Here is a 44,538-nt window from a genome sequence, read left to right on the forward strand (position 1 = left end):
TGCTCGTCAACGACGCCGACGGCCGCCTGGACGCCTGGTACGAGCTGGAGAACCCGAACCCGGCGCTGCCGGTCGCCGCCCTCGGCCGGGACCAGGGCGAGCAGCTGATCGCACAGCTCGCCAAGGGCAGGCAGCGGCACACCGTCGAGTCGCATCCGCTGCCGTCCTACGTGTACGACCTGGTCCACCGCTACCGCGGCGCGGTGCCGAAGGACGTGACCTACCGGCCCGGACCGCGTGACCTGGCCCGTGTCGACGTCGCCTACCGCAGCCCGGTGCCCGGCACCGGGTCGGGGCTGCGCTACGACGTCCCCCCGGACCAGCCGTGGGCGGCGCTGAGCGGCGGCATCCTGCCGGTGCCCGGGCAGGGCGCCCGCACCGACTGGGTCTCGGCCGACCACGGCAACCAGTGGTTCGAGCAGGCCGGCATGGGCCCGCTGACCTTCTCGTCGGACCTGCTCGGCTACCGGCCGGGCAGCCGCACGGACGTGCGCTGGTTCGCGCCGATCGGCCGGCCCAGCATGCTGCAGGACAGCCTCGTGTCGGGCCGGCCGACGATGGTCGGCAACGAGCTGATGGTCTGGGCGCTGCCGAACTGGGGCGACTCCGACCCGCACCACCAGGCGCTGGTGTGGGAGGGCGAGATCTCGCAGCAGACCAGCCTGTACCAGGGTGACGAGCTGATCGCCGAGAACCCGGGCAGCAGCATGTACGGGGTGCTCACGCCCGGTCCGCGGCCGGTACGGCTGATCACCGAGACCAGCCAGGAGGTCGTGTCGCCGTACTCGGTCAGCACCCGCACAGAGTGGACGTTCTCGTTCACGGGGGCCGCGTCCGACGAGATCCGGCGGCTGCCGCTGATCGGCGTGCACTACCTGGTCGACACCGACCTCGCCGGCCGGGCCGACCGCGGCGCCCGCCTGGGCGTGACCGCGCAGCAGTTCGAGGGCGTGCACCAGGGCGGGCAGATCCGCAAGGTCGAGGTGGAGCTGTCGTACGACGACGGCCGCACCTGGCGGCGGGCGTCGCTCGACCGGCGTGACGGCTCCTGGCAGACGACCCTGCACGCGCCGTGGTGGGCGAAGTTCGCCTCGGTGCGGATCAGCGCCGCCGACTCCGCGGGCAACACGGTCACCCAGGCCGTGGTGCGGGCGTTCGGCCTGCGCTAGTTCCCTGATCTGGGAGAGTCGGGGGCGACCACGACTCTCCCAGATCTGCTGCCGGTCAGACCCGCGTGATGCGGATCGCGTCGGCGATCACCAGGCCCGTGCCGTTGGTCCAGCGGCTCACGGCGACCTTGTTCTCGTCCCCGGCGGTCAGCGTGAACGTGCCCAGGGTGCGCCACGCGCCGCCGTTGAACCGCTGATCGACGTTCACCGTCTGGTTCCCGCTCGCGGTGACGATCACGTACGGCGCTTTGGTGCTGTACCCCGTCAGCGACGGCCACCACGCGTCGACCCGGTACGTGCCGGTCTGCGGGATCGCGAACTTGTACCAGGCCGCGTCGCTGGCCGAAACTGGGTCGGCGAACCGGTAGTCGGCCCCATACCGCTGCACCGAGTACGACGACACGCCCCAGTTCGCGCTCGCGGTGAACCGCCCCTCGGTGGTGTTGTCGACGATCGCCGACCAGGCCGTGGACGGGTTGTCCGGATCACCCGACGGCGGCGTCAGCGCCGTGCCCACCGCGTACGGCCGGCCGAAGTTCGGGGTGCCGTCACCGTTCCAGGTGATCTTCTGGGCGCGGGTGGTACGGCCCGCGTACGTGTACGCCGACGTGGTCTTGCCGTGGTAGACGATCCAGTCCTCGGTGCCGTCCGGGGACTTGAAGAACCCGTTGTGGCCGGGCCCGAACACGCCCGCGGCGTCGTTGCGCCAGAACACCGGGCCCGCGTGCTGCACCCAGTTGCCCGCCACCAGCGGGTCGGCCCCGTCGGCGATGGACTTCATCCACAGCTGGTAGTCGGGCTTGCCGGTGTCGCAGGTCGAGTAGACGAGGAACAGCCGCCCGCTGCCGCGCAGCCCGACCGCGCCCTCGCGCACCTCGGTGCAGCCGCCGCCGGCCGGCAGCGCCATCCGCGAACCCGTCGTCGACCAGGGCGTGTCCATGCGCTGCAGGTAGATCTGCGCCGGGCCGCCCATGCCGCGGCCGGGACCGCTCCAGGCGAAGTACATCTGGCCGTTGTGCACGAACGGCTCACCGTCGATCGCGTACTCGCCGTGGTCGGCGATGCGCGCCTTGAAGTGGTACGGCCCCAGCGGGTCGTCACCGTCGGACTCGATCACATACGTGCGGTGGTTGGCGTCGACGCCGTTGCTGGCCGTGTAGTACACGTACCAGCGCTGCCCGAACCGGTACAGGCCCGGCGCCCACATCTGCTGGTTGCGGCTCGGGTCGCTGTCGCGCCACACGGTGTGCTCACCGGCGCCCGCCAGGCCCGCCAGCGTCGGCGACTTCCAGATTCCGATCCGGTCCCCGAGCGTGGTGGCCAGGTAGTAGTTGCCGTTGACGTAGGTCAGCGTCGGGTCCGCGCTGCCGTTGAGGGGGTTGGTGAACGTGCCGGCCGCCAGCGCGGGCGCGGCGGGTACGAGCAGCACGAGCGTCAGGAACAGCAAAGCCAGGCGTCGCATCGGGTCAGCTCCCGTCTCCGGATGGTGGAGCGTGGTCGCGACAGAGCATGCGACCTGTCCGTCGAGCGGGGCCAGTCGCTTCGGGCAGGACCGAAGCGTGCTCCGGCGGCAGCATCGATCGCCGCATGGGCATCGCTGATTGCCCGTAATGCCCGTCTGGCGGTAGAGTCCGCGCAGCGGAGGCCGGACCATGCTGCGCATACACTTCACCGCTGCTGACCTGGGTTCGCTGCGGCTCGCCTCAGGCGCCGATCCACTGTGGGAATCCCTGTTGAGCCAGCACGCGCTGACCAGCGGGCACGCGCCACCGGCCCTCGGGTCGTGGCGTCGGCGTGCGATAACGCGCCTCACCCCGGAGATGCGGGCGCTGCTGAGCCTGGCGCCTCCGACGGGCTACTCGCCCGACTTCCTGACCCCGACGCGGGGACTCCGCGACGTCGACGAAGGCCTCGACGCGGGCCTGCACGAGGTGCTGGCGACCCCGGTCGATCACCTGCGAGCGGATCTACGCCAGGTGCTGCCGCAGCACTGCCCGCGCGAGCGGGCCGAGCGGCTGGCCGACGGCGACCGCACAGCGGTGACCGCGCTGGCGTCCGCGATGCGCGCCTACTTCGACGCGGTGCTCGCCGCCCACTGGGAGCTGATCTCGGGGCAGGTCGCCGGCGCACGCGCACGCGGGGCGCGGTTCCTGGTCGACGGGGGCGTCGACCGGTTGCTGACCACGCTGCACCCCACGATCCGGTGGGACGCGCCGACCCTGCACGTCGCCTACCCGGACGACCGCGACATCCACCTCGCAGGCCGTGGCCTGGTGCTGCTGCCGTCGTTCTTCTGCCGCAGCACGCCCGTGACGCTGCGAGCGGCCGACCGGCCGCCGGTGCTGGTGTACCCGATCGACCACGATCCCGACTGGGACGCCGAGCGGGCCACGCCGCCCGACGGCGAGCTGGTCGCGCTGCTGGGGAACACCCGCGCCGCGGTACTGCGCGCGGCCCAGTTGCACCCGCACGGCTGCACCACCACCGAACTCGCCCGCCGGGTGCGCATCTCGCTGTCCAGCGCCAGCGAGCACGCCACCACGCTGCGCCGGGCGGGACTGCTGCGGACGCGCCCCTACGGCAGGCACATGCTGCACGTGGTGACCCCGCTGGGCCGCGCACTGCTCACCGGGCGCCCTGGACCGCAGCAGCCCTCGTGACCCGACCGGTCGACGAACGGCTGATCCAGCACTACCGCGCGGCCATCGTTACCTACCGGTCGGTTGAGGACCGGGTAGGCAATACGGCGGACATACAACTAAAGCGGCACCGAAATCTGGCCCTCCTAGCCTCCGGGACTCAACATCCCCCACGCGGGAGGCGTCCCCCCGCCTCCCGGACGTCCCTGGAGGTTCCCCTTTGGCCCAGACGCGCCGTGACTTCCTCCGCCAGGTCGGCATCACCGGCGGCGCAGGAGTCATGTTCCACACGATGGGAGCCCTCGGGCTCACCACCGCGGCCAACGCTGCCGAGACCCCGCCGTTCACCCCGCTCACGAGAGACGGCCTGCGAAGCCGCGGCGCCAAGTCCGTCATCGTCATGGGCGGCGGCATCGCCGGCATGACCGCCGCGTACGAGCTGCTCAAGGGCGGCTACTCCGTCACCGTGCTCGAGGGCCGCGACCGGCCCGGCGGCCGCAACTGGACGGTCCGGCGCGGCACCACCTTCACCGACCTCAAAGGACAGACTCAGACGGCCGGCTTCTCCAAGGGCCAGTACATGAACGCCGGCCCGGGGCGCATCCCGCAGATGCACGTGACGCTGGACTACTGCAAGGAGCTCGGCGTCCCGATCGAGGTCTTCACCAACCAGAACGCCGACGCGTTCCTCTACCGCGAGAATGTCCCCGGCGCGCTCAACGGCGTCCCGGTCCGGCAGCGTGCGGTGAAGGCCGACGCCTACGGCTACACCGCCGAGCTGCTGGCCAAGGCGACCAGCCAGGGCGCCCTCGACGTGGAGCTGACCGCGGAGGACAAGGACGCCCTGATCTCCTACCTGCGCAGTTTCGGTGCCATCAACTCCGCCAACGAGTACGTCGGCGGCGGCCGCCGCGGCTACGCCCCTGAGCCCGGCGCCCACCTCGAGGCCGGCACCCCGCTGCCGCAGTACGAACTGTCCGACCTGTTCCGCTCCACCCTGGGCAACTACTTCTCCTTCGAGATGGGCTTCGACCAGGCGATGATGATGTACCAGCCCATCGGCGGCATGGATCGCATCGCGTACGCCTTCGCCGAGGCGATCGGCGCCCGCCGCTTCCGCTATAACGCCGAGGTCGTGGCTTATCAGAACACCCCTGACGGCGTCGCGGTCACCTACACGACCGCCAACGGCCCGAAGACCATCACCGCCGACTTCGCCATCAACGCGATGCCGCCCCACATCGCCGCGAAGATCCCCAGCAACATGCCCGCCGAGGTCGTCACGGCGTTGGGCTCGGTCAGCAGGACCAACGCCGGCAAGATCGGCATCGAGTACGACCGCCGCTGGTGGGAGGAGGACTTCCGCATCTACGGCGGCATCACCAACGCCAACACCAACATCGGCAACGTGTGGCACCCGTCGTACGGCTACCACGGCAAGACCGGCACGATGATCGGCTACTACAACACCGGCGGCAACGCGAACTTCTACGGCACCCTGACCCCGGCGCAGCGGCTCACCGAGGCGGTGGCACAGGGCAAGAAGATCTTCGGCGACGTCTACGGCGAGGGCATCACCGCGTCGTTCAGCCAGGACTGGGCGTCGGCGAAGTTCTCCGAGGCGGCGTGGGTCAGCTGGCCCGGCGCGGCCGGCGGCCAGACCGGGGCCGGCTACCGCAGCCTCCTGCAGGCCTCCGGCAACGTCTACTTCGCCGGCGACCACCTCAGCCACGCCATCGCCTGGCAGCACGGAGCCATCACCTCGGCCCGCGCCACCGTCGAGCAGATCCACGAGAGGGTGACCGCCTGACGCGCACCGGCGCGCCGGTGGCAATCGACGCCGTCGCCGACCTCGCCCTCATGGTCAACGGGCGAGGCCGGCGACGGCGTCCTCGATGCTGTCGGCCAGGTGCACCCGGCCGTCCGACCGGCGACATGGCCTCACTCGACGGCTACCACCACCTTGCCGCGTGCCCGTCCGGTCTCGACGTGACGGATCGCTTCAGGCAGCTCCGCGAACGGGTATCGGCGTTCGACGACCGGCTTGACCGCGCCGCTGTCGAACAGGGCGGTCAGCTCCACCAGGTCGCGGGCGCTGGCCGGGGCGGCCGGGGTGTCGGTGATGACCACGGGCTGGGAGGTGAGCTTGCCCATCACGGTGGCGCCGATCATGTGGTCGACGGGCCTGGCCCAGCGTCCCGCGTTTCCGCCGACGACGACGTAGGTCCCCGCCGGGCGCAGCACGCGCCGGGCGGCCCAGACGGACGGGCTGCCGGCGATGTCGACGAGCGCGTCGAAGCCGCGGGCGAGCCGGGTGAAGTCCTGTGTGGTGTAGTCGATCACCTCGGCCGCGCCGATGGACCGGACCAGGTCGGCGTTGCGCGCGCTGCACACGCCGGTCACCGCCGCGCCCGCCGACCGGGCCAGCTGCACCGCGTACGTCCCGACGCCGCCGGAGGCGCCGATGACCAGGACGCGCTGTCCCGGCTGGACCTTGGCGTTGTCGCGGATCGCGGCGAGCGCGGTCAGGGCCGCCATCGGCACCGTGGCGGCCTGCTCGAAGGAGAGGCTGCGCGGTTTGGGGGCCAGGTGGTCCTCGGGGATGCAGGTGTACTGCGCGAAGCCGCCGTGCTTGACCAGGGCGTAGACCTCGTCGCCGGGGCGGAACCGGGTGACTCCGGCGCCGACCGCGGCCACCTCGCCGGCGACGTCGCAGCCGAGGATCGGGTGGCTCGGGCGGCGTTTGCCGAAGCCGCCGCCCATGAACCGGGCGACGACGGGCTCGCCGCGCAGGTGGTGCCAGTCGTACGGGTTGATCGAGGTGGCGCGGACCCGGACGAGCACCTCGCCGGCCCCCGGCACGGGCTTTTCGACGTCAGTGAGGTGCAGATTCTCGGGCGGACCGTAGGAGTGGAGCACGTACGCCTTCATCGAGGTCTCCTGACCTTACGTTGTAAGTCTTACGTTGTAAGGTAGCCTTACGCCGTAAGGCAGTCAAGGAGGAGAATCCCTTAAGGTCAGCGCCGCCGGTCGAGGCCGTCGAGGAGCAGATCCAGCCCGAACTCGAACTCCGCCTGCTCGTCGCACCAGCCCAGCGTCGAATCAGGATCGTCGTGCATGACCTCGGTCAGCATGCCGACCAGGTGGGGCAGCCGCGCGGCCATGCTCGCCATGACCGGATCGGGCTCGCCCGTGGTCGGCCCGTCACCCGGGCTGAACAGCTCCTGGCTGAAACCCAGCGCCCGGCTGCCGAGCGCGTGCATCGCGCGGTGGGCCAGGTCGTTGGAGAACCCGCCGTCGCGCATGATGCCGACCAGGCCGTCGTAGTACAGCAGCACCGCGGGGCTCGTCGTGGTCCGCGACTCGAACACCGCGGGCGCCCACCGATGCCGCAGCAGCAGCCGCCGGGCGGTCAGGATGCGCTCGCGGGCCGCGCTCTGCCAGGCCGCGCCGCGGGTCGACAGCGTGATCCGGCCGACCGCCTCGTTTATCTCGGTCGCGATGACGTCGACGACGCCGTCCAGGACCTGTTCCTTGTTGGCCACGTGGTGGTAGAGCGACATCGCCTCGGCCCCGAGGCTCTCGGCGAGCCGGCGCATCGTCACAGCGGCGATGCCGCCCTCGTCGGCCAGCTCGATCGCCGCCCGCAGCACGCGATCCCGGCTCAACGCGGGCCGGGACTCGGTGCGACTGCTTCGGGTAGCCAACGACATCAGACCCTTCACTCGCAGGTCATCGTACAGGCAAGGCTGCGAGTGCCTGATCACGCGAAGTTCCGCCGCCCGGCCGCCTCCGAAAATGATCGTCGCGACATGCCTGTAATTCCGGCGCGCGGCTCGACAAGTACCCGTCGACAGCGCGACTAACGGGAACGGCAAGAGCGACTGACGGAACTGTTCCGCCGACATGCCGACGACATCCACGCGTACGCAAGCTGGCGTATCGGCCAGCCAGGACGCCCCAGACGTGGTCGGCGAGGTCTTCCCGGCCGCCTGGCGGTCCCTGGACTTGACTGCTCAGGACGGCCACGCCCGGCCGGGTTCGGCGGTCATGCGGCGCCGACAGCCGTCGCGCAGCGATGGGGCGGTCCGCCGGTCGGCGGGCCGCCCGTGCTCAGCCGACCTGTGCTTCGGCCCGTTCCGGTCTCGTGCCTAGGACCGCCCCGTCACCTGGCGGCGTCTGCTGCGGCAAGGAAGCTAATCGCAGACCGCGGCGTACACGCAGAGTCGCCGCCAGACGCGCTATTTCGTCGTACATGAAGGGGTGGTTTTCCTCGGCTTTTATCCTGTTGACGAACGGTCGGTAGGTGTCGTCGATCCTGATGATTACCGTTGCCGATGCCCTTTCGACCACGTCTATGTTGAACACTCCGCTGTTGACGCCGACGGCAAAGTGCTCGTAGTAGTTCAAGTAGTTGTACACGTGCCGCAGCTTCTTGGGATCAGTGCGCAGGAGTTCGAGGAAGTGCTCGACCTGCTTGGTGTCCGTCTCGGACGGCATCTCTGCGGCGAGCTCTTGGCGCCGCTGCAACGTGTTGGCCATGAACTCCAGCGTGGCCTGCTTCTGCACCCGCAGCCGCTCGGCATCCGTCGCCTCGTTGGCCTGGTCTAGCTGCCTCTTCAAGAGTCGCACCTGGACGACCAGGAATCCGAGGAACGCGATGTTCACCAGCAGACTGCCCGACGCTATCCACACCGAAAGATGCTCTGCGGTCACCTGACACCTCTCATGAGACAGCCCGCTCATATCGAATCGCATCGTGTAGGTCGGGTCATCACCCCCGTGGGGTCCGCCGAAGCGCTCAGCCAGGGGTCGGGGCGACCTACGGCCGATGGGTCTTCCGGCTGACAAGCGTCGCCCGCACCGACATGGCGGTCGCCCTACGGCGTCAGCCGGCACGCTGCGCAGCAGTGATCTCGTGGTACGCGCCGATTTCACCGACGACAACCCGCCGCCCACCCAGAACTAGGCCTTCCGGCGTCCGTGCAGCGCCTCAGCCCCGGTTCTCCGCTAGGCGGCGGATGGCCGACGCGGACGCACCGCGGGCCCAGTCCTCGAAGGTGTGCGGGCGGGTGACGATCCGGCACCGGCCCGCCGCGCCGAAGGCGTGCTCGGCGAACGCGGCCCGCAGATGCTCCTCGAAAAGGTCGAAGTCGCTGACCGCCTCACCGCCGATGATGACCAGTTCCGGGCCGGCGAGGTTCACCAGCGTCGCGATCGCGGTGCCGATCACGGTCGCGGCCTGCTCGAACGTCCGCACGGCGAGGGGGTCGCCGCGGTGTGCCAGGTCGACGACCTCGCCGATCGACAGCTCCCGGCCGTGCCCGCGGGACACCTCGGCCACTATCGCCGGGGTCCCGGCGACCGCCTCGACGCAGCCACGCCGGCCGCACGGGCAGGTCCGGTCGGCCGAGGTCAGTGGAAGATGGCCGATCTCGCCCGCGACGCCGTACGCGCCCTCGACGACCTCGCCGTTGACGTGCAGGCCGCTGCCGATGCCGCGACCGATGGTGACGATCGCGAACGAGGCGGTGCCGACACCCACCCCGAACCAGTGCTCGCCGATGGTCAGGGCACGCACGTCGTTCTCGACGAGCACATCACGGCCCAGGCGCTCGGTCAGGATGGCCGCGAGCGGCACCTCGCTCCAGCCCATGATCGCGGACTCGCGGACGATACCGCCGACAGTGTCGACGTCGCCGGAGACGGTGACCGCGACGGCGCACAGCCGTCCGGCCCGCTCGCCGAGCAGGTCGACGAGCCGGTGCACGGTGGCTTCGAGGGCGTCGACGACGGTGTCGAGCTTCGTGGAGTCGAGCGGGCGGCGGTCGCTGGCGAGGATGCGCGTGGTCAGGTCGGTGGCGACCCCGACGATCTCGTCGGCGTTGACCTTGATGCCGAGGCAGACCAGCGCGTCCGGCACGACCATCAGCGGGTTCGCCGGTCGACCGGGCTGTCCGTCGCGCTGGGATTCGAGCCGGTCGGACACGAGGCCGACGCCGATGAGCGGGGCCACCGCCTTGGTCACCGCGGCCTGGGACAGGCCCGCGAGCCGGGCGATGTCGATGCGGCTGATCGGACCCCGGGTGAGGATGCACTTGAACACCTCGGCCGCTGCGGCGGAGGCTCCTTGCAGCAGCGAGACGGCGGCGCCTGGTTCGTACATGACGGGATCCCTTGTGGTTTCGATGCCGGGGCGTGGGTGGCGCGTGGTCCGAGCAATACGGTAAGGGTGCGGGGGCAGGGCGGGCGCGAACGCCGTTCCCGCCCCCGCGCCGGGTATCACTCGCCGAGGATCTCCTCGGTCTTCTTCGCCATCTCACCGAACACGTTCTTGTCGCGCTCACCGCTGAAGTACGCCTCGAACAGCGGCTTGATCGTGTCGGCGAGCTCCTGGCCGTTGGCCGTCGGCGGGGCCGCCCACAGCTCGCCGTTGTTCAGCGCGTTGACGAAGCCCGACAGGTCGAGCCCCTGTGCCTTCTGCGCGTCGACGGCGGCCTGCAGCGACTTGGCGATCGAGGGCAGGAACGTCGCGTCGACGCCGGCGGCCGACTGGCAGGCCTCCGAACCCATGTAGGTGACCCACTTCCACGTCGCGTCGAGGTTCTTGGTGCCGACGTAGATGTTGTTGGCGTTCGAGTTGCTGATCATCGAGCGGCCCTGGGGTCCCTTGACGGTCGGCGCGATGCCGACCTTGACGCCCGGGATCTTCGTGATCGAGGTCGCGTCCCAGGTGCCGCCCTGGATCATCGCGACGGTGCCGGAGCCGACCTGCTGGCTGCCCGAGACCGTCAGCTGCCCGTAGCCGGGCATCAGGCCGCGGTCGCCGAGCCCGCGTAGGTACTCGAGGGTCTTGGCGAACTCGGGGGTGTCGTACTGGAACCGGGTCGGCCACGCGGGCTTGTCGCCCATGCGCCAGCCCAGGGTGGACACGAACGAGTTCCACGAGGTCTGGCCGTTGAAGTCGCCGGAGGCGAGGCTGCCGATGCCGTAGGTGGCGACGTTGGCCTTGTCGAACCCGGCCTGGTCGCCGCGGACGCCCTTCTTGTCGACGGTGAGGTGCGCGACGATGTCGTCGAAGGTGCCGCCGTCGTCGGGGTTCCAGGTCATGTTCTTGACCTGGTCCGCGGTCAGGCCCGCCTCGGTCACCTTGGCCTCGTTGAAGTAGATCGCGGCGCCGGCCCAGTCCAGCGGGATGCCGTACTGCTTGCCGTCGGTGTACTTCCACGAGTCGACGCCGATGTTGAAGACCTTCAGGTCGTAGTTGGTCTTCTTGATCAGGTCGTCGAGCGGCATGATCTGCTTCTGGCCGGCGTACGCGCCCAGCAGCGGCACGCTGTTCTGGAAGGCGTCGGGCGCCGCGCCCGAGACGAAACCGGCGGTGAGCTTGGTGAAGTAGTCGGCCACCCCGTACTGCGAGATCTTGACGGTGATGCCGGGGTTGTCCTTCTGGAAGCCGGGCAGGCACTTATGGTACGAGGCGGCCTGCCGCTCGTCCCAGGTCCACCAGTTGACCGTGCCGCTGCCGGCGCTGGTCTCTTCGGCGGTCGAGCATGCGGTGAGCGCGGAGGCGGCGATGACGACGAACGCTAACGCCGATGCGATTCGCTGCGGTTTCACGAGTTCCTCACTGTGGGTGGCGGGGCGCCGTCGCTGACGCCCGATCGGGTGTGCGTGATGTGTTGTGGTGGGTCGGTGGGCCGGCGCTCACGCGCTCGGCAGGGTGACCTCGCCGTGGGGCGGTAGGTCGAGTTCGCGCACCTGGCCGCCGTGCTCGACGGCGATGCGGTGCGCGGTGCCGGTGAGGTCGCGGATGACGGCGCGGTCGAGCACGCCGCCGCGCCAGCTCAGGTCGACTTCGCGGCCGCCGCGGGCGCGCAGTCCGGTCACCTGGCCGTCGGGCCAGGCCGCGGGCAGTGCGGGCAGCAGGCGGATGCGGCCGCCGTGGCTCTGCACGAGCATCTCGGCGATCGCCGCGGTGAACCCGTAGTTACCGTCGATCTGGAACGGCGGGTGGGTGCTGAACAGGTTCGGCAGCAACCCACCCCACTCGGACCCGTCGACGGGAGCGAGCCTGCGATGGTCGCGGTCGAACGCGGTGAACGCTTCGAGCAGCAGCCCACGGGCCTGCGCGGCGTCGCCGAGCCGGGCCCGGAGCGCGACCTTCCACGCCCACGACCAGCCCATCGCCCCGGGTCCGCGACCGTCGAGGAAACGGCGCGCGGCCTCGGCGAGGGCGGGCGTGCGGGTGGGGTCGATCAGGTCGAGCGGGTACAGGGCGACCAGCGGGGACAGGTGCCGGTGGTGCGGGTCCACGTCGGCGACGTCGGTCGACCATTCGCGCAGCCGGCCGTCGGGGCCGGCGTCGAGCCGGGGGAGCCGGTCGAGGGCGGCGGCCAGTTCGGCGTCGAGCGGGTCGTCGGCCCCCAGCACCTCGATGGCCGTGCGGGAGCGCTCGAACAGGGCCCGGATGAGGGCCAGGTCCGTCGTGGTGGAGACGCCGATCGCCTCGGATGCTCCGTCGCGGCCGACGTACAGGTTCTCGGGGGAGGTCGAGGGGATGGTCCGCAGCCGTCCGGTGGCCGGGTCGTCGACGAGCCAGTCGAGGCAGAACAGGGCCGCGCCGCGCATGAGCGGCCATACGGTGTCCGCGAGCAGGTCTCGGTCGCCGCTGAACTCGTAGCGGTCCCACAGGTTGTGGGTCAGCCATACCCCGCCCATCATCCACATCGCCCAGCTCGGGCCGCCGTGTCCCATGCCGACCGGCAGGCTCCAGCCCCACAGGTCGCTGTTGTGGTGGGCGACCCAGCCGCGCGCGCCGTAGAGGCGGTTGGCGACGTCGGAGCCGGTGCGGGCCATCCGCTGCACGAGCGCGGTCAGCGGCTCGATCGCGTGGTCGAGTCCGACCACCGGTGCGGGCCAGTAGTTCATCTGCGTGTTGATGTTGATGGTGTAGTTGGACGACCACGGCGGCCGCAGCTCGTCGTTCCAGATGCCCTGCAGGTTCGCGGCCGGCCCGCCGGTGCGCGACGAGGCTGCCAGCAGGTAGCGGCCGTACTCGGCGAGCACGGTGACGCGCAGACCTTCGTCGTCGCCGTGCAGGATGTCGGTGTCGACGTCCCAGGTGCCGCCGCGCCGGCCGCCGATCGCGAAGCGCGCCCCCGAGGCATGGTCCCGCACGTCGGCGAGGTGCTCGGTGAACAGCTCGGACGCGGTGCGCCGCAGGGCGGCGGCCGCGGTCGAGCGGGCGTGCTCCCGGATCTCCTCGCGGGAGGAGGTCCGCCAGCCGTCGCAGTCAGGGTCAGCCCACCACAGTGCAGCCCTACTCGACGTCGACAGTGCGATCAGCAGCCGGCTCGCCCCGCGGATCTGCAGGGTGTCACCGTCGGAACCGTGGGTTCCGTCGCTTTCGACCGCGAGTGCCGCGGTCGCGAAGTGGTCGAAGCCGTCGCCGTCGAGGTAGCGGTGCGCCGGTTCGACCGAGGGTTCGTGCGCGGGCGCGCCGTCGACCGGCGCGAGCACGTCGAGGGTGAGGCCGGTAGGGGCGGTGTCGCGTCCCGCCTCGCGCAGCGGCGTCGACAGGCGCAGGTCGACGTCGAGCACGGGGGACTCGGCCGTGTACTCGACGACCAGGCAGCCGGCGGGTGCGCTGACGTAGGTGCGGCGCGTGACGGCGACCCCGTCGACGTGCAGGACTTCGGTCAGGTGTGCCTGGTCGAGGTCGAGCACGCGGGCGGCCCCATCGGGCGCGACGACCGCGCCGCGGGTGTCCAGCGCCAGGTCGACGAACGGCAGGAACTCCTGGGAGTACGGGCCCTGGAAGCTCATCAGCAGCGCCTCGGCCCGGCGCAGGTCCTCGGCGTCGATGGCGGCCCGGACCTCGGCGAGCCGGGCCGGTCCGGCCCCGCCCGCGATGAGGTCGTCGAGCGCGTCGGCCGGTCCGTCGGGGTGCCCGGACCAGATGGTGGCGTCGTTGACCTGGATGCGGGCCCGGGCACCGCCGAAGGCCATCGCGCCGATGCGGCCGTTGCCCAGGGGTGTGGCCTCGACCCACTCCTGCGCGGGTCGGCGCCAGGCCAGGCGCAGCGTCGGCGTCATCACTTCACCCCGGAGAAGCCGATGGAGTTGACGATGCGCTTACCGAACACCATGAACAGCGCCAGCATCGGCAGGGCCGCGACCAGCGTCGCCGCCATCAGGCCCGCCCAGTCGGGCTGCGCCTGCGGCGAGGACTGCTTGAACACGGCCAGCGCGAGGGTCAGCGGCTGCACGGACTCGTCGCTGGTGACCAGCAGGGGCCAGAAGTAGTCGTTCCACATGCCGATGAAGCCGAGGATCGACAGCGTGATGACGGGCCCGCTGGTCATCGGCAGGGTGATGCCGAACAGCACGCGCAGCCGCCCCGCGCCGTCGAGCAGCGCCGCCTCCTCGATCTCGGTGGACAGGCCGAGCATGAACTGCCGCAGGAAGAAGATGTTGAAGGCGGAGAACAGCGACCCGGGCAGGATCATCCCGGCGAAGGTGTTGAGCAGGCCGAGTTCCTTCACCAGCACGAAGTTCGGCAGCAGGGTGAGGATGCCGGGCACCATCAGCGCGGTCAGGAACAGGCTGAACACCAGGTCGCGGCCGCGCCAGTGCAGGCGGGCGAAGGCGTACGCGGCGATGGTCGAGAAGAACACGATCAGCGCCGTGGACAACGTCGCGTAGATGACGGAGTTGACCAGGAAGTGTCCGAGCTCGACGGACGCGCCCGAGCCGCCCTCGGCGATGGACTCCTCGGTCGTGGCGAGCCCGAGCACGCGCCGGAACGGTCCCCAGGTGAAGCCCGCGGGCAGCAGCGAGGCGGGCTCGGCCATGAGCGCGTAGTTGTCCGACAGCGCGGTGCGCAGGATCCAGTAGAACGGGAAGATCGTCACGAACAGCACGCCGAGCAGGTACGTCCAGGCGGCGGCCTTGCCGACGGTCCAGCCGCGGCGGCGGCGGGTGGCGGTGGCGGTCATGCGCTGACCTCCGATTCGTTGGCGCGCAGCAGGCGCATCTGCAGGAACGTGATGACGAGCAGGATCGCGAACAGCGCGAACGACATCGCCGAGGCGTAGCCGAAGTCGAACTGCCCGAACGCCTTGCTGTAGATCAGCATCTGCAGCACGTTGGAGGCGTTGGCCGGCCCGCCCTTCGTGGTGACCTGGACGATGTCGAACACCTGGAACGCGCCGATGACGTTGAGGACCAGCACCAGGGCCAGGATCGGGCGCAGCAGGGGGAGTGTGAGCCTGCGGAACATCTGCAGCTCGCTCGCGCCGTCGATGCGCCCGGCCTCGTAGACGGTGGGCGGGATGGTCTGCAGGCCGGCGAAGATGATGATCGACGTGTAGCCCATCTGCTTCCACACGTTGATCAGCGCGATCGACGGGATCGCCCATTCGCGGGAGGTCAGGAAGCGTACGCCGTCGCCGCCGAGCGATTCGATGGCGATGTTGACGATGCCGAGCTGGGCGTCGAGCATCCACGCCCACACGGTCGCGGCGACGACCGCGGAGATGAGGAACGGCAGGATGATCAGGCCCCGGATGACGGTCGAGGACGTGAGGCGGTGCAGCACCGCCGCGGTCACGATCGACACGGCCAGGCTCATGGTCACCGAGAGCGCGACGAAGTAGACGGTGACGCCCAGCGCGGACCAGAACACGTCGTCGGAGGCGAGCTTCACGTAGTTGTCGAACCCGACCCAGGCGGGCGGGGTGAGCACCGCGAAGTCGGTGAAGCTCAGGTAGAGCCCGCGCAGCGTCGGGTAGACCGCGAAGACGGCGAACCCGATCAGCGAGGGCGCGATGAGCACCCACGCCAGGCGGGCGTCGCCGCGGTGGGCGGGGGAGTTCACGTTGACCGCGCCGCGGCCCCTGCCGCGCCGCCGCGTCGCCGGCTGTGGTGGCCGCGTCTCGCGGGCCGGTGTTTCCAAGAGCGCCATTGGTCCTGCTCCCGCATGTTCGATCTGTCGCGCCGTTGCCACGGCGGGGGTTTTCGATCTGCTCCTGCGCTTGCCGCGACAGACTAAACATGATTAATTTACGTCGTCAAGTAACCTTGTCGTAACGTCCACGGAGGCTCTGAACCATGCATTCCGGCGCCGAAGCCGTACTCGCCCTGCGTGCCGGAGGCGCGGCCTTCATCGTCGAGGTGCGCCATCCCACCCCCCGTGTCCTGCACTGGGGCGCGGACCTCGGCGACCCCGCCGACGGCCGCGGCGACGACCTCCGGCTCACCGCCGAGCCCGCCGTCCTCAACAACTCACCGGACCGGCCCCGGGTCCTGTCCGTCTGGCCCAACGCCTACGACGGCTGGTCGGGCACCACCGCACAGGCCGGCAACGCGCTCGGACACGCCACCACCCCCCGCCCCGCGCTCGACTCGCACCACCTCGACGTGCCCCCCGACGGGATCGGCGGCCGGCTCACCTTCCGCTTCCTCGACCAGGTCACCGCCCTGCGCTCCACGATCACCTACGAACTGGACCGGTTCGGCGTGCTCGCCGTGTCGATGAGCGTGCAACGCGACGCCGCCCTCAACCCGGCGACCGGCGCGACGCCGTACACCCTCGACGGCCTGCTCGCCCTGCTGCCCGTGCCCGAACGCGCCACCGACCTGCTCGACTTCACCGGCAAGTGGTGCCGCGAACGCGCCGCCCAGCGCACCCGGTTCGGCTTCGGCACCCACCTGCGCGCCACCCACCGCGGCAAGCCCGGCCACGACTCGCCCTACCTGCTCGTCGCCGGCACCGAGGCGTTCGGCTTCGGCCACGGCGAGGTCTGGGCCATGCACCTGGCCTGGAGCGGCGAGCAGCGCTACCTCGCCGAACGCCTGCCCGAGGCCGCCGGCGCGTTCGCCGCCGTCATCGGCGCCGGCGAAGCCCTGCACTCCGGCGAGGTCATCCTCACCGACGGCGACCGCTACGACGCCCCGACCGTCCTGTTCACCTGGTCCGACGCCGGCATCGACGGCGTCGCCGACCGGCTGCACCGTCGCCTGCGCGACCGCCCCCACCATCCGGCGACACCGCGCCCGCTCGTGCTCAACACCTGGGAGGCCGTCTACTTCGACCACGACCTCGACCGGCTCACCCGCCTGGCCGAACGGGCCGCCGAGGTCGGCGTCGAACGCATCGTGCTCGACGACGGCTGGTTCCACCGCCGCCGCGACGACACCGCGGGCCTCGGCGACTGGCACGTCGACCGCGACGTCTGGCCCGACGGCCTCGACCCGTTCGTCAAGGTCGTACGCGCCCACGGCATGCAGTTCGGGCTCTGGTTCGAACCCGAGATGGTCAACCTCGACTCGCAGCTCGCCCGGCGCCATCCGGACTGGATCCTCGGCCCGCGTACCGGCCTCGGCCCCAGCGCCCGCCAGCAGTACGTGCTCGACATAGCCCGCCCCGAGGCATACGCCTATCTGCTGGCGCAGATCGACGCCCTGGTCCGCGAATACTCGATCGACTACCTCAAGTGGGACCACAACCGCGACCTGCTCGAAGCCGTCAGCCGGCAGCCCGACGGCGACCGGCCCGGCGTGCGCCGGCAGACCCTCGCGCTCTACCGGCTGCTCGACGAGCTGCGCGCCCGCCACCCCGACCTGGAGATCGAGACCTGCTCCGGCGGCGGGGGCCGCATCGACCTCGGCATCCTCGACCGCACCGACCGGGTATGGGCCTCCGACTGCAACGACCCCGTCGAACGCGTCCAGATCGAACGGTGGACCCGCGCCCTCGTACCCCCCGAACTCATCGGCTCGCACCTCGGCGCGGCCCGTGCCCACACCACCTCCCGCACCACCGACCTGTCGTTCCGGCTCGTCGCCTCGCTGACCGCCCACGCCGGCATCGAACAGGACCTCACCGCCGCGACCGACGGCGAACTCGCCGCGATCACCGCCTGGTCACGGCTCTACCGCGAGCTGCGGCCGCTGCTGCACACCGGGCGCGTCGTCAACGCCGACCTGGCCGACGACGCGACCGCGCTGTACGGCACCGTCGCCCACGACGGCTCCCGCGCCCTGTTCACCTGGGTCCGGTTCCACACCTCACCGGCCGGACAGGCCGGCCGCGTCCGCTTCCCCGGACTCGACCCCGCCGCCCGCTACCGCGTCGCCGTCCGCGAAGAGCTCGGCGCGGCAAGCCGCCACCAGGGCCGCGACCCCGAATGGATCACCCGCGCCACGCGCGGACCGATCGAACTCTCCGGCGCCGTGCTCGCCACCGCGGGCGTGCCGATGCCGACCCTCAACCCCCAGCAGGCCATGCTCCTCGACCTCGAAAGGATCAACCCATGACCAAGCCGACCGTCCTGTTCGCCGGCGACAGCATCACCGACTGCGAACGGCGCGACGACCCCGCCGGGCTCGGCGACGGCTACGTCCTGCGGATCACCCACGCCCTGGCCGGCCAGGCGCGCTGGATCAACCGCGGGATCAGCGGCAACAGCACCCGCGACCTGCGCGACCGGTGGACCGCCGACGTGCTCGCCGAGCGACCCTCGCTGGTCAGCATCCTCGTCGGCATCAACGACACCTGGCGGCGCTACGACAGCGGCACCGTGACCACCCCGGCCGACTTCGAAGCGAACTACCGGGCGCTGCTCGACCCGCTGGCCGCCGACGGCGTCGCACTCGTGCTCGTCGAGCCGTTCCTGCTGCCCGTGCGGGCCGAGCAGGTCGAGTGGCGCGAAGACCTCGAACCGAAGATCGACATCGTACGGGAGCTCGCCCGCGAGTACGCCGCCGTGCTCGTGCCGGCCGACACCGCCCTCAACGCCGCGGGCGATGCGGCCGGGCTCGCGCCCGACGGCATCCACCCGAGTCCCCACGGCACCGACCTGCTCGCCAAGCTGTGGCTGGACCACGCGGCACCGCTGCTGACGGCGCTGCCGCCGCGCTGAACCGCCCCTGACCGGTCCGCTCCCGCCACGGTGCCGGACCGCAGGCGTCCGCGTCCCGGGACGTGCACCCTCCCGGGACGCGGACGTCGCCGTCCTCAGTGGCCGTCGTGGAGGGTGACCTCGGCGCCGGCCAGCACACGGCCGTTGACCTGAATATCGATGCGGTGCGGTCCCGGGTAGAGCCGGCGCACGCTGACGTGCTGGAACGTGTGGCGGCGGGTGACCTGGCGGGGGAGCCCGGGCTCGAGATCGGCGGTGGTCAGCTTGAACACCTTCGGCGCGCGGGGCCCGCGCGCTCCCGCATGGTGCACGACGTAGTCGACGGCGGCCCGCACGCCGGTGTCGGCGGTGAGCGTGAACGCGATGGTGACCTGCCCGCCGATGGGCAGCGTGCCCGGCGTGACGGTCAGGCCGGTGACGGCGACGTCCGCGCCGTGGTCGAAGCCGAGCAGCCCCAGCGCCTCCGGATGACCCTGCTTGACCAGCGAGCGCAGCGCGTGGCGGATCACCCAGGCGGTGCCGTCGCCACCGGTGGCGGCCCAGCGCCGGGCCGTGGCCAGGGCGACGTCGGGGTGGTCCTTGGTGATGTCGTTGAGGTGGTTGGCGACCGAGCGGCGGACGTACAGCTCGGGGTCGTCGTGCAGGCGGTCCAGCACCGGGATGGTGACCTGCGGGTCGGCCAGCGTCGGCACTCGCGACGCCCACGGCAGCCGGGGCCGGGAGCCTTCCGAGGCCAGCCGCCGCAGGTGCTGGTCGGGGTCGGCGGCCCACACGTGCAGTTGGGCGAGCGTGCGTTCGGGGTGCGCGGCGAGGTAGGGGCGGATCGCGAACTCGGCGGTGGCGTGCGGGGTCAGCGCGGCGAGGGTGGGCAGCGCGTCGTCGGGGTGGCCGAGGCCGTGCCCGGCGACGTAGTCGGTGGCGGGCCAGCCGCTCCACATGTCCAGCGGGCTCGCGGCGACGGCCTCGCGCAGGACGCGTGCGGCGTGCGGGAAAGGCTGCGGCAGGAACGCGGCGAGCTGGGCGGCCACGGCCGACACGCGCTGCTTGAGCGCGAGCGGCTCCAGCCCGCGGCCCGCGGCGGCCGTGAAGTCGGCGGTGGGGAACGCGGGGTGGACGCGGGAGACGGCCGCGGCCAGCCGGGCGATGCTGGCGTCGTTGACGTGGTCCTTCAGGTCGGCCATGACGGTTCCGGTTCCCCTTCGTGCCCTGCGCGGTCCGGCACCCTGGTCGAGCCGGTGCGATCAGTAGACACGACCCCTCTGACATGCTCGAACGCTGCAGTCGGGCGGGCGATCACGGTGGACGCGACACCCGCGCCGGGCGGGCGGTCAGCGCGGGGCGAAGCGGGCTTCGAGCCGGTCGAGGGTGCGGGTGATCGCCCGGCGGTTGCGGCGCGGGAACCAGCTGAGGCTGATCAGCAGCGGCACGCGCGCGGTCGACCAGTCGAACTCCTCGGTGACCTGCGTGGTTCCGTCACCGGCCGGTTCCAGCCGCCAGCGCCAGCGGTGGCCGTTGAAGTGCCGCCACGCGATCAGGCGGCCCTCCTCGAACTCGACCACGGTGTTGAGGATGCGGTAGCCGGCGCCCATGCGCATGTCCATGCCGAATTTCATGCCCAGCGCCAGCCGGCGAGGGGCGCCCCGGGCGGCCAGCACTGATCCCGACCCGTCGATGAGGGGGTGCTGGGCGGGGTCGGCGAGCAGTTCAAAAATCTCCTGCGGTGTGGCGGAGACGGTCCGGTTCCCCCGGATGAGGCGGCGCATCCGCGCACTCTACCGAGGTGCCGCGCGACGCCGGGACCTGCCGGTTGTCGGACATGCGTGTGCTCGGAGCATTTGCTGATTGCGTGTTTTTCGGCCTTTCTGTCCCTATACGCTCCGGGAATGATTCGGCCAGTTCGTCGCGCTGCCGCCGCAGGGGCCGTCGCCGTCGTGCTCCTGCTGGGCGCGTGCACGGTGCCCGCGGACGCGGCGACGTCCGCGACGGCGCAGGCGCCCGACGCGCAGGGGATCGCGAACGTCGTCCGCGCGGCGATGAAGGACCAGTCGCTGCGGGCCGTCATCGTCAAGGTGACCAAGGGCGACCAGGTGGTGACGTCCGAGGCGTTCGGCGAGTCTCTCGACGGGGTGCCCGCCACCACGGACATGCGTTTCCGCAACGGCGCGGTCGTCTTCGCGTACCTCGGAACCCTGCTGCTGTTGTTCGTCGAGGAGGGCAAGGCCGCCCTCGACGACACGATCGACCGCTGGATGCCGGAACTGCCCGAGTCCGGCAAGGTCACCCTGAAGATGCTGACCAACCAGACCACGGGCTACCCGGACTTCGAGACCGACCCCGGCTGGAACGCGGCCTTCAACGCCGATCCGTTCCAGTCGTGGACGTTCGAGCGGCGGCTGAAGTACGCGTTCTCCCGGCCCATCCAGTTCGCGCCCGGCGCGAACTGGAGCTACTCGCACACCAACTTCATGATCCTCGGCGAGATCCTTGCGAAGATCGGCGGCAAGGCGCTCGACGTGCTGCTGCGCGAGAGGGTCATGGAGCCGATGGGGCTGAAGAACACCGTCGGCAGCCAGACCGGGGCCGTCCCGGAGCCGGCGCTGCACTCGTACAGCTCGGAACGGCGCGAGGCGCTGGGCGTGCCGCCGAAGACCGCGTTCTACGAGGAGGCCACGTACTGGAACTCCGACTGGGGCACGCCGGTCGGCGCGAACCAGACGTCGACCATCGACGACCTGGCGACCACCGCGATCGCCGTGGGCACCGGCAAGCTGCTGTCTCAGGCGAGCTATAAGGCGATGACCGACCCGAACCTGCTGGGTTTCGGGCAGGCACAGGCCGACTGCGCGCCGTCGTGCTTCAAGCAGATCGTCGGGTACAACTACGGCCTCGGCGTGGTCCGCTCGGGCGACTGGCTCCTGCAGGATCCGCTGCTCGGCGGCTACAGCGCCACGGAGGCGTACCTGCCGCAGGAGAAGATCGGCATCTCCGTCGCGACCACGTTCCTGCCGGGCGCGTTCGACTGCAAAGGCGTCTACCCGAACTCCAGCGACACGCTGTTCCGGCTGATCGGCGCGTACGTGGCGCCGGACAACGCCCCGCCGATGCCGCCCCCGTACAAGAAGGCCTGCTGAGGCGGATCAGAACAGCGTCAGCGGTTCGGTCGGCGCAGGCTGGGGCAGCGGCCGCAGGTCCGGCACGCGGGCGCGCACCTCGTCGTGGAAGCGGCGGGCGAGTTCGGGCGCGTCGGCGTTGTCGGGGGTGTGGATGAACACGGTCGGCGAGCGCCCTTCGCGCAGCCAGCCGGCGACCGTCTCGACCCAGGGCTGCCAGCCCTCGACCGTCGCCGCGGTGTCGTCGCGGCCCAGGTAGCGGATGATCGGCCGGTCGGTGAGCGCGCGGGAGCGGTGCGGCATGCGCGGCTTCTTGGTCCACGCGTCGCGTTCGGCGTCGCTGGTCGGCGGGGACCGGAAGAACGCGACGGTGTCGAACGAAACCCATTCGGCGTCCGCCGCGGCGAGCACGTCTTCGAGGGCCCGCGTCGGGCGGGCGTCGTCGAAGAACGCGCGGTGGCGCACCTCGACGGCATACCGGTGGTCGCCGGGCAGGCGGCGCAGGAACGCCGCTAGCACAGGCACATCGGCCGGGGTGAACGAGCCCGGCAACTGCAGCCAGACGGCGTGGGTGCGCGGGCCGAGCGGTTCGATCGCGTCCAGGAAGGCGCGCAGCTCGGTGTCGGCGTCGGTGAGGCGGCGCTCGTGGGTGATCGGCTTGGGCAGCTTGACGACGAACCGGAAGTCCGGGTCGGTCTGCTGCGCCCAGGAGACCACCGTGCTGCGAGCCGGGGTCGCATAGAAGGTCGTGTTGCCCTCGACCGCGTCGCACCAGCCGGCGTACGCCCGCAGGCGCTCCTCGGCCGTGCTCGGATGCGGCAGGAAGCGCCCCTGCCACGCCTTGAGGCTCCACATCGCGCAGCCGACGTGCAGGCGTGGAGTGTCCGCGCCGCTCACTTGTCGTCCGGGGTGGCCGGTGCGGCCTGCGGCAGGCGGGCCTTGCCACGCCGGGCGGCGGGTGCGGACGGCGGCGGCACGACCGGTCCGATGTCGCCGTCCGGGGCCTCGTCGAGGTCGACGACGACGGGGGCGTGGTCGCTGGGACCGGTGCCCTTGCGGGCGTGCCGGTCCACCCAGGCGGCCTTGACCCGTTCGGCGACCGGCGTGCCGGCCAGCACCAGGTCGATGCGCATGCCGAGGTCCTGGTGGAACATGCCCGCGCGGTAGTCCCAGTACGAGAAGACCCGCTTGTCGGGCCAGTGGTCGCGGACGACGTCGTGCAGCCCGGCCGCCTGCAGTTGCGCCAGGGCGGCCCGTTCGGGGGCGGTCACGTGGGTCTGGCCGGCGAACGCGTCCGGGTCGAACACGTCGGCGTCGGTCGGCGCGATGTTGATGTCCCCGGCCACGATCACGGCGTCCGGACCTGCGGCGACGAGGTCGCGCAGCGCGGCGAGCCAGGTGAGTTTGTACTGGTAGTGGTCGGAGTCCGGGGTGCGGCCGTTGGGCACGTACACCGAGTGCACGCGGATGCCGCCGCAGGTCGCCGACACCGCCCGCGCCTCGGGGTGCGGGAAGCCGGGTCCGCCGGGGATGCCGGTCACGACGTCGTCGAGCCCGACCCGGGACAGGATCGCGACTCCGTTCCAACGCGCCTCGCCGTGCGCCGCGTACTCGTAGCCGCGGTCGGCGAGTTCCTTGCTCAGCAGCTCGGCGAAGGCGGCGTCGGCGAGCTTGGTCTCCTGCAGGCAGACCACGTCGGGCCGCCGCTGGTCCAGCCACGGCAGCAACCGGGGTAGCCGCTGCTTGACCGAGTTCACGTTCCAGGTCGTCACCCGCATTCGATCCACGATATACGGGCCGCGACGGCGGCGTACCCGATGGCGGCGGCACACGGAAAGCGCGGCGGGGACCAGCCCCCGCCGCGCGTCCGTGGAGGTGCTTCAGCAGGCGTTGGTGCGGAAGTCCGACACCGCCGTGCCGCTGTAGCCGCAGGTGAACGGCGTGAAGCGGGCGTCCTGGTTGAGCCAGCGCTTGAACCAGGAGACCAGGGCCCGCGAGGTGGTCGCGTTGGTGGTCTGCGGGAAGAAGTGGCTGGCGCCGTTCAGTTCGACGTAGCTCTTGGACCCGCCGAGGGAGTTGTAGAACGGGATGGAGTGCGAGCTGACACCGGCGACCGTGTCGCTCTCGCCGCCGATGATCTGCACGGGCTCGTTGACGTTGTTCCAGGTCTTGTCGGAGTTCCACGGCGCGAGCGGCACGCCGGCCTTGACGTTGCCGGTGGTGTCGGCCGCCAGGGCCTCCAGGGTGCCGCCACCGCCCATGGAGTGGCCGGCGACGCCGCGGCGGCTGCCGTCGGCGCGGGAGGTGATGGCGCTCGGGGCCGAGTTCACCGCCCAGTTGAGCGCGGCCAGCAGCTGGCTGCCGCGGCTGGCGGGCTGGTCGTAGACGCTGTTGGTCTCGATGCCGACGACAACGAAGCCCCAGGAGGCCAGGCGCGGGCCGATCCAGCTGATGCTGGACCAGCGGGCGGTGAAGCCCGGGGACACGGCGACTACCGGGTAGCGCCCGGCGGTGCTCGGGTAGTAGGCCACGCCGCCGCCGAAGCCGCTGACGAGGCTGGAGATGTTGTAGGTGGACACCGAGAAGCTGCCGTTGCCGGTGATGTTGGACGAGGTCGGCGCCTGGCCGATCTCGTCGGCGTACGCGGGGGCGCCGGTGCCCAGGGCGGTTCCGGCGGCCAGGGCGGTGGCGACGAACGTGGTGGCGATCAGGCGGGTGAGCCGCCGGCGGGGGGACGAGACGGATTGCTGCACTGTTCCACTCCTGACGGTGAGGAACCAGCTCCCCAGCAGCGGTGCTGCGGGGGACGGAGAGCTGGTCGATCGAGCAGTGGAGTCAGTTTCATCGATGTTAACGAGACGGGCATCGGCAGAATCACCGGTCGAACCGGTGGCAGCCCGGCGATGCGGGTAAAGCGGTAGATCGGCGTGATTACCGGCTGTCGCCCGGCGGCGGGGCGGTGCTGGTGCGCACCTGCAGGCGGGTCGGCACCAGCGCGGTGCCGTGTTCGGTCTCGCCGCGCTCGATCTGGCGCAGGATGCCCTCGACGCAGCGGCGGCCGACCTCGGCGAAGTCCTGGTGGACGGTGGTCAGCGGCGGGATGAAGCTGCTCGCGTCCGGGATGTCGTCGAAGCCGACCACGCTGACGTCGGCGGGCACGGCGCGGCCGCGTTCGTGCAGGGCGCGCAGCACACCTAGGGCCATCTGGTCGTTGGACACGAACACGGCGGTGCAGCCGGGTTCTTCGGCCAGGGCGAGCCCGGCCCGGTAGCCCGATTCGGCCGACCAGTCGCCGTGCAGCGGCGGGGGCACGTCGCGGCCGGCGGCGGCGAGGGTGTCGCGCCAGGCCTGGGCGCGCCGCTGGCTGGCGAAGGACTCCTCGGGCCCGGTGACGTGCCACACCGTGCGGTGGCCCAGTTCGAGCAGGTGCGTGACTGCCTGGCGGGCGCCGTCGGCCTGGTCGGTGTCGACGACGGTGTACCGGTCGTCGGCGTCGGAGTCGACGACCACCACCTGCACGTTGGGCGGCAGGGTGACCGTCGCGGCGTCGAGCAGGTGCACTTCCATGATCACGATGACGCCGTCGACGGCGAGTTCGCCGAGCCGGGTGAAGGCGCCGAGCACGCTGTCCTGGGTGGGCATCGCGACGGGGATGAGCGTGATGGCGTATCCCTGCAGTGCCGCGTGCGTGGCGATGGCCTCCAGGGTGCGGCTGTTACCGGTGCTGGACAGGGTGAACAGGATCACGCCGATGGTGCGGAACTGGCCGCTCTTGAGCGCGCGGGCGGCGCTGTTGGGCCGGTAGTCGAGCTGCTTCATCGCCGCGAGGACCTGCTGGCGGGTGGTGCCGACCACGCTGGGGTGGCCGTTGGCCACGCGGGAGACGGTCTGCGAGGAGACGCCGGCGAGCCGGGCCACGTCGGCCATCGACACCCGGGACGCCTTCGGCCGGCTCATCCGGTGCTCCCTTCGTTCGACTCCCGCCGGGGCGTCGCGTGCTTCGTGTAACGAATCCGAAACCGCTTCTTGACGCCTGTTCGGCGTCGGTGACACTATCACCGAGCTGATGTTTACGTAAACATTACGCAACGTGATCGAGTCATCCCCGTTCGTGCGAGGTCGGTGTGATTCGGCAGCGGCGCTATGTTTGCGTAAACATCTGATCTGACCAGCCACTCTTGAGATCTGTCGGAAGGAGGAGACATGACGGTGCTTGCCCCTCCGACCATCTCGCGCACCGGTCAAGCCGACCGGGGGAGACCAGCGCGACGCCGCCGGTCCTGGACCGGCTGGGCGTTCGTCGGCCCGTTCATGGCGGTGTTCGCCTTCGTCTTCGTCGCGCCCATCGCCTACGCGATCTACCTGAGCGTGTTCCGGACCCGGCTGATCGGCGGCACCAGCTTCGTCGGCCTGGAGAACTACCAGCAGGTGTTCACCGACCCGCAGTTCTGGTCGGCCACCTGGCGGGTCACCCTGTTCCTGCTCGTCCAGGTGCCGATCATGCTGGTCCTGGCGCTGCTGATCGCCCTGGCCATCGACAGCGGCAGGCTCTACGGCAAGGCGTTCTTCCGCGTCGCCGTGTTCATGCCCTACGCCGTGCCCGCCGTGGTCGCGACGCTGATGTGGGGCTTCATGTACGGGTCCCGGTTCGGCCTGGTCGGCAACATCAACGACACCTTCGGCGTATCGCTGCCCGACCCGCTCTCCCCGGACCTGGTGCTCGCCTCCATCGGCAACATCGTCACCTGGGAGTTCGTCGGCTACAACATGCTGATCTTCTACAGCGCGCTGCAGGTCGTGCCGAAGTCGCTGTACGAGGCCGCCGAACTCGACGGCGCGAGCCAGCTGCAGATCATCCGGTCGGTCAAACTCCCCGCGATCCGCGGCGCGCTGCTCATCGCGACGATCTTCTCGATCATCGGCAGCTTCCAGCTGTTCAACGAGCCCAACATCCTGCAGAGCCTCGCGCCCAACGCGATCACCACGTACTTCACCCCGAACATGTACGCGTACTCGCTGTCGTTCTCCGGCCAGCAGTACAACTACTCCGCGACCGTCGCGATCGTCATGGGCATCCTCACCATGATCGTCGCCTACGCCGTCCAGCTGCGTGGCACGCGGAAGGACAAGTAGCCATGACGACGCACCCCCACCCCACGACCACGGCCGCCCCGAAGCCGGCGCCCGCCCGCGCCGCCCGTAGGGCCGTACGCCGGGACAAGCAGCGGCGCAGCCCGCTGCTGACCGCACTCACCGCGCTCATGCTGATCTACAGCCTCGTGCCGCTGGTCTGGCTGCTCATCAACGCCAGCAAGACCCAGGAAGGCCTGTTCAGCTCGTTCGGGCTGTGGTTCGACGACGACTTCGCGCTGTTCACCAACATTCGCGACACGCTCGCCTACGACAACGGCGTGTTCGTCCGATGGCTGCTCAACACCCTGCTCTATGTGGTGCTGGGCGCCGGCGGCGCGACCGCGCTGGCCACGCTGGGCGGATACGCCCTGGCGAAGTTCGACTTCCCCGGCAAGCGCGGCGTCTTCGCCGTCGTCATCGGCGCCGTCGCGGTGCCCGGCACGGCCCTGGCCGTGCCCACCTTCCTGATGTTCTCCAAGCTCGGGCTGACCAACACCCCCTGGGCCGTGATCATCCCCTCGCTCATCTCCCCGTTCGGCCTCTACCTCATGTGGACGTTCGCGGCCTCGGCCATACCCGGCGAGCTGCTGGAGGCCGCGCGGGTGGACGGCGCGGGCGAGCTGCGCACCTTCCTGCGCATCTGCATGCCGCTGCTCGCGCCCGGCATCGTCACGGTCGCGCTGTTCACCATGGTCGCGACCTGGAACAACTACTTCCTGCCCCTGATCATGCTCAAGGACCCGGACTGGTACCCGCTGACCCTGGGCCTCAACGCGTGGAACGACCAGGCCGCCACCGCCGGCGGGCAGGCCATCTTCCACCTCGTGATCACCGGCTCGCTGCTGACGATCCTGCCGCTGCTGGCCGCCTTCCTGTTCCTGCAGCGCTACTGGCAGTCCGGCCTGGCCGCCGGCGGCGTCAAGGACTGAACACCACCGACCTCACCGCTCACGAAATGCGCTACACCCCCGTTTGAGAGGACACCGATGTTCACCAACCGACGCGCGTTCCTGCGCACAGCGGCGCTCGCCACGGCCGCGATCACGACCGCGGCCCTGGCCGCCTGCGGCTCCGACGACGGCGGCGACACGACCACCCCGGTCTCCGCCGACCAGGTCCAGGCCGCACTCGACAAGGGCGGCTCGATCACCGTCTGGGCCTGGGAGCCGACCCTCAAGCAGGTCGTCACCGCCTTCGAGGCCAAGTACCCCAAGGTCAAGGTCAACCTGGTCAACGCCGGCACCGGCAACGACCAGTACACCGCGCTGCAGAACGCGGTCGCGGCCGGCTCCGGCGTCCCGGACGTCGCGCAGATCGAGTACTACGCCCTGCCCCAGTTCGCCCTCGGCAAGTCGCTGACCGACCTGGCCGCGTTCGGCTCCGGCGAGCTCGACGGCACCTTCACCCCCGGCCCGTGGTCGTCGGTGAAGACCGGCGGCGGCACCTTCGGCCTGCCGATGGACTCCGGCCCGATGGCGCTGTTCTACAACAAGGAGGTCTTCGACAAGCACAAGATCGAAGTGCCGACCACGTGGGACGAGTACGCCGCGGCCGCCAAGAAGCTGCACGCCGCCGACCCGAAGGCCTACATCACCAACGACACCGGTGACGCCGGCTTCACCACCAGCCTCATCTGGCAGGCCGGCGGCAAGCCGTTCGCCGTTGACGGCACCAACGTCAAGCTCAACCTCGCCGACGAGGGCTCCACCAAGTTCGCCACCACGTGGCAGACGCTGATCAGCGACAAGCTGCTCGCGCCCGTCGGCTCGTGGAGTGACGGCTGGTACAAGGGCCTCGGCGACGGCAGCATCGCCACCCTCGTCATCGGCGCGTGGATGCCCGCCAACCTCGAGTCCGGCGTGCCCGCCGCGAAGGGCAAGTGGCGCGTCGCGCCCATGCCGCAGTGGACCGCCGGCGCCAACGCCGCGGCCGAGAACGGCGGCAGCTCGCTGGCCATCCCGAAGGCCGGCCCGAACAACGCGCTGGGCTACGCGTTCCTCAAGTACGCCACCGCCGGTGAGGGCGTGAAGATCCGCGTCGACAACGGCGCGTTCCCCGCCACCACCGCCGAGCTGAAGTCCGCGGAGTTCCTGGGCAAGGAGTTCCCGTACTTCGGCGGGCAGAAGGCCAACGAGATCTTCGCGAAGTCGGCCGCCGACGTCGTGCCCGGTTGGTCGTACCTGCCCTTCCAGGTGTACGCCAACAGCATCTTCAACGACACCGTCGGACAGGCGTACGTGACGAACAAGCCGCTGGCCGACGGCCTCAAGGCCTGGCAGGAGGCGTCCGCCAAGTACGGCAAGGACCAGGGCTTCACGGTCGGCTGACCGTAGCCCGCGCCGCGGGCGGGTCACGAACCCGCCCGCGACGTACCCCGCGCCGCGGGCGGCACACCCCGACCGCCTGCGGCGCGGCCCCTGGCCCGACCGCACAACCTCGCAAGGAGCATCCCTGTGACCCACCCCGCCCGCCCGCAGTGGCTGCGCCGGCCCGACAACGTGGCGCCCGGCATCGCCTACGGCGCCGACTACAACCCCGAGCAGTGGCCCCGTGAGGTGTGGCGCGACGACGTACGCCTCATGCGCGAAGCCGGGGTCAACATCGTCTCGCTCGGCATCTTCTCCTGGGCGCGGCTGCAGCCCGCCGAGCACACCTGGCGCTTCGACTGGCTCGACGAGGTCATGGGCCTGCTGTACGACAACGGCATCGCGGTCGACCTGGCCACCGCCACCGCCTCGCCGCCGCCGTGGCTCACCGCGAAACACCCCGAGATCCTGCCGGTCAACGAGCGCGGCGAGACGCTCTGGCCGGGCGGCCGCCAGCACTGGCGCCCCACCTCGCCGGTCTTCCGCGAGCACGCGCTGGCCCTGGTCGAGAAGATGGCCGGCCGCTACGCCGACCACCCGGCGCTGTCGGCCTGGCACGTGTCCAACGAGCTGGGCTGCCACAACGTCTACGACTACTCCGACGACGCGGCCCGCGCCTTCCGTACCTGGCTGCAGGCGCGCTACGCCACCGTGGAAGCGCTCAACCACGCCTGGGGCACGGCGTTCTGGTCGCAGGAGTACAGCGACTGGGCGCAGATCCTGCCGCCGCGGCTGGCCACCACCCACCCCAACCCGACCCAGCAGCTGGACTTCAAGCGCTTCTCCTCCGATGCGCTACGCGAACACCTGCGGGCCGAGCGTGACATCCTGCACCGGCTCACCCCCGACGTGCCCGTCACCCACAACTTCATGATCATGGGTGGGACCAAGGGCATGGACTACGCCGCCTGGGCCGCCGACATCGACTTCGTCTCCAACGACCACTACCTCGAGCCGGGCCCGCAGGCCTACGACGAGCTGTCGTTCTCGGCCAACCTGACCGGCAACATCGCCGGCGGCCGGCCGTGGTTCCTCATGGAGCACTCCACCAGCGCCGTCAACTGGCAGCAGATCAACATCGCCAAGAAGCCCGGTGAGCTGGCCCGCGACTCGCTCACCCACGTCGCGCACGGCGCGGACGCGGTCTGCTTCTTCCAGTGGCGGCAGTCCGCGGCCGGGGCCGAGAAGTACCACTCGGCGATGGTCCCGCACGCCGGTCCCGACAGCGACGTATTCCGGTCCGTGACCGCCCTGGGCGCCACACTGCGTGAACTCGCGCCGGTCGCCGGGGCGACCCGGGAGCAGGCGCCCGCCGCGATCGTCTTCCACTGGGACTCGTGGTGGGCCGTCGAGGCAGACTCGCACCCCACCGACCGCCTGCGCTACCGGCAGGAGGCCCTGGACTGGTACACCGCGTTCCTGAACCTCGGCATCCGCGCCGACGTCGTGCCGCTGGGCACGGCGCTGGACGGCTACTCCCTCGTCGTGGCCCCGATGCTGCACATGGTCGGCGAACCGGTCGCCAAGGAACTGCAGGGCTACGTCGAAGCCGGCGGCCACCTGGTCACCACCTACTTCTCCGGCATCGTCGACGAGCACGACCACGTCTGGCTCGGCGGCCACCCCGGCGCGCTGCGCGACCTGCTCGGCGTACGCGTCGAGGAGTTCGCGCCGCTGCTCGACACCGAGACCGTGACGGTCGACGAGAGCCTGCCCGCGACCCTGTGGACCGAGCGGGTCCAGGTCACGGGCCCGGACGTGGCCGTGCTGTCGCGCTACACGACCGGCGAGCACGCCGGGCACCCGGCCGTCACCCGCCGCACCGTCGGCGAAGGCTCGGCGGCGTACGTGTCGACCCGGCTGGGGCCGCAGGGCCTCACCACGGTGCTGGACGGACTGGCCGCGGCCGCAGGGGTGACGAGTGAGCTGCCGCCCGGGTCGCGCGGCGGCGTCGAGCTGACCGTGCGCCGCCGTGGGCAGGAGCGCTTCGGCTTCCTCGTCAACCGCACCGACCAGCCGCTCCCGGTCACCGACCTGCCCGGCGAGCCGCTCGTCGGGGCACGGGGGCGCAACGGTGAGCTGTCGCTGCCGCCGCGGGGTGTGGGCGTGGTGCGGCTGGCCTGAGCGCCCGCCGGTGACGGGCCGGGACCGCGTGCCGGCGGTCCGGATCCGTCACCGGCGGTGCTCAGTGCCGGTACTCGTGGTGGCGCCACAGCATGGCGGCCAGCATCGCCGGCAGCATAAGCAGGTGGCCGCCCATCATCAGTGCCTCACCGGAGACCGCGCCGAACGCGTAGGGCACCAGCAGGACCAGGAACGGCAGGTACATCGCGGCGGACATCTCGGCGATGCGGGCCCAGCCGTGCCGCCGGAACCGCATCCACAGTGCCATGCCGACGGTCATGTTCGTGGCCATGACCAGCACGTTCGGGACCGTCAGGTCGGACAGGCCGGGCCAGGCCAGCGACCACAGCGGACCCAGGGCGACCATGCCGACGACCATGGCGACGACCATCTCGGCGAAGTGCAGGGCGAAGCGCAGGTTCTTGCGGGTGGCCGACCGGGCGGGAGCGTGTTCGGCAGAGGCGGTCGAGCCGGGCGCGGGAGTCGTCATGCAGCCATCCTGAACCGGCTGGTCCGTGCACACAGGTGCCAGAAGTCATGGTTACCGGTCACGATCGGGCCGAGGCGGCCGCCGGGCGGGCGGTGGGCAAAGACCTGACCCGGGCCCGGAGCCCTGGGGGCGTCGGTCACAGCAGGTCGAGGGCGCGGGCCCGCAGCGCCGCCTGGGTGCGGTCGCGGGCGCCGAGTTTGGCCAGCAGGCCGCTGACATGGTTCTTGACCGTGCCCTCCGCCAGGAACAGCGCCGCCGCGATCTCCCGGTTGGACCGGCCGTCGGCTAGCAGGCGCAGCACCTCCAGCTCGCGTTCGGACAGCGGCACCACCAGCGGCTGCGGCCGGGCGGCCGGCTGTTCGTCGGGCAGCCGCGCGAACCGGGCCACCACCTTCGCGGCCACCGACGGCTGCAGCACCGCCTCGTCACGGGCGGCGGCGAGGACCGCCTCCACCAGCTGCGCCGAAGACGCGTCCTTGAGCAGGTAACCCAGCGCCCCGGCACGCAGCGCCGCGAACACGTCCTCGTCGTCGTCGAACGTGGTCAGCACGATGACCCGCACCCCGGGATGTTCGACCCGCATCCGCCGGGTGGCCGCCACCCCGTCCAGGACCGGCATGCGCAGGTCCATCAGCACCACGTCGGGCCGCAGCTCGGCGGCGCGGTCCAGGGCCTGCGCGCCGTCGCCGGCCTCGCCGACCACCACGATGTCGTCCCGGACGCCGAGCAGCACGGCCAGCGCCTCACGGAACAGCGACTGGTCGTCGGCGAGCAGCACCCGCACCGGCCCGGCACTCACCCCGGCACCTCCACGCTCAGCGTCGCCCCGCCGCCGGGCGCCGACTCGATGCTCATCCGGCCGCCGGCGTGCGCGGCCCGCTCGCGTAGCCCCAGCAGGCCGTAGCCGGACGGGCCGTCCGCGTCGGCGGCGATGCCGGCGCCGTCGTCGCGGACCTCCAGCCGGACCGCGGCCGGGCGGGTGTAGTCGAGGACCAGCTCGGCCCGGGTGGCCCGGGCATGTTTGCGCACGTTGGTCAGCCCTTCCTGGGCCGCCCGGTAAAGCGACTCCTGCGCGGCGGTCATCAGCGGCCGGGCCTGGCCCGTGATGTCCAGGCTGGTCGGCACGCCCGACGCGGAGGCCTGCTCGGCCAGCTCACGCAGCGCCTCGGCGAGCGGCGCGCGCGGCCGCGGTTCGCGCATCGCGCCCACCGAGCGACGGACCTCCGCCAGCGCCTCCTCGGCCTGCACCTGGGCCTTGGCCAGCACGGCATCGGCCCGGACCGGGTCCGTGCCCAGCACCGCCCGGGCCGCCTTCACCTGCATCTGCACCACTGTCAGGGAGTGGCCGAGCCCGTCGTGGATGTCACGGGCGACCCGGTTGCGTTCCTGTGCCACGGCCAGCCGCTCGACCTGCAGCGCGTACTCGCGCAGCTGCTCGTGGGCCCGGGTCAGCTCCTGGCGGGCCTGCTGCTCGCGCACGATCAGGCGGGTCAGCACGGCGGCGAACGCGGCCGCGGCCAGCATGCCCAGCCCCTCGCGCAGCCCGGCCCGCCACTCCATGCCCAGATGCGCGAACGGCACCAGGCCGACCACCACCAGCGCGCCAGGCAGCGGCAGCAGCAGCGCGCTCTGACTCACCAGCACCAGCAGCAGCAGGATCGCGCCGACCGTCGCGCCCGACGTCACGAAGACGGCATAACCCAGCAGCAGCTGGGCCGCCACGAACGTGACGTGCAGGGCTCGCCCCGACCGGCGGCGCACCCGGCCGAAACCGACCGTGGCCGACCCGACGTACACCGCGCCCAGCACCACCGCGGCGACCGGATGGTGCGGCATGGCCACCGGAGGCTCCGCCACGACGACGCCGGCGACCAGCGTCAGGTACGCGGCCACGGTCAGCGCGTGGAGGGCACGGTGCACGCCCTCCACTGTGGCCGGTAGCGTGCACCCGGTCAACCAAGATCCGTGGAGCGACGTCCGTCGGAAGTGAGCCGGTCAGGCGGATGCCGGCGCGGCCGCCGTCACGCCGGGCGGCGCGGTCCACGACGCCAGCAGCAGCGCCACCTCGCCGGTACGCAGATGGTCGTCGCTCTGCACGGCCCGCATGTCGGCCAGCACCGCGGTCAGCTCGCCGACCGCGCCCGCCACGTCCCCGCCGCGGTGGCGCAGTTGCGCGTGCAGCTGACGGGTGCGCAGCGCCCGCGGATGGGCGTGCCCCAACACCTGCTCCACGACCGTCTGCAACGCGGCCAGCGCCGCCATGCCCGCCTCCGGATCGTCGGCCAGGCCGGTCCAGTAGGCCAGGTTGGTGCGGAACGTCAGCGTCGTCGGGTGCCGTGGCCCGAGCGCCCGCTCGGCGTCCTTCGTGGCGACCCCGAACTCCTCGACCGCCGCCGCCGGCTGCCCGGCCAGACCGCGCCAGTACGCCAGGTTGTGCCGGGCGGTCAGCGTGTCGTGGTGCAGCGGCCCGTGCACCGCGACGAGCCCCTCCACCGCGCGCTGGTACGTCTGCACGGCCAGGTCCGCGTCGCCCGCCTCGCCGATCCAGCGCCCCAGGTCGGACAGGGCGTTGAGGCTGTCCGGATGCGCCGGGCCCAGCCGCCGCGCCAGCTCGTCCGCCAACTCCGCATGCCCGTCCCGCGCCGCGGCCGCGTCGCCGGCCAGGCCGCGGCACAGCGCCGCATACCGCCGGGCCATCACCGTCACCGGATGCTCCGCGCCGAGCGCGGTCGTGGCGTGCGCGAACAGGGGCACCAGCGCGCTCTGCGACGCGCTGGGCGAGCCGAGCTCGAACGGCTGCCGGGCTTCGTGCAGGCGGATCCACAGCGTGTCCGGGTCGTCCGCCCCGAGCAACCGTTCGGCCTCATGCCGCAGGCGGCCCAGTTCCGCGTGTGCCGCCGCGGGGTCGCCGAGCTCACCGACGGCCTGGGCCCGCTGCGCCGCCAGAAAGATCACGTCACGGTGCTCGCCGCCGAGCCGCACGCGGGCCTGCTGCAGCAGCTCGTCCACGGCGTCGCGGGCCGCGCCGGTCCGGCCCAGCGCCATCAGGTGCTCGCCGATCCGGCGCAGCAGCCGATGCATACCCCCGTGCCACAGGTGCTCGCCGGCTGCCCGGCGCAGCGCCAGCACGCTGTCGTAGAGCGCGGACACCGGCAGGTCAAGGTCCTCCGCCGCCCACGCCTCGTCCAGCGCGTCCGCGGCGGCACGCGCCAGGGCGGGCAGCTCGGTGTCCGGGACGGACTCCCGGACCGCGCGCTGCACCAGGGCGTGCATCGCCACCGTCGCCGCGTCGTGGGTGATCAGGCTGAGCCGGTGCAGCGCCCGCAACGCGGGCAAAGCCTCGCGCCGGTCCGCGCCGATCCAGGCCCGGGCCGCGCCGGTCAGCAGCAGCTCCTGCGGCACACCCACCGGGGCCAGCAGCGACACCAGCTCCAGCATGCGCTGCGCGGTGCCCGGCTTGGCCAGGGCCGCGGCCCGCTGCGCGGCCAGCTGCCAGGTGCTGGCCACCGTACGGTCGTGACCGTCGGCGGGCGAGGACGGCGGGAACAGGTCGGCCAGCCGCTCCCGCTCGTCGTCGAGCAGCCGCCGGTACGCCGCGACGCCGGTGCCCGTGTCGATGAGAAACGCCGCGGCCTGGGACAACGCGAGCGGGAAGTGCCCCAGCGCGGCCGCCAGCCCGGCCAGCTCGCCGTCGGGCGGCGGCTCGCCGTGTCCCGCCGCCGGGTCCAGCGACAGGCGGTTGCGCAGGTAGTCCACCGATTCCGCGCCGGTGAACATGCCCACCTGCACGACCCGCGCCGAGGGACGCAGCACCATCGCGTCGCGGCGGCGGGTCGTCACGATGCTGCGGCCGTGCTCGCCGATCGGCCACAGCCCGTCCAGGTCGGCCGGGTCGTCGGCGTCGTCGAGCACGACGAGCCACGGTTGCGGCGTGGCGCGCAGCCAGGCGACCAGCAGGTCGGCCTGCGTCTCCTCGTCGTGGCCGTAGCCGTCCGGATGCGCCGCACGCCCGGCCGCGGCGGCGGGCCCGTCCAATGCTCCGCCCGAGACCGCCCGCCAGACCCGGGCGTAGCCGGTCAGCAGCGACTGCCGCGACGACGCCGACACCCACGCGAACAGGCCCCCGCCGCCTCGCGCCCGATGGAACGCCGCGGCCGCGAGCTGCGACTTGCCCGACCCACCCGGCCCGGTCAGCAGCACCTGGCGCACCGCTCCGTCGCGCAGCGCGTCGTCGACGGCCGCGGCCAGGTCCGAGCGCTCGCGCAGCGACGCGGCGTCGCTGGGCGGGCGGCCGACCACCAACTCCGCCGCCGTGCCCGTGGCCGGCGGTGTGCGTACCGCGGTGCGCTGCTCGTGCGCGGCCCGCCACAGCTGCCGCCACCGTTGCAGCGACTGGCCCGTGGCCGACCCGCCCACGGCGGTCTCGACGGCCTGGACGAGCGCGTGCACCTGCTCGAAGTCACGGGGCACCGAGCGGCCGTTGATCCATTCGCCGAGCCGGCGCGCGTTGACGGCGATCCGCCGTCCGGACGGCAGCGCGATGCCGCTCGCCCGGCGCGCCAGCACCTCGTCGGACATGTCGGGCAGGCGGCGGCGCAGCTGCGCCAGCGCGGCCGTGAACGCGGTCCGGGGCGCGGAGTCCTGATCGTGCGACCGTTCCGCCATCGTGGCCCGCGACCTCCCGTGTCCGCCGTCGACCTGATTCTAGGCGTACCGATGTGGACGGTCAGCCCGCGCCGGCCACCGGACCGGCCCGCACCGGGGAACCGCCGCGATCGCGGGACGCGCTTGCTGACCAGGCCGAACGCCGGCAAGCGGGTGCGGGCGCGGCAGCGGCCCGCGGCAGGTTCCCGTTAGCGTCGGCGTGCCGCGGCGTGGCTCGCCACGGCAGCCACCAGGCAGGTTCATGAGTGGAAGGCGTCGGTGACCATGCGCACTCTGAGTCCGAAGGACCTCGACCGGTTGGTCCGTTCGCACCGCAACCTGAAGATCTCCGTCTGGGTCGTCTTGGTGGTGATGGTCGGGGTGCTGGTCCTGCTCATCGCCAACAACCTGATGCTCTCACCCGGGTGCGGGGCGGCGGTCGGCGTGGGTATCGGCGCGCTGCTGCTCATACCGCAGAGACAACTGCTGTCCGAACTCGGGCTCAGCAGGCAGGAGGCCAAGCAGATCCTGCAGGACGAGCGGAAACGGCGCCGGGCCGCGGCCGGCTGAACCCGGGGGACGGGGCCCTCGCGGCGAACGAGGGCCCCGGCAACGCCGCTGGGACCGCTCAGCAGCCGGTCTCGGGCAGCGTGAAGCGCCATTGTCGGGATTTCAGGATCGGGATGACGCGGTCGACGGCGTCGACGGTCTGGCTGCGGTCGCCGCCGCCGTCGTGCATGAGCACGACCGCCCCCGGCGTGATGCCCTCCTCCAGGCGGCGGACCAGCTCGTCGGCGCCGGGGGTCTCCCAGTCGGCGATGGCCAGCCGCCAGCCCAGCGGCTGCATGCCCAGCGAGGCGGCCACGGCCGGGGTCTGACCCCAGGCGCCGAACGGGGCGCGGAAGTACGGGATGCGGGCGTGCGGCAGGGCGCGGCGGATGGCGGCGCTGGTCTCCCGCAGATCCGCGGCGATCTGCTCGGGCGTCCAGGTGCTCATGTCGTCGTGGTGCATGCTGTGGTTGCACAGCGTGTGCCCGGCGGCAGCGATCCTGCGCACCACGTCGGGGTGCTGCTCGACCTGGTCGCCCTGCAGGCAGAACACGGCTTTGACGTGGTGGCGGCGCAGCACGCCGAGCAGCCGCAGGGTGTCGGCGGGGTTGGGGCCGTCGTCGAAGGTGAAGCTGACGACGTTGCCGTCGCCGCGGGCGGTGTCGATGATGGCGGTGCTCACTCCGGGTCGGGCCTGGGCGGTGCCGGCGGTGCCGAGGGCCAGCGCGAGGGCGCTGAGGGCGACGGTCAGCCGCAGCACGCGGCGGCTGTTCGCTGACGAGAACATACAGGCGTGCCTTCCAGATCGGGCGGTGGGGGAAACTGTTCTACGGTCAGGTAGAAACGTTTCTGGGCATCGCGAATCTCATTCTCGGCGGGCCGTTTTCGTAGCGTCAACCACTTCCGGAAAACTATCGGCGACCATGGCTTGGCAGCGGTGGGCAGCAGCCGTGGCCCCCTGCGGTGGGGGCGGCCGATGTGAGGGCAGTCCGGCCACGACGGTGACTCCGATACTTTCCGAAAGTCATTGACGACCATCGGTGTCACCGAAAATACTGCGGATGCTGTGGCCAGTGTGTCGGCCGTTTGCCGCTGTCCCGGCGCGATGGAGGAGACGCCGTGACCGGCGGTGGCGACCGCACGGGGTTGCGCCGGAGTGTCTCCGGACGCGACCGGGGCGGCAGGCCGGCGGCGTGGTCGCGGGCCGGGCCGTTCCGAGGGGCCCGGTAATGCCGGGCGGTGCGAGAACACGACGGCGGCGGACGGTGTAGGGCCGCCCGCCTGCGTCGCACCGCTCGGCTCCACCCGCCGCCGACGAAGCGGGGCCCGAACGGCCTGGAAACCCAGGCCGCCGGACCCCACGGGCGGTGCGGCGCCGCTACCTGCGCGGCTTCTGCGCGATGCGCGGCAGCACGTACGGCGGGCCGGTGTAGATCAGGTCCGCCTTCATCAGGTTGTACGCCCGCTTGGGCTGGTAGTTCTCGTCGTAGATGTTGGCCAGGCCCTCGTTGCCGAACCAGTTCGGCACCCACGAGTACTTGTCGGTGAAGCCCCAGACGGTGAACGACAGGCAGTGCCGGTCGGCCAGGCAGGCCTGCAGCAGCACGCTGTAGTTCGCCGCCGACGCCTGCAGCCGCGGGTTGATCTCGTTGGAGTCGCCGTTGCGCACCGCTTCGGTCATCTGACTGCGCACGTCGACCTCGGTGAACGCGGTCGCCAGCCCGAGGCCGGCGAACTTCTTCAACGCCGCGGCCACCTGCAGGGTGTCGTAGTTGCCGTACTGCGTGCCCAGGTGGCCCTGGCTGCCCACGCCGTCGATCGGCACCCGCTGCGCCAGCAGGTCCTTGGCCATGTTGTACACGAACTGGGTCTTGTCGTTGGCCGGGTCACCGGAGCCGAAGGCCTCGATGTTGTAGTCGTTGTAGAACAGCAGCGCCTTCGGGTCGGCGGCGCGCGCCCAGCGGAACGCGTCGGCGATGTAGTCCGGCCCCAGGTGCTGCGCCCAGAAACCCTTGTAGTGCAGGGCCGGCGGGTTGTCCCACGGGTCGCTGACGGCCTCGTTGACCACGTCCCACTGCCAGATCTTGCCCTTGAAGTGCTTCACCACGTTGGTGATGTGGTTGCGCAGGATGTCACGCAACTGCGCGGTGCTGATGGAGCCGTCGCTCACGCCGGTGGTGAGCCAGCCGGGCAGCTGGTTCTGCCACACCAGCACGTGCCCGCGCACCCGCTGGTTGTTCTGCTTGGCGAAGGCGATCAGCTCGTCGGCCGGGCCCCAGTTGTAGGTGCCGCGGGTGGGCTCCAGGCTCTCCCACTTCATCACGTTCTCCGCGGTCACCGTCGAGAACTGCGAGGCGACGAGCTCGCGGTAGCGCGGGTCCGCGGCGTCGTTCAGGGCCGCCATGTCGACCGCGGTGCCGATGTACAGGTCGTGGCGCAGCCCGAGGTTGCGCAGGCTCTGGTCGGCGGGGTTGTACGGACTGCCGGCCGAGGCCGGCAGGGTGTTGAGCGCGCCGACGGTCGCGATGGCGACGGCGCCGGTGGCGATCCAGCGTCTGAATTTCATGGGCGTTCCTTCCGTGGTGGGCGGTCGACGGGGTCGACGGAAGTGGCACGGGAGTTTGCGTTGGTGCGGATGACGCCGTGCGCGGCGAGCGCGGGCCGTGGCTGAGCCAGGCCCGAACGCGGTGCGGCGGTAGTTGCGGCTCATGTTCCGTTACTAGGCCGAAACATTACGATGGCCATTCGGGACCGTCAACCATCAGAACTTCCGGAAATACCTTGGTGCAGCGTTGATTGCGCTTCCTCTGTCACCGAAAGTTTCGCAGAGCGAATCGAGGCCGGACGGTCGTGCCGTCCGGCCTCGATTCGCTCTGCGGGGCTCAGTGCTCGAGGTAGGTGGCGTGGTCGTAGTCGGCGTGCACGCCGTCGTTGCCGAGGTCCTGCACCCACAGGCCGAGGAACGCGCCGGTGAAGCCCCACGCGGCCGGCTCGCCGTCGATGATCAGAGCGGCATGCTCGTCGGACAGGATCGTCGCGTCCAGCTCGACGGGCAGCTGCCGCCAGCCGTCGCCGAGGTCGTAGGAGAACCGCACCGCGGGCCCGTCGAACTCCGCACGCAGGCCGACCCGGCCTGCCGCGCTGACGTCCACGGTGAGGTCCGGGTACACCGTGCGCCGGCCGCTGTCGGAGCTGAGCAGTTCCAGCACTGCCCTGCCGTCGTCGGCCCGGGTCAGATAGAGGTAGTACCAGTTCAGGGTGTTGTAGTAAGCGGTGATCCCGGCGAGGTGCCGGTGGTCGGCGGGGTCGAACTCGACGACGGTCTCCAGCGAGCAGTGGGTCGCGCCGACGCGGCGGGCGACCAGGCTGGGGGTCTGCTTGCCGACCGGCGACTGCCCCCCGCGGATGCGCAGGTGCGAGGGCCGGGAGCGCAGGTCGATCCAGTCGGGCCCGGCCGGGCGGCGCAGGGTCGACCACGAGGTGGACAGCTGGGGCGCGTCGAAGTGGTCGGTGGCGGGTTCGGCGGGCCAGGCGTGCACCGGCAGGCCGGGGGCGGCGATCTCGTCGGCGGGGATGCCACCGGGGATGCTGGGCCAGCCGCCGGGGGTCCAGTCGACTTTCTGGATGGCGGTTTCGCGGCCGAGGACGCAGTTGCCCAGGGGTGTGTAGGGGCGGCCGACGAGGTGGGCGAGGTACCAGTCGCCGTGCTGGGTCTGCACGAGGCTGCCGTGCCCGGCCTTCTGCAGCGCCAGGTCCGGTCGCCCGACCGAGGTCAGCAGCGGCCCGATCGGATCGACCTCGTACGGCCCGTGCAGGTTGCGCGACCGGGCGACGGTCACCTGGTGCTCCCAGCTGGTGCCGCCCTCGGCGGTGACCAGCCAGTACCAGCCGTCGTGGCGGTACAGGTGCGGGCCTTCGGTCAGGCCGACCTCGGTGCCGGTGAAGATGATCTGCGCGTTGCCGACGAGCTGTCGTTTGGCCCGGTCGTAGCGCTGGATCTCGATGCCGCCGAATCGGTCGCGGCCCGGACGCCAGTCCGCGCTCATCGCCAGCAGCCAACTGGTCCCGTCCTCGTCGTGGAACAGCGACGCGTCGAAGCCGTGCGAGTGCAGCACCACCGGGTCGGACCAGGGGCCGGTGATGTCGGGGGCGGTGATCAGGTAGTTCTGGGGGTCCCAGTAGCCGCTGGCGAAGCTGGCGACGTCGCTGTAGACGAGGTGGAACTGGCCGTCGTGCCAGGTGAGGTCGGGTGCCCAGATGCCGTTGGAGTCGCCGCAGCCGCGTAGGTCGAGCAGGCGGCGTTCGGTGACGATGCCGCCCAGCGGGCGCCAGTGGATCAGGTCGCGGGAGTGGTGCACGCGTACGCCGGGGTACCACTCGAAGGTCGAGGTGGCCAGGTAGTAGTCGTCTCCGACGCGCAGGATCGAGGGGTCCGGGTGGAACCCGGGCAGGACGGGGTTGCGGATCGACCGGGCGGCGGTGGCCACGTCTGCGATCTCGGTCGACATGTTCGGCTCCTTGTGTTCGGGGGTGGCACTGCGCCGTCTTCCGGCTTCGTTCCGATAACTCTCGGTCGGAACTTTCAGAAATCCCGCCCACCGTAACGGTTCAAGTCGAGATGCGACAGCCCCCTTGACCCCGTACGTACCCACGTCGTAACGTGCCCGCCATCACTTGAAAATACCGGCTGCGTACTGAAAGTTTCGGAGCCGCGTTTCCGCACTTCCCGCCGACCCGGTCGGCATCCGAGCACCTGGTAAGTCCTCGAAGGGATGGCACATGACAGCGCACCTCTCCCGCAGAACGCTGCTCGGCATCGCGGGCGCCGGCGCCGGCGCTTACCTGCTGAGCGCTTGTGGCAGCGACGAGCCGAGCACGCCCGACGGTCCGCAGACGATCAACTGGTGGCACATTCAGAACACCGAGCCGATGCTGCCGGTCTGGGCGGCGATCGCCAAGGAGTACGAGACCGCGCACACGAACGTGAAGGTCGTGATCCAGCCGCTGGAGAACGAGGCGTTCAAGGCCAAGCTGACCACCGCCACGCAGGCCGGCTCCCCGCCGGACCTGTTCCAGTCGTGGGGCGGCGGCGTGCTCAAGCAGCAGGTCGACGCCGGTCTGGTCAAGGACATCACGGCCGACGTGCAGCCGTGGATCGGCAGCCTGCTGCCGGCGTCGGTGCAGCCGTTCACGATCGACGGGAAGATCTACGGCGTCCCGTTCGACGTGGGCATGGTCGGTTTCTGGTACAACAAGGATCTTTTTGCCAAGGCGGGCATCACGGCGACGCCGACCAGCTGGGCCGAGCTGCTGACCACGGTGTCGACGATCAAGAGCAAGGGCATCGTGCCGATCGCTCTGGCCGGTAAGGAGAAGTGGCCGGGCCACTTCTACTGGGCGTACCTGGCTATGCGCATCGGTGGTCTGGGAGCGCTTCAGCAGGCGGCGAAGGACAACAACTTCGACACCCCGGACTTCATCGCCGCCGGCACGCGGTTGAAGGAGCTGGTGGATCTGCAGCCGTTCCAGAAGGGCTTCCTCGGCGCGGAGTACGGGTCGCCGGATGGTCAGGCCGCGACGATGGGCAACGGCGGGGCGGCGCTGGAGCTGATGGGGCAGTGGGCTCCGTCGGTGCAGGCCTCGAGCTCGACGAGCAAGAAGGGCCTGGGCGACAAGCTGGGCTACTTCGCGTTCCCGGCCGTCGAGGGCGGCAAGGGTTCGGTCGCGGAGGCGTTCGGTGGCGGCAACGGGTTCGTGCTGGGCAAGAACGCCCCGGCGTCGACGGTCGACTTCCTGAAGACGCTGCTGGACGTCGCGAACCAGCGCAAGTCGGCGGCGACGGGTGCGGTGCTGCCGACGGTCAAGGACGCCGCGGACGCGATCAAGGACCCGAACAGCAAGGTCGTCGCGGCCAGCCTGGCCAGCGCGACCGGGTTCCAGCTGTTCCTGGACCAGGCGTACCCGCCGGCGGTCGGTCAGCAGGTCAACGACAGTGTCGCCGAGCTGATCGCGGGCTCGAAGACGCCGGAGCAGATCGTCAAGGACATCACCAAGGTCGCGAAGAGCCAGTAGCCATGTTCCTTGACCAAGAACCCGTAGCCGCGTACGAGCACCGAGTGGAGCAGGCACGATGACGCCATCGACGATCACCGGCCAGCGCTCCGACGACGCGGCGACCGAGCTCTTGGCGGCGGATCCGGCGGCCACGCAGCAGCGTGGCCGCCGGGCCCGGCCCCGGCCGCGCCGCCGCCTCGGCACCATCGCCCTGTTCCTGGCCCCGGCGCTGGTGCTGTTCCTGCTGCTGGTCATCACCCCGATCGTGGTCGCGGGCTACGCCAGCATGTACAAGTGGAACGGCTTCGGCTTGCCGGAGAACTTCGTCGGGATCGACAACTTCACCCGCGCCTTCGAGGACCCGACGTTCCTGGGCGACCTGTGGCGGGCGTTCGTGCTCATCGGGCTGTCGCTGCTGATCCAGCTGCCCGTCTCGCTCGGCCTGGCCATGCTGCTCAACCAGAAGCTCAAGGGCCGCGGCGTCTACCGCGTCATCTTCTTCGCCCCGTACGTGCTGTCCGAGGTCACCACCGCCGTGCTGTTCACCCTCGTGTTCTCACCGAACCGGGGTCTGGGCGACACGCTGTCGAAGTGGCTCGGCGCCGACGCGGGCGCTATCTTCGCCGACCCGGACACGGTGCTGTTCGCCCTGTTCCTGGTGATCTCGTGGAAGTACTTCGGCTTCCACATGATCCTGTACCTGGCGGGCCGGCAGGGCATCCCGCAGGAGCTCACCGAGGCCGCGACCACTGACGGCGCGAGCGCCTGGCAGGTGTTCCGCCACGTGACGCTGCCGCTGCTCGGCCCCACCATCCGGATCAGCGTGTTCCTGTCGGTGATCGGCAGCATCCAGCTGTTCGACATGGTCTGGGTGCTCACCGGCGGCGGTCCCATCCACGCCTCGGAGACTATGGCCGTCACCATGTTCGACCGCGGCTTCCGCCGCTTCGAGGTCGGCTACGCCAGCGCGATCAGCATCATCATGTTCGTGCTGAGCTTCGTCTTCGCCCTGTTCTACCAGCGGTTCGTGCTGCGCCGCGACACCGAGGGCGCGATCACCAACAGGGGAGTCCAGCGATGACCACCTCGGATAACCCGGCAGTCCGGGCCCGGCGCGCCGTGCTGCACGTCGTCTCCATCGCGATCGGCTCGCTGATCGTGGTGCCGGTCGGGTTCGGCGTGCTCGGCGGCTTCAAGGACAACGGACAACTGTCCACCAACCCCCTGGGCTGGCCCGACCCCTGGCACCCCGAGAACTACACCGGCATCCTCGCCGACAGCGTCTTCTGGCGACAACTCGCCAACAGCACCATCATCGCCCTGGCCACCGTCG

The 44,538-nt window shown here is 71.0% G+C and carries 35 protein-coding genes and 1 pseudogene (1 of these 36 only partly in view); 14 read left to right on the plus strand and 22 right to left on the minus strand.

What is annotated here, in order from left to right; all coding sequences use genetic code 11:
- Positions 1 to 1,169: the 3' end of a S8 family serine peptidase gene (locus F9C41_RS19465; protein WP_230689759.1), read on the plus strand. Its footprint begins 2,557 nt before the window's first position; 1,169 of the gene's 3,726 nt are visible here — the last part of the coding sequence; its start codon lies off the left edge, out of view; the stop codon is at positions 1,167 to 1,169.
- A 55-nt stretch (positions 1,170 to 1,224) separates the two neighbouring features.
- On the opposite strand, the gene F9C41_RS19470 is transcribed toward F9C41_RS19465, so the two are convergent.
- Positions 1,225 to 2,631, minus strand: coding sequence for a family 43 glycosylhydrolase (locus F9C41_RS19470; protein ID WP_155388242.1), 1,407 nt, complete (start codon positions 2,629 to 2,631; stop codon positions 1,225 to 1,227).
- A gap of 190 nt (positions 2,632 to 2,821) precedes the next feature.
- Here F9C41_RS19470 and F9C41_RS19475 point away from each other — a divergent pair, with 190 nt between their 5' ends.
- Positions 2,822 to 3,829 carry a winged helix-turn-helix domain-containing protein gene (locus F9C41_RS19475; RefSeq protein WP_155388243.1) on the plus strand — a complete coding sequence of 336 codons (1,008 nt, stop codon included), beginning with the start codon at positions 2,822 to 2,824 and terminating at the stop codon, positions 3,827 to 3,829.
- Positions 3,830 to 4,028: 199 nt separating this feature from the next.
- Positions 4,029 to 5,618 (plus strand): flavin monoamine oxidase family protein, encoded by a 1,590-nt coding sequence (locus tag F9C41_RS19480; RefSeq protein ID WP_230689760.1) that lies wholly within the window; start codon positions 4,029 to 4,031, stop codon positions 5,616 to 5,618.
- Between the two features lie 131 nt (positions 5,619 to 5,749).
- Here F9C41_RS19480 and F9C41_RS19485 read toward each other — a convergent pair whose 3' ends face one another.
- The 8 genes from F9C41_RS19485 to F9C41_RS19520 all read right to left on the minus strand — a co-directional run bounded on the left by F9C41_RS19485 (position 5,750) and on the right by F9C41_RS19520 (position 15,776).
- Positions 5,750 to 6,739 carry an NAD(P)-dependent alcohol dehydrogenase gene (locus F9C41_RS19485; RefSeq protein ID WP_155388244.1) on the minus strand — a complete coding sequence of 330 codons (990 nt, stop codon included), beginning with the start codon at positions 6,737 to 6,739 and terminating at the stop codon, positions 5,750 to 5,752.
- Between the two features lie 86 nt (positions 6,740 to 6,825).
- Complete coding sequence (locus F9C41_RS19490; RefSeq protein WP_155388245.1) at positions 6,826 to 7,521, minus strand: TetR/AcrR family transcriptional regulator C-terminal domain-containing protein; 696 nt, start codon at positions 7,519 to 7,521, stop codon at positions 6,826 to 6,828.
- Between the two features lie 400 nt (positions 7,522 to 7,921).
- Complete coding sequence (locus tag F9C41_RS19495) at positions 7,922 to 8,524, minus strand: DUF4760 domain-containing protein (RefSeq protein ID WP_196279845.1); 603 nt, start codon at positions 8,522 to 8,524, stop codon at positions 7,922 to 7,924.
- A gap of 277 nt (positions 8,525 to 8,801) precedes the next feature.
- Positions 8,802 to 9,974 (minus strand): ROK family transcriptional regulator, encoded by a 1,173-nt coding sequence (locus tag F9C41_RS19500; protein ID WP_155388247.1) that lies wholly within the window; start codon positions 9,972 to 9,974, stop codon positions 8,802 to 8,804.
- Between the two features lie 116 nt (positions 9,975 to 10,090).
- On the minus strand, positions 10,091 to 11,428 hold the full coding sequence (locus tag F9C41_RS19505; protein ID WP_230689761.1) for an ABC transporter substrate-binding protein: 1,338 nt from the start codon (positions 11,426 to 11,428) through the stop codon (positions 10,091 to 10,093).
- An 87-nt stretch (positions 11,429 to 11,515) separates the two neighbouring features.
- Positions 11,516 to 13,906: a glycosyl hydrolase family 95 catalytic domain-containing protein gene (locus tag F9C41_RS19510; protein ID WP_155388248.1), complete on the minus strand. Its 2,391-nt coding sequence runs from the start codon at positions 13,904 to 13,906 to the stop codon at positions 11,516 to 11,518.
- Positions 13,906 to 14,808: a carbohydrate ABC transporter permease gene (locus tag F9C41_RS19515; protein ID WP_155388249.1), complete on the minus strand. Its 903-nt coding sequence runs from the start codon at positions 14,806 to 14,808 to the stop codon at positions 13,906 to 13,908. The genes F9C41_RS19510 and F9C41_RS19515 overlap by 1 nt, the downstream gene beginning before the upstream one ends.
- Positions 14,805 to 15,776 carry a carbohydrate ABC transporter permease gene (locus tag F9C41_RS19520; protein ID WP_155388250.1) on the minus strand — a complete coding sequence of 324 codons (972 nt, stop codon included), beginning with the start codon at positions 15,774 to 15,776 and terminating at the stop codon, positions 14,805 to 14,807. The genes F9C41_RS19515 and F9C41_RS19520 overlap by 4 nt, the downstream gene beginning before the upstream one ends.
- Positions 15,777 to 15,922: 146 nt before the next feature.
- Here F9C41_RS19520 and F9C41_RS19525 point away from each other — a divergent pair, with 146 nt between their 5' ends.
- Together F9C41_RS19525 and F9C41_RS19530 are read left to right on the plus strand one after the other, a co-directional pair.
- Positions 15,923 to 18,130 (plus strand): alpha-galactosidase, encoded by a 2,208-nt coding sequence (locus tag F9C41_RS19525; protein ID WP_155388251.1) that lies wholly within the window; start codon positions 15,923 to 15,925, stop codon positions 18,128 to 18,130.
- Complete coding sequence (locus F9C41_RS19530) at positions 18,127 to 18,735, plus strand: SGNH/GDSL hydrolase family protein (RefSeq protein ID WP_155388252.1); 609 nt, start codon at positions 18,127 to 18,129, stop codon at positions 18,733 to 18,735. The genes F9C41_RS19525 and F9C41_RS19530 overlap by 4 nt, the downstream gene beginning before the upstream one ends.
- A gap of 95 nt (positions 18,736 to 18,830) precedes the next feature.
- Here F9C41_RS19530 and F9C41_RS19535 read toward each other — a convergent pair whose 3' ends face one another.
- Together F9C41_RS19535 and F9C41_RS19540 are read right to left on the minus strand one after the other, a co-directional pair.
- Positions 18,831 to 19,916: a DNA alkylation repair protein gene (locus F9C41_RS19535; RefSeq protein ID WP_155388253.1), complete on the minus strand. Its 1,086-nt coding sequence runs from the start codon at positions 19,914 to 19,916 to the stop codon at positions 18,831 to 18,833.
- A gap of 147 nt (positions 19,917 to 20,063) precedes the next feature.
- Positions 20,064 to 20,498, minus strand: coding sequence for an SRPBCC family protein (locus tag F9C41_RS19540; protein ID WP_155388254.1), 435 nt, complete (start codon positions 20,496 to 20,498; stop codon positions 20,064 to 20,066).
- 120 nt (positions 20,499 to 20,618) lie between these two features.
- Between F9C41_RS19540 and F9C41_RS19545 the strand changes: the two genes are divergently transcribed.
- Positions 20,619 to 21,866: a serine hydrolase domain-containing protein gene (locus F9C41_RS19545; RefSeq protein WP_155388255.1), complete on the plus strand. Its 1,248-nt coding sequence runs from the start codon at positions 20,619 to 20,621 to the stop codon at positions 21,864 to 21,866.
- A 6-nt stretch (positions 21,867 to 21,872) separates the two neighbouring features.
- Here the strand turns inward: F9C41_RS19545 and F9C41_RS19550 are convergent, their stop codons facing one another.
- The 4 genes from F9C41_RS19550 to F9C41_RS19565 all read right to left on the minus strand — a co-directional run bounded on the left by F9C41_RS19550 (position 21,873) and on the right by F9C41_RS19565 (position 25,802).
- Positions 21,873 to 22,700 carry a DUF72 domain-containing protein gene (locus F9C41_RS19550; protein WP_155388304.1) on the minus strand — a complete coding sequence of 276 codons (828 nt, stop codon included), beginning with the start codon at positions 22,698 to 22,700 and terminating at the stop codon, positions 21,873 to 21,875.
- Positions 22,701 to 22,738: 38 nt separating this feature from the next.
- Positions 22,739 to 23,623 carry an exodeoxyribonuclease III gene (locus F9C41_RS19555; RefSeq protein ID WP_155388256.1) on the minus strand — a complete coding sequence of 295 codons (885 nt, stop codon included), beginning with the start codon at positions 23,621 to 23,623 and terminating at the stop codon, positions 22,739 to 22,741.
- A gap of 102 nt (positions 23,624 to 23,725) precedes the next feature.
- Positions 23,726 to 24,598 (minus strand): alpha/beta hydrolase family protein, encoded by an 873-nt coding sequence (locus F9C41_RS19560; RefSeq protein WP_230689762.1) that lies wholly within the window; start codon positions 24,596 to 24,598, stop codon positions 23,726 to 23,728.
- Between the two features lie 178 nt (positions 24,599 to 24,776).
- Positions 24,777 to 25,802, minus strand: a complete 1,026-nt coding sequence (locus F9C41_RS19565; RefSeq protein ID WP_155388257.1) for a LacI family DNA-binding transcriptional regulator — start codon at positions 25,800 to 25,802, stop codon at positions 24,777 to 24,779.
- Positions 25,803 to 26,048: 246 nt separating this feature from the next.
- On the opposite strand from F9C41_RS19565, the gene F9C41_RS19570 reads away from it, so the two are divergent.
- The 4 genes from F9C41_RS19570 to F9C41_RS19585 all read left to right on the plus strand — a co-directional run bounded on the left by F9C41_RS19570 (position 26,049) and on the right by F9C41_RS19585 (position 31,468).
- Positions 26,049 to 26,978 carry a carbohydrate ABC transporter permease gene (locus F9C41_RS19570; RefSeq protein WP_155388258.1) on the plus strand — a complete coding sequence of 310 codons (930 nt, stop codon included), beginning with the start codon at positions 26,049 to 26,051 and terminating at the stop codon, positions 26,976 to 26,978.
- 2 nt (positions 26,979 to 26,980) lie between these two features.
- A complete protein-coding gene (locus tag F9C41_RS19575; protein WP_155388259.1) occupies positions 26,981 to 27,907 on the plus strand; it encodes a carbohydrate ABC transporter permease in 927 nt (308 codons plus the stop codon).
- A 57-nt stretch (positions 27,908 to 27,964) separates the two neighbouring features.
- The gene (locus tag F9C41_RS19580; RefSeq protein WP_155388260.1) at positions 27,965 to 29,305 is read left to right on the plus strand and encodes an extracellular solute-binding protein; all 1,341 of its coding nucleotides are present in this window, start codon (positions 27,965 to 27,967) and stop codon (positions 29,303 to 29,305) included.
- 120 nt (positions 29,306 to 29,425) lie between these two features.
- On the plus strand, positions 29,426 to 31,468 hold the full coding sequence (locus F9C41_RS19585; protein WP_407924706.1) for a beta-galactosidase: 2,043 nt from the start codon (positions 29,426 to 29,428) through the stop codon (positions 31,466 to 31,468).
- Between the two features lie 61 nt (positions 31,469 to 31,529).
- Here the strand turns inward: F9C41_RS19585 and F9C41_RS19590 are convergent, their stop codons facing one another.
- From F9C41_RS19590 to F9C41_RS19605, 4 genes are all read right to left on the minus strand, one after another.
- Positions 31,530 to 31,958, minus strand: coding sequence for a hypothetical protein (locus F9C41_RS19590; protein WP_155388261.1), 429 nt, complete (start codon positions 31,956 to 31,958; stop codon positions 31,530 to 31,532).
- A gap of 136 nt (positions 31,959 to 32,094) precedes the next feature.
- Complete coding sequence (locus F9C41_RS19595) at positions 32,095 to 32,757, minus strand: response regulator (protein WP_155388262.1); 663 nt, start codon at positions 32,755 to 32,757, stop codon at positions 32,095 to 32,097.
- Positions 32,754 to 33,878 (minus strand): sensor histidine kinase, encoded by a 1,125-nt coding sequence (locus F9C41_RS19600; RefSeq protein ID WP_196279846.1) that lies wholly within the window; start codon positions 33,876 to 33,878, stop codon positions 32,754 to 32,756. The genes F9C41_RS19595 and F9C41_RS19600 overlap by 4 nt, the downstream gene beginning before the upstream one ends.
- Before the next feature lie 75 nt (positions 33,879 to 33,953).
- Entirely contained in the window at positions 33,954 to 36,623 is a 2,670-nt protein-coding gene (locus F9C41_RS19605; RefSeq protein WP_155388263.1) for a tetratricopeptide repeat protein, read from the minus strand.
- Between the two features lie 264 nt (positions 36,624 to 36,887).
- On the opposite strand from F9C41_RS19605, the gene F9C41_RS19610 reads away from it, so the two are divergent.
- Positions 36,888 to 37,172, plus strand: a complete 285-nt coding sequence (locus F9C41_RS19610) for a hypothetical protein (protein ID WP_155388264.1) — start codon at positions 36,888 to 36,890, stop codon at positions 37,170 to 37,172.
- A 58-nt stretch (positions 37,173 to 37,230) separates the two neighbouring features.
- On the opposite strand, the gene F9C41_RS19615 is transcribed toward F9C41_RS19610, so the two are convergent.
- From F9C41_RS19615 to F9C41_RS19625, 3 genes are all read right to left on the minus strand, one after another.
- Positions 37,231 to 37,938 carry a polysaccharide deacetylase family protein gene (locus tag F9C41_RS19615; protein WP_155388265.1) on the minus strand — a complete coding sequence of 236 codons (708 nt, stop codon included), beginning with the start codon at positions 37,936 to 37,938 and terminating at the stop codon, positions 37,231 to 37,233.
- A gap of 591 nt (positions 37,939 to 38,529) precedes the next feature.
- Positions 38,530 to 39,717, minus strand: coding sequence for an endo-1,4-beta-xylanase (locus F9C41_RS19620; RefSeq protein WP_155388266.1), 1,188 nt, complete (start codon positions 39,715 to 39,717; stop codon positions 38,530 to 38,532).
- A 316-nt stretch (positions 39,718 to 40,033) separates the two neighbouring features.
- Entirely contained in the window at positions 40,034 to 41,659 is a 1,626-nt protein-coding gene (locus tag F9C41_RS19625; RefSeq protein ID WP_155388267.1) for a glycoside hydrolase family 43 protein, read from the minus strand.
- A gap of 271 nt (positions 41,660 to 41,930) precedes the next feature.
- On the opposite strand from F9C41_RS19625, the gene F9C41_RS19630 reads away from it, so the two are divergent.
- The 3 genes and pseudogenes from F9C41_RS19630 to F9C41_RS19640 form a co-directional block, all read left to right on the plus strand.
- Positions 41,931 to 43,223: an extracellular solute-binding protein gene (locus F9C41_RS19630; RefSeq protein WP_155388268.1), complete on the plus strand. Its 1,293-nt coding sequence runs from the start codon at positions 41,931 to 41,933 to the stop codon at positions 43,221 to 43,223.
- Between the two features lie 58 nt (positions 43,224 to 43,281).
- Entirely contained in the window at positions 43,282 to 44,286 is a 1,005-nt protein-coding gene (locus tag F9C41_RS19635; protein ID WP_155388269.1) for a carbohydrate ABC transporter permease, read from the plus strand.
- A pseudogene (locus F9C41_RS19640) lies at positions 44,283 to 44,538 on the plus strand (carbohydrate ABC transporter permease); the annotation flags it as partial. The gene F9C41_RS19635 and the pseudogene F9C41_RS19640, both read left to right, overlap by 4 nt.

Source organism: Catellatospora paridis (assembly GCF_009720365.1).
Taxonomy (GTDB): Bacteria; Actinomycetota; Actinomycetes; order Mycobacteriales; family Micromonosporaceae; genus Catellatospora; species Catellatospora paridis.

What these genes read in the sequence shown, in the direction of transcription:
- F9C41_RS19470 (WP_155388242.1), bottom strand. Translation starts at nt 2,631, where the DNA reads ATGCGACGCCTGGCTTTGCTGTTCCTGACGCTCGTGCTGCTCGTACCC.
- F9C41_RS19475 (WP_155388243.1), top strand. Translation starts at nt 2,822, where the DNA reads ATGCTGCGCATACACTTCACCGCTGCTGACCTGGGTTCGCTGCGGCTC.
- F9C41_RS19485 (WP_155388244.1), bottom strand. Translation starts at nt 6,739, where the DNA reads ATGAAGGCGTACGTGCTCCACTCCTACGGTCCGCCCGAGAATCTGCAC.
- F9C41_RS19490 (WP_155388245.1), bottom strand. Translation starts at nt 7,521, where the DNA reads ATGTCGTTGGCTACCCGAAGCAGTCGCACCGAGTCCCGGCCCGCGTTG.
- F9C41_RS19500 (WP_155388247.1), bottom strand. Translation starts at nt 9,974, where the DNA reads ATGTACGAACCAGGCGCCGCCGTCTCGCTGCTGCAAGGAGCCTCCGCC.
- F9C41_RS19510 (WP_155388248.1), bottom strand. Translation starts at nt 13,906, where the DNA reads ATGACGCCGACGCTGCGCCTGGCCTGGCGCCGACCCGCGCAGGAGTGG.
- F9C41_RS19515 (WP_155388249.1), bottom strand. Translation starts at nt 14,808, where the DNA reads ATGACCGCCACCGCCACCCGCCGCCGCCGCGGCTGGACCGTCGGCAAG.
- F9C41_RS19520 (WP_155388250.1), bottom strand. Translation starts at nt 15,776, where the DNA reads ATGGCGCTCTTGGAAACACCGGCCCGCGAGACGCGGCCACCACAGCCG.
- F9C41_RS19525 (WP_155388251.1), top strand. Translation starts at nt 15,923, where the DNA reads ATGCATTCCGGCGCCGAAGCCGTACTCGCCCTGCGTGCCGGAGGCGCG.
- F9C41_RS19530 (WP_155388252.1), top strand. Translation starts at nt 18,127, where the DNA reads ATGACCAAGCCGACCGTCCTGTTCGCCGGCGACAGCATCACCGACTGC.
- F9C41_RS19535 (WP_155388253.1), bottom strand. Translation starts at nt 19,916, where the DNA reads ATGGCCGACCTGAAGGACCACGTCAACGACGCCAGCATCGCCCGGCTG.
- F9C41_RS19540 (WP_155388254.1), bottom strand. Translation starts at nt 20,498, where the DNA reads ATGCGCCGCCTCATCCGGGGGAACCGGACCGTCTCCGCCACACCGCAG.
- F9C41_RS19545 (WP_155388255.1), top strand. Translation starts at nt 20,619, where the DNA reads ATGATTCGGCCAGTTCGTCGCGCTGCCGCCGCAGGGGCCGTCGCCGTC.
- F9C41_RS19550 (WP_155388304.1), bottom strand. Translation starts at nt 22,700, where the DNA reads ATGTGGAGCCTCAAGGCGTGGCAGGGGCGCTTCCTGCCGCATCCGAGC.
- F9C41_RS19555 (WP_155388256.1), bottom strand. Translation starts at nt 23,623, where the DNA reads ATGCGGGTGACGACCTGGAACGTGAACTCGGTCAAGCAGCGGCTACCC.
- F9C41_RS19565 (WP_155388257.1), bottom strand. Translation starts at nt 25,802, where the DNA reads ATGAGCCGGCCGAAGGCGTCCCGGGTGTCGATGGCCGACGTGGCCCGG.
- F9C41_RS19570 (WP_155388258.1), top strand. Translation starts at nt 26,049, where the DNA reads ATGACGGTGCTTGCCCCTCCGACCATCTCGCGCACCGGTCAAGCCGAC.
- F9C41_RS19575 (WP_155388259.1), top strand. Translation starts at nt 26,981, where the DNA reads ATGACGACGCACCCCCACCCCACGACCACGGCCGCCCCGAAGCCGGCG.
- F9C41_RS19580 (WP_155388260.1), top strand. Translation starts at nt 27,965, where the DNA reads ATGTTCACCAACCGACGCGCGTTCCTGCGCACAGCGGCGCTCGCCACG.
- F9C41_RS19590 (WP_155388261.1), bottom strand. Translation starts at nt 31,958, where the DNA reads ATGACGACTCCCGCGCCCGGCTCGACCGCCTCTGCCGAACACGCTCCC.
- F9C41_RS19605 (WP_155388263.1), bottom strand. Translation starts at nt 36,623, where the DNA reads ATGGCGGAACGGTCGCACGATCAGGACTCCGCGCCCCGGACCGCGTTC.
- F9C41_RS19610 (WP_155388264.1), top strand. Translation starts at nt 36,888, where the DNA reads ATGCGCACTCTGAGTCCGAAGGACCTCGACCGGTTGGTCCGTTCGCAC.
- F9C41_RS19615 (WP_155388265.1), bottom strand. Translation starts at nt 37,938, where the DNA reads ATGTTCTCGTCAGCGAACAGCCGCCGCGTGCTGCGGCTGACCGTCGCC.
- F9C41_RS19620 (WP_155388266.1), bottom strand. Translation starts at nt 39,717, where the DNA reads ATGAAATTCAGACGCTGGATCGCCACCGGCGCCGTCGCCATCGCGACC.
- F9C41_RS19625 (WP_155388267.1), bottom strand. Translation starts at nt 41,659, where the DNA reads ATGTCGACCGAGATCGCAGACGTGGCCACCGCCGCCCGGTCGATCCGC.
- F9C41_RS19630 (WP_155388268.1), top strand. Translation starts at nt 41,931, where the DNA reads ATGACAGCGCACCTCTCCCGCAGAACGCTGCTCGGCATCGCGGGCGCC.
- F9C41_RS19635 (WP_155388269.1), top strand. Translation starts at nt 43,282, where the DNA reads ATGACGCCATCGACGATCACCGGCCAGCGCTCCGACGACGCGGCGACC.